Source organism: Streptomyces sp. NPDC059994 (genome assembly GCF_042737755.1).
GTDB lineage: Bacteria > Actinomycetota > Actinomycetes > Streptomycetales > Streptomycetaceae > Streptomyces.
Genome location: NZ_JBHWUR010000065.1, coordinates 1 through 43,110, shown reverse-complemented (window position 1 = coordinate 43,110; position 43,110 = coordinate 1). Strand labels below are relative to the sequence as shown.

37 protein-coding genes and 1 tRNA gene are annotated in these 43,110 nt (G+C 72.1%); 16 read left to right on the top strand and 22 right to left on the bottom strand.

The window, feature by feature from the left end; all coding sequences use genetic code 11:
• Positions 1 to 135: 135 nt before the first annotated feature.
• From asnB to ACFWA7_RS26890, 10 genes are all read right to left on the bottom strand, one after another.
• Positions 136 to 1,995 carry an asparagine synthase (glutamine-hydrolyzing) gene (gene asnB / locus ACFWA7_RS26935; protein ID WP_385540172.1) on the bottom strand — a complete coding sequence of 620 codons (1,860 nt, stop codon included), beginning with the start codon at positions 1,993 to 1,995 and terminating at the stop codon, positions 136 to 138.
• A gap of 19 nt (positions 1,996 to 2,014) precedes the next feature.
• Positions 2,015 to 2,932 carry a tyrosinase family protein gene (locus ACFWA7_RS26930; RefSeq protein ID WP_385540174.1) on the bottom strand — a complete coding sequence of 306 codons (918 nt, stop codon included), beginning with the start codon at positions 2,930 to 2,932 and terminating at the stop codon, positions 2,015 to 2,017.
• 25 nt (positions 2,933 to 2,957) lie between these two features.
• The gene (locus tag ACFWA7_RS26925) at positions 2,958 to 3,338 is read right to left on the bottom strand and encodes a tyrosinase family oxidase copper chaperone (RefSeq protein WP_385540176.1); all 381 of its coding nucleotides are present in this window, start codon (positions 3,336 to 3,338) and stop codon (positions 2,958 to 2,960) included.
• 165 nt (positions 3,339 to 3,503) lie between these two features.
• Entirely contained in the window at positions 3,504 to 4,610 is a 1,107-nt protein-coding gene (gene griH / locus ACFWA7_RS26920; protein WP_385540178.1) for a 3-amino-4-hydroxybenzoic acid synthase, read from the bottom strand.
• A 14-nt stretch (positions 4,611 to 4,624) separates the two neighbouring features.
• Positions 4,625 to 5,464 carry a 2-amino-3,7-dideoxy-D-threo-hept-6-ulosonate synthase gene (locus ACFWA7_RS26915; protein ID WP_385540179.1) on the bottom strand — a complete coding sequence of 280 codons (840 nt, stop codon included), beginning with the start codon at positions 5,462 to 5,464 and terminating at the stop codon, positions 4,625 to 4,627.
• A 19-nt stretch (positions 5,465 to 5,483) separates the two neighbouring features.
• Positions 5,484 to 6,800 carry an aspartate kinase gene (locus ACFWA7_RS26910; RefSeq protein ID WP_385825583.1) on the bottom strand — a complete coding sequence of 439 codons (1,317 nt, stop codon included), beginning with the start codon at positions 6,798 to 6,800 and terminating at the stop codon, positions 5,484 to 5,486.
• 221 nt (positions 6,801 to 7,021) lie between these two features.
• Complete coding sequence (locus tag ACFWA7_RS26905; protein WP_385825581.1) at positions 7,022 to 7,969, bottom strand: BTAD domain-containing putative transcriptional regulator; 948 nt, start codon at positions 7,967 to 7,969, stop codon at positions 7,022 to 7,024.
• 420 nt (positions 7,970 to 8,389) lie between these two features.
• Positions 8,390 to 9,577 (bottom strand): MFS transporter, encoded by a 1,188-nt coding sequence (locus ACFWA7_RS26900; RefSeq protein WP_385825579.1) that lies wholly within the window; start codon positions 9,575 to 9,577, stop codon positions 8,390 to 8,392.
• A gap of 55 nt (positions 9,578 to 9,632) precedes the next feature.
• Positions 9,633 to 10,274, bottom strand: coding sequence for an NADPH-dependent F420 reductase (locus ACFWA7_RS26895; RefSeq protein WP_385540186.1), 642 nt, complete (start codon positions 10,272 to 10,274; stop codon positions 9,633 to 9,635).
• A complete protein-coding gene (locus tag ACFWA7_RS26890; protein ID WP_385825577.1) occupies positions 10,271 to 11,686 on the bottom strand; it encodes an FAD-binding oxidoreductase in 1,416 nt (471 codons plus the stop codon). The genes ACFWA7_RS26895 and ACFWA7_RS26890 overlap by 4 nt, the downstream gene beginning before the upstream one ends.
• 428 nt (positions 11,687 to 12,114) lie before the next feature.
• Here ACFWA7_RS26890 and ACFWA7_RS26885 point away from each other — a divergent pair, with 428 nt between their 5' ends.
• The 3 genes from ACFWA7_RS26885 to ACFWA7_RS26875 all read left to right on the top strand — a co-directional run bounded on the left by ACFWA7_RS26885 (position 12,115) and on the right by ACFWA7_RS26875 (position 15,490).
• Entirely contained in the window at positions 12,115 to 13,242 is a 1,128-nt protein-coding gene (locus ACFWA7_RS26885) for a LuxR C-terminal-related transcriptional regulator (RefSeq protein WP_385825575.1), read from the top strand.
• Positions 13,243 to 13,614: 372 nt separating this feature from the next.
• Entirely contained in the window at positions 13,615 to 14,817 is a 1,203-nt protein-coding gene (locus ACFWA7_RS26880) for a GAF domain-containing protein (RefSeq protein WP_385540192.1), read from the top strand.
• Between the two features lie 31 nt (positions 14,818 to 14,848).
• A complete protein-coding gene (locus ACFWA7_RS26875) occupies positions 14,849 to 15,490 on the top strand; it encodes a DUF6415 family natural product biosynthesis protein (RefSeq protein ID WP_385540194.1) in 642 nt (213 codons plus the stop codon).
• A gap of 71 nt (positions 15,491 to 15,561) precedes the next feature.
• Here ACFWA7_RS26875 and ACFWA7_RS26870 read toward each other — a convergent pair whose 3' ends face one another.
• The gene (locus ACFWA7_RS26870) at positions 15,562 to 15,798 is read right to left on the bottom strand and encodes a hypothetical protein (protein WP_385825573.1); all 237 of its coding nucleotides are present in this window, start codon (positions 15,796 to 15,798) and stop codon (positions 15,562 to 15,564) included.
• A gap of 618 nt (positions 15,799 to 16,416) precedes the next feature.
• Between ACFWA7_RS26870 and ACFWA7_RS26865 the strand changes: the two genes are divergently transcribed.
• On the top strand, positions 16,417 to 16,740 hold the full coding sequence (locus tag ACFWA7_RS26865; protein ID WP_385540198.1) for a hypothetical protein: 324 nt from the start codon (positions 16,417 to 16,419) through the stop codon (positions 16,738 to 16,740).
• 27 nt (positions 16,741 to 16,767) lie between these two features.
• On the opposite strand, the gene ACFWA7_RS26860 is transcribed toward ACFWA7_RS26865, so the two are convergent.
• The 4 genes from ACFWA7_RS26860 to ACFWA7_RS26845 form a co-directional block, all read right to left on the bottom strand.
• Complete coding sequence (locus tag ACFWA7_RS26860) at positions 16,768 to 19,119, bottom strand: arylsulfatase (RefSeq protein WP_385540200.1); 2,352 nt, start codon at positions 19,117 to 19,119, stop codon at positions 16,768 to 16,770.
• A gap of 284 nt (positions 19,120 to 19,403) precedes the next feature.
• Positions 19,404 to 19,982: a hypothetical protein gene (locus tag ACFWA7_RS26855; RefSeq protein WP_385825571.1), complete on the bottom strand. Its 579-nt coding sequence runs from the start codon at positions 19,980 to 19,982 to the stop codon at positions 19,404 to 19,406.
• 35 nt (positions 19,983 to 20,017) lie between these two features.
• Entirely contained in the window at positions 20,018 to 20,437 is a 420-nt protein-coding gene (locus ACFWA7_RS26850) for an SHOCT domain-containing protein (protein ID WP_385540202.1), read from the bottom strand.
• Positions 20,438 to 20,549: 112 nt separating this feature from the next.
• A complete protein-coding gene (locus ACFWA7_RS26845; RefSeq protein WP_385540204.1) occupies positions 20,550 to 20,894 on the bottom strand; it encodes a carboxymuconolactone decarboxylase family protein in 345 nt (114 codons plus the stop codon).
• A gap of 957 nt (positions 20,895 to 21,851) precedes the next feature.
• On the opposite strand from ACFWA7_RS26845, the gene ACFWA7_RS26840 reads away from it, so the two are divergent.
• Positions 21,852 to 22,316, top strand: coding sequence for a DUF6325 family protein (locus ACFWA7_RS26840; protein ID WP_385540206.1), 465 nt, complete (start codon positions 21,852 to 21,854; stop codon positions 22,314 to 22,316).
• A gap of 28 nt (positions 22,317 to 22,344) precedes the next feature.
• The gene (locus tag ACFWA7_RS26835) at positions 22,345 to 22,608 is read left to right on the top strand and encodes an SHOCT domain-containing protein (RefSeq protein ID WP_385540208.1); all 264 of its coding nucleotides are present in this window, start codon (positions 22,345 to 22,347) and stop codon (positions 22,606 to 22,608) included.
• Here the strand turns inward: ACFWA7_RS26835 and ACFWA7_RS26830 are convergent.
• The 4 genes from ACFWA7_RS26830 to ACFWA7_RS26815 form a co-directional block, all read right to left on the bottom strand.
• Positions 22,590 to 22,778 (bottom strand): hypothetical protein, encoded by a 189-nt coding sequence (locus ACFWA7_RS26830; RefSeq protein ID WP_385540209.1) that lies wholly within the window; start codon positions 22,776 to 22,778, stop codon positions 22,590 to 22,592. The genes ACFWA7_RS26835 and ACFWA7_RS26830 overlap by 19 nt on opposite strands.
• Positions 22,779 to 22,904: 126 nt before the next feature.
• Positions 22,905 to 22,977 (bottom strand) — tRNA-Arg (locus tag ACFWA7_RS26825).
• A gap of 213 nt (positions 22,978 to 23,190) precedes the next feature.
• On the bottom strand, positions 23,191 to 24,789 hold the full coding sequence (locus ACFWA7_RS26820; protein WP_385540211.1) for a DHA2 family efflux MFS transporter permease subunit: 1,599 nt from the start codon (positions 24,787 to 24,789) through the stop codon (positions 23,191 to 23,193).
• A gap of 173 nt (positions 24,790 to 24,962) precedes the next feature.
• Positions 24,963 to 25,346, bottom strand: a complete 384-nt coding sequence (locus ACFWA7_RS26815) for a nuclear transport factor 2 family protein (protein WP_371653242.1) — start codon at positions 25,344 to 25,346, stop codon at positions 24,963 to 24,965.
• A gap of 138 nt (positions 25,347 to 25,484) precedes the next feature.
• On the opposite strand from ACFWA7_RS26815, the gene ACFWA7_RS26810 reads away from it, so the two are divergent.
• The 5 genes from ACFWA7_RS26810 to ACFWA7_RS26790 all read left to right on the top strand — a co-directional run bounded on the left by ACFWA7_RS26810 (position 25,485) and on the right by ACFWA7_RS26790 (position 30,816).
• Positions 25,485 to 26,378 carry a LysR family transcriptional regulator gene (locus ACFWA7_RS26810; RefSeq protein ID WP_385540214.1) on the top strand — a complete coding sequence of 298 codons (894 nt, stop codon included), beginning with the start codon at positions 25,485 to 25,487 and terminating at the stop codon, positions 26,376 to 26,378.
• A gap of 188 nt (positions 26,379 to 26,566) precedes the next feature.
• Positions 26,567 to 27,055 carry a PhzA/PhzB family protein gene (locus tag ACFWA7_RS26805; protein WP_385540216.1) on the top strand — a complete coding sequence of 163 codons (489 nt, stop codon included), beginning with the start codon at positions 26,567 to 26,569 and terminating at the stop codon, positions 27,053 to 27,055.
• On the top strand, positions 27,055 to 27,888 hold the full coding sequence (locus ACFWA7_RS26800; RefSeq protein WP_385540218.1) for a PhzF family phenazine biosynthesis protein: 834 nt from the start codon (positions 27,055 to 27,057) through the stop codon (positions 27,886 to 27,888). The genes ACFWA7_RS26805 and ACFWA7_RS26800 overlap by 1 nt, the downstream gene beginning before the upstream one ends.
• Positions 27,889 to 27,900: 12 nt before the next feature.
• Positions 27,901 to 29,280, top strand: a complete 1,380-nt coding sequence (locus ACFWA7_RS26795; RefSeq protein WP_385825569.1) for an FAD-binding oxidoreductase — start codon at positions 27,901 to 27,903, stop codon at positions 29,278 to 29,280.
• Positions 29,281 to 29,313: 33 nt separating this feature from the next.
• Positions 29,314 to 30,816, top strand: coding sequence for an FAD/NAD(P)-binding protein (locus ACFWA7_RS26790; RefSeq protein ID WP_385825567.1), 1,503 nt, complete (start codon positions 29,314 to 29,316; stop codon positions 30,814 to 30,816).
• Here the strand turns inward: ACFWA7_RS26790 and pabB are convergent.
• Both pabB and ACFWA7_RS26780 read right to left on the bottom strand, forming a co-directional pair.
• A complete protein-coding gene (gene pabB, locus ACFWA7_RS26785; RefSeq protein ID WP_385825565.1) occupies positions 30,813 to 32,903 on the bottom strand; it encodes an aminodeoxychorismate synthase component I in 2,091 nt (696 codons plus the stop codon). The two genes, ACFWA7_RS26790 and pabB, sit on opposite strands and share 4 nt — an antisense overlap.
• An 8-nt stretch (positions 32,904 to 32,911) precedes the next feature.
• Positions 32,912 to 33,619, bottom strand: coding sequence for a 50S ribosomal protein L11 methyltransferase (locus tag ACFWA7_RS26780; RefSeq protein ID WP_385540224.1), 708 nt, complete (start codon positions 33,617 to 33,619; stop codon positions 32,912 to 32,914).
• 137 nt (positions 33,620 to 33,756) lie between these two features.
• Between ACFWA7_RS26780 and ACFWA7_RS26775 the strand changes: the two genes are divergently transcribed.
• A complete protein-coding gene (locus tag ACFWA7_RS26775; protein ID WP_385825563.1) occupies positions 33,757 to 35,724 on the top strand; it encodes a helix-turn-helix domain-containing protein in 1,968 nt (655 codons plus the stop codon).
• Here ACFWA7_RS26775 and ACFWA7_RS26770 read toward each other — a convergent pair.
• A complete protein-coding gene (locus ACFWA7_RS26770; RefSeq protein ID WP_385540228.1) occupies positions 35,703 to 36,845 on the bottom strand; it encodes an IS701 family transposase in 1,143 nt (380 codons plus the stop codon). The two genes, ACFWA7_RS26775 and ACFWA7_RS26770, sit on opposite strands and share 22 nt — an antisense overlap.
• A gap of 551 nt (positions 36,846 to 37,396) precedes the next feature.
• On the opposite strand from ACFWA7_RS26770, the gene ACFWA7_RS26765 reads away from it, so the two are divergent.
• The 4 genes from ACFWA7_RS26765 to ACFWA7_RS26750 all read left to right on the top strand — a co-directional run bounded on the left by ACFWA7_RS26765 (position 37,397) and on the right by ACFWA7_RS26750 (position 43,026).
• Positions 37,397 to 38,569, top strand: coding sequence for a 3-deoxy-7-phosphoheptulonate synthase (locus ACFWA7_RS26765; protein WP_385540230.1), 1,173 nt, complete (start codon positions 37,397 to 37,399; stop codon positions 38,567 to 38,569).
• Between the two features lie 98 nt (positions 38,570 to 38,667).
• Complete coding sequence (locus ACFWA7_RS26760; protein ID WP_385540232.1) at positions 38,668 to 39,327, top strand: isochorismatase family protein; 660 nt, start codon at positions 38,668 to 38,670, stop codon at positions 39,325 to 39,327.
• Positions 39,324 to 41,276: an anthranilate synthase family protein gene (locus ACFWA7_RS26755; RefSeq protein ID WP_385540234.1), complete on the top strand. Its 1,953-nt coding sequence runs from the start codon at positions 39,324 to 39,326 to the stop codon at positions 41,274 to 41,276. The genes ACFWA7_RS26760 and ACFWA7_RS26755 overlap by 4 nt, the downstream gene beginning before the upstream one ends.
• Positions 41,277 to 41,340: 64 nt before the next feature.
• Positions 41,341 to 43,026 carry a class I adenylate-forming enzyme family protein gene (locus ACFWA7_RS26750; protein WP_385825561.1) on the top strand — a complete coding sequence of 562 codons (1,686 nt, stop codon included), beginning with the start codon at positions 41,341 to 41,343 and terminating at the stop codon, positions 43,024 to 43,026.
• Positions 43,027 to 43,110 lie beyond the last annotated feature (84 nt).

The following is a 43,110-nucleotide window of genomic DNA, read 5'->3' as shown; positions in this document are numbered from 1 at the left end:
GTGCGGGCCACCGCCGGGCCGGAGGGCCTGTCGCCGGGCGCCGGGCGGGCGGCGGCGGCCGGAGCCGTGTACGCCACGGCGGCGGCCGCCAAGGCCGCGAGCACCGCCCGGCGCCCCATCGCGGGTCCGGGCATCTCAGCCCGCCTCGGGCACGAAGCGGATGCCGTAGCCGCGGATCCAGGCGTCCAGGTCGATCAGCCGCTCCATGACCGCGCGCCCGCTGTAGGGCCCGCCGATCGAGTACGAGCCCACGGGGCGCTCAAGCAGGCGTCGCAGGCCCTTCGGGTCGACGAGGTCCAGTACGGGGGAGTCGCCCGAGGCCAGGGCCGTGATCCGGTCGCGCAGGGAGATCTCGTACTGGACGTCCTGGGTGGACGGGTACGGGCTCTTCTTGCGCTCCACGATCGAGCGCGGCAGCACGTCCTGGGTCGCGGCGCGCAGCAGGCTCTTCTCGCGGCCGTCGAACGTCTTCATCGCCCAAGGGGTGTTGAAGACGTACTCGACGAGGCGGTGGTCGCAGAACGGGACGCGGACCTCCAGGCCCACCGCCATGCTGATCCGGTCCTTGCGGTCGAGCAGGAAGTTGACGAAGCGCGTGAGGTGCAGATGGCTGATCTCGCGCATCCGCGCTTCCTGCGGGCTCTCGCCGGGCAGGGCGGGAACGTCGCCGATGGCTTCCTTGTAGCGCTGGTCGATGTAGGCGCCGAGGTCGAGCCGGTCCCACAGGCCCGTGGTGCGCAGCGCGTCCTGGCCGCCGGCCCGCCGGTAGGGCAGGTGCCAGGGGAAGGTGGCCGAGGAGACCGCCTCCGGGTCGTGGAAGTGGCTGTAGCCGCCGAAGAGCTCGTCGGCCGACTCGCCGGACAGGGCTACCGTGGAGCGGGCCCGTACCGCCTGGAAGAGCAGGTAGAGCGAGTACTCCATGTCACCGGTGACGGTGGGCAGGTCGAGCGCGCGCAGCACCGCGCCGCGCACCTCGGGCGTGAGCAGCTGAGCGTTGTCGAGGACGATGTCCTCGTGGTCCGTGCCGATGTGGGCGACCGCCTCCTTCACGAACGGCGCGTCCGGCGCCTCCCACACCGCGTTGGCCTCGAACCGCTCGGCGTGGCCGGTGAAGTCGACGGAGAAGGTGCGGATGCGGCCGCTGCCCTCCTCGGCGAGCGCCCGGGCGGCGAGCGCGGTGACCGCGCTGGAGTCGAGGCCGCCGGAGAGCAGCGAGCACAGCGGCACGTCGGAGACGAGCTGGCGGCGCACGGTGTCGTCGAGGATCTCGCGGACCGTGCCGACGGTGGTGTCCAGGTCGTCGGTGTGCGGGTGCGACTCCAGCTGCCAGTACCGCGTCTTGCGCAGACCGCGCCGCGAGAGACGGACCATGCTGCCGGGCCGCACCTCGTACATCCCGCGGAACACGGCGTGTTCGGGTGTCATCGTCAGGCCGAACACCTCGCGCAGGCCCTCGGCGTCGACGACCGGCTCGGCCAGCGGATGGGCGAGGATCGCCTTGGGCTCGGAGCCGAAGAGCACTCCGTCGTCGGTGGGGTAGTACAGGAGCGGCTTGACGCCCATCCGGTCGCGCACCAGGAGCAGTTCCTCGCTGCGGGTGTCCCACAGGGCGAACGCGAACATGCCGTTGAGCCGCTCGACGAAGGAGTCTCCCCACTCCAGATACGCCTGGAGCACCACCTCGGTGTCGCTGGAGGTGCGGAACCGGTGGCCCCGGGCGCTCAACTCGGCCCGCAGCTCCCGGTAGTTGTACACCTCGCCGCTGTAGGTGACGACCGCCTCGGGGGCGGCGCCGAACCCGGCGCTCATCGGCTGCTTGCCGCCCTCGATGTCGATGACCGCGAGGCGCCGGTGGCCGAGCGCGACGTGCCGGCCGGTCCACACCCCGCCCGCGTCGGGTCCGCGGCAGACCATGGTGGCGGTCATGGCCCGGGCGCTCTCCTCGTGCCGCGTGACGTCGTGGCCGTAACCGACCCAGCCCGCTATACCGCACATGTCTCAGACCCCCCTCTCGTCAGGCGTAGGTGTAGTACCGGCGGTGGTCGACGACCTCGGCGACGGTCCTGGTGTGCCACGGGAACAGCGGGGTGCTCGGATCGGCGACCTCGGGGGTCGGCTCCTGCGGCAGGTAGTGCGGCACGTCCGGGTGGAGCGTCTGCCAGTCGGCCCAGATCTTGTCGATGAAGCAGTGGTGCAGGAAGAAGACCGGGTCGTTGGGGGAGGAGATGTACATCATGTGGCCGCCCACCCACTGGTGCCCGGCGCCGTGCAGCTTCCCCGCCGGGGGCTCCCAGGCGAAGTTGGTGTAGCCCTCCAGGTGGTTGCGGAAGCTGTTGTACGGCGGCTGGCTGCCGGAGGTGTAGTTCCACGGCGGGCAGTCGTAGACCGGCAGGTCCATGGTCTGCTGGAGTTGCTCGGGCGAGGGCAGCGAGGGCATCTTCTGGGCGATGCGGCGGATCAGGAACTTGCGGTCGTCCACGGTGTAGTGGCCGTTGAGCGCGGGGTTCTCGTCGCCCTCGGGCTGCACGTTGACCTTGAGCTGCCAGCCGTTGGGGTAGGCGAACGGGCCCGTCATCACCATGCCGTCGGATGCCCGCCCGTCGCCGCCCATGAAGTCGTCGGCCCACAGGGGCGACTGGGGCGACTGGTCCTTGGTCCAGTCCCAGTACGGCAGGGTCACCGTCGGGTCGACCCGGCGCAGCTCCTTCTCGAACTCCATCAGGTACTGCCGGTGCCAGGGGAAGAACCCCGGGTTGATGTGGCCGACCCGCTTGCCGGTGTCCTTGTCGAGGTAGTCCTGGGAGTTGACGTCGACGTGGAGCTTGACGAACCGGTCGTAGATCCCGCGCCGCTTGATCTCCACGACGGCCTTGATGAACCGCCGCCGCTCGCTGCGCGACATGTCCAGGTGGTTCCTGCGGACGTGCGTCATGGTCCTGTTCCTCAATCTCGCGGGATCACATGGAGTGGTGGGAGGCGTCACCGAGCGGTACGAGGTTGGCGCCGTGCAGCTCGTCGACGGCGGCGCGGGCGGCGTGCAGCGGCGTCTTGGCGACCTCGTAGTGGCACAGGGCGCTCAGATAGGCGCCCTCACCGAGCTTCATCAGGTGCAGCGGCTTGCCGTCTATGGAGACGGCGTGGTCCGCGCCGGTCCGGGTGACCTGGATGGTGCGGCCCTTGTAGGTCTCGGTGTGGTCGTCGCTGTGGGCGGCGGCGACGGGGGCGTGGCCGGAGCCGTTGCGGGTGCCGTAGACGGCGACCCCGGCGGCTCCGGAGAGCCCGGTGGCGACGGTGGCGGCGACCGCGCCCCGCTTGATCACATCGCGGCGGTTGAGCATGGGGGGACCTTTCTGTGGGTGGGGATGGGGCCGCGGCGGCGCCTTACGGCACCGCTGCGGCCGTGATACCTAAGGGGCGCGGGGCTGTGACATGTGCGGCTCCGCCGCGTGGGCGCGACCAGCCCAAGCGGACCCGCAGCCGACCAACCGCGCCCCAGCGACCCGCTACTTCTCCAGGCAGAACTCATCGATCGGGTAGCCCACATGCCGGTCCTCGCTCGGCAGGAACCCGAGCACCTTGTCCCCCGGCTTGAGCTCGGTGCTGTTCAGCACCACACCGCCGGGTCCGAGGACCCGCACGTGCCAGTCGTCCTGGAGGATCAGGTTCACCTGCTGCCCGTTCGGCGCCACCGCGTCGATCGAGATCAGCGGCCGGGACTCGATCTTGACCCGCCCGACGGTGACGATCCGGGTCTGGCCCTTGATGTCGACCGCGAGGACCTTGCTGCCCGCCTTGAGCTCGCTGAGGTAGTTGGTCCGCTCGTCCTTGGAGAGGGTGTACGAGTGGATCGCGCCCGCGTTGACGCGGAACGGCCGGGTCGGCATGTAGGGCAGCGGGTGCGTCTCGCTGACGCACAGGATCATGCCCTTGGAGTGCGAGCCGACCAGGATGCCCTCGTCCTCGCGGAAGTAGGTGCAGGTGTCGACGCAGGCGCGCTCGCCCATGCCGATGTGCTCGGTCTGCCGTACCTCCAGCTCGACGAGGTTGAGGTTGGGCACGTCGGCGGTGGCGGCGGCCTTGAGGTGGGCCGCGTCGCCGACGGCCTTGGGCGCCATCATGACGCCGTCGGAGCCGTGCTCCAGGACGCCGAAGATGATCTCGGCCTCCTCCACGTCCTGGGCGACGGTGATCATGCTGCCGGTGGCCCGGGCGGCCGCCGCGATCACGATCTCCAGCGGGATCTTGGTGGGGTCGCGGAAGAGCAGCACGCTCCACTTCTCGGTGCGCGCGGACTCGCAGGCGTCCTCCAGGGTGGGCGCGTCGATGATCTCCACGAAGCGCCCGAACTCGATCTCCGGGTGCTTGACGGCCAGTTCGGCCGGGGTGATGCCGTGCGCCGCCGGGTCCACGATGACCACCGACGCGTCCCCGAACCCGTCCGGGAGCGGCTTGCCCTGCGGGAAGAGGACCTTGGTGATCGTCGGCGGCAGGTCGGCCAGGTCGGCGGGGTCGTCGGCGACGATGCCTTCGAGCCGGTAGTGCAGGGCCTCCTGGAGGATGGCCTCCTTGGCCTCGCCGAGCGAACGGGCGTCGAGCCAGCTGAGCTTCATGGGGAGAACTCCTCTTAAGAGACGGTGGTCAGCGGTACGGCGAGAGCCTCGGGGGCCGCGCTGTGCGCGGGCAGGTCGTGCGGTACGGGGTGGATCAGCCGGGCGACCTTGGCGGCCATGGCCCCGGGGTCCGGCGCGAGGAAGACGTTGCGGCCCATCGCCACGCCGCTGGCGCCGCCGCGCAGCGCCTCGTCGACGTAGGCGAGCACCCGGCTCTCGTCGGGCTCCCGGGGGCCGCCGACGACGATGAGGGGGACCGGGGACGCGGAGGTGATGTCGCGCATCTCGGCGATGGACTCGGCGCAGACGGTCTTGACGATGTCGGCGCCCAGATCGGCGGCGAGCGAGGCCGCGTGCGCGATCAGCGCCGGGTCGCGCGGGTTGGTGATCTTCGGGCCGCGCGGGTACATCATGGCGAGCAGCGGCACGTTCCACCGGTCGCAGGCGTCCGCCACGGCGGCCATGTCCGCGACCTGCTGGCGCTCCTGCGTGGAGCCGAGGTTGACGTGCACGCTGACCGCGTCCGCGCCGAGCCGCAGGCACTCCTCGACGCTGGCGACCAGGTACTTGTCGTTGGGGTCGGGGGCGTGCACGGTGCTGGCGCTCAGATGCACGATCAGCGAGGTGCGGGCGAACCGGGCGGAGTCGACGTACCGCAGGCTGCCCTTGTGCAGGACCACCGCGTCCACGCCGTTGTCCGCCAGCTGCCCGACCAGGTGGTCGAGACGGTTGCCGCCGGTCAGCGGGCCGTCGGTGACCGAATGGTCCAGCGGGACGACCAGCAGCCGGTCGCCGCCGTGGCGATGGATCCGCCGTAGCCGCAGCTGCCGTGCAAAGGAATGGTGCAACATCATCGGAACCTCCTCTGTCGGATCAGGCGGGCACGGGCGCGGTGAACCCCGTCCCGGCGTTGAGCGCGGCAAGACCGAACTCGTCGTGCAGGACCCGGGCGGCCCGGACCGCGTCGTCGTCCGGGACGGTCACCGAGATCCGCATCTGCGATGTGGAGACGGAACTGGGCGCGATCGCCTCGGACTTGAGGCAGCGCAGCAGCCGGGCGGTGCTGTCCGGGCGGCTGAGCAGTCCCGTACCGACGAGGGAGAGCTTGGTGATCCCCTCGTCGGACTCCATGCGCCGGCCCGGCGGCCCGGGGCGCCGGGCCAGGAAGTCCCGCAGCGGCTGTACGTCGTCGGTGTGCAGGGTGATGCCGATGTGCACGCCCGTGCTCCCGTCGGAGAGCGCCGCCATGTCGACGGAGAGGGACTCACGGGCGAGGAAGGCGAAGACGTCGGTCGCCGCGTCCGCGTCGCCCGCGCCGAAGCGCAGGGTCACCCGGGCAACGTCCGCGTCGAGGACCACTCCGGTGACGGTCGTCGGTGATTCGAGCATGTCGGCTTTCGTCTCCTCCCTGGCGGCGATCACGGTCCCGGGACCGGGCCGTGCGGAGTGCTTGACGTGGATGTCGACCTTCCGCAGCGCCGCCAGCTCCACGGCCCGGGCGTGCATGACCCTGGCGCCGGCGAACGACATCTCGGCCATCACGTCGACGTCGACGACCGGCAGGACCGAGGCGGCGGGCAGCACCCGGGGGTCGGCGGTGTACACGCCGTCGACGTCGGTGTAGATCTCGCAGTGCGCGGCGCCGAGTTCGGCGGCCACGGCCACCGCCGTGGTGTCCGACCCGCCGCGCCCCAGCGTGATCACGTCGCGCCGCGCGGTGAGCCCCTGGAACCCGGCGACCACCGCGACCGCGCCCTGGGCGAGCACCTCGCCGATGGCCTCGGTGTCCACGGCGACGATCACGCCCCGGCCGTGCGCGCCGGTCGCCAGGATGCCGGTCTGGGCGCCGACCAGGGACACCGCCCGCACCCCGGTGCGGTGCAGGGCCATGGCGAGCAGCGCGGCGGACGCGCTCTCGCCGGTCGCGAGCAGCTGGTCGGTCTCCCGGCCCGCCGGGGGCGCTCCGACGGACTCCGTCAGCCGGAGCAGCCGGTCGGTGGTGTTCCCCCGGGCCGAGACCACGACGACGACGTCGCGGCCGGTGCGGCGGGCGGCCGCGACCCGCTGCGCCACGGCACGGACCTGCTTGAGCGTGGTGAGCGAGCTCCCGCCGTACTTGTGCACCACGGGCCCGCGCCGGTCGGGGCGTTCGGCGTGCGAGGGGTCACCTCCGCCGTTCGAGAGAGCCATGAAGCAGTCCTTTCCTACGGCTTCGGCGAGGCCGTTTCCCGGATCCCCGTGCCTTTCCCGTCCGGCCCCACCGGCGGTGACGCTCCCCGAGGCGCGTATCGGCCAGGTTTCACGCGGATATCGCGGACCGGCGCGCGGCGATACCGGATGCGCGATGCCCCGTGCCGAGGGCACGGGGCATCGCGGAAATCGCTGGTGGGGACTGCGCCCACCGGATTTCGTCAGAGTTTCAACGTTGCCTGGAGGCGGAGATTCGCCTGCTGCAAACTCGTCAGCCGGGTGCGCATGGCCAGCGTGTGGTCGGTCCAGGACGTCTTCACGGCCCGGTGTGCGGGCTGGCGGATCAGCGAGGCGACCGGGGCCGCGCCCGGCTGCGCGGGGACCGGCCGGCTGGGCGTTTCCAGCGACGGGTCCTCGGCCAGGATGGCCTGCTCCAGGGTGCGCAGTGATTCACCGGGGTCGATGCCCAGTTCCGCCGAGAGGAGCGTCCGGGTCTCGCGGAACTGCCGCAGCGCGTCCGCCTGCCGCCCCGAGCGGTACAGGGCGAGCATCAGCTGGCCGCACATCTGCTCGCGGTACGGGTTCTCGGCGACCTGCCGGTACAGCTCCCCGACCACCTTGCGGTGCCGCCCCATCTGGAGCTCCAGGTCGACGCACTCCTCCAGGACGGAGAGCTGCTCCTCGCGCAGCATCGTGGCGGCCTGGCGCAGCACCCTGCTCTCCAGGCCCGCGGCCACCGGGCCCTTCCACTGCGCCAGGGCCGAGCGGAACAGGTCCACCGCCTGCTCGGGCTGCTTGTCGCGGGCCGCCCGGCGCCCGAGGGCGGCCAGGTGCTCGAAGCGGGCCAGGTCGAGCGCGGTGCTGGGCAGCCGGATGCGGTACCCGGCGGGGTGCGTCTCGATGAGGTCGCCCACGCCCGCCCCGACGAACTGGCGGCGGATCGCGGACACACAGATCCGCACCTGCCCCTTGGCGGAGGCGGGCGGGGTGTCCTCCCAGATGGCCTCCAGGAGCCGTTCGACCGGTACGACGTGTTCGGCTTCCAGTAAGAGCGTGGCGAGCAGTGCCTGCTGCCTAAATCCGCCCAGGCGGACCTTACGGCCCGCGCATTCCACTTCAAGTGGGCCGAGTATCCGGAAAGTGAATGCTTGGTTTCCCGCTGACTGCATTGGCTGAGCCCTCCCCAAGTCGGCGTTCTAGCAAGACTTTTCGGCCTCCGGCGGCCTTTTTCGGCCGCCGGACGCAATTCCGGCCCGGCCGATGCGGCGGCCGGGCGGAACGTCTTCGGCAAGGATTTCAGATGGCCCGTGGAGTACGCGTCGAGCAGCCCGTCTAGGGCCTGTCCGGTGGATCTGGTCGGCCTCGGCCCGGGGCGCCTGTTCGGTGCTGGTGAGCGGGGGTCTGGTGCTTCCCCAAGCTCTCAACTTCGTTCGAGCAGGGGAGACCCCAATGCTGCAAGGCGGAGGAGGGCGTCGACGCGGAGCGTCGGCAACCGACGACAACGCCGCTGGGGGTCCCCCCTGGCCCTCAAGGCCTTGGGGGAGGGCGTGCCAGACCCCCGCGTGCCGACCAGATCCACCGGACAGGCCCTAGCGTGCCGGGGCGGCGGTGGGCGCGGCCGTCGCGGGGGCGGCCGCCGGACGGTTGATCCGCAGGGAGAGCGCGAGGACGCCCAGCGCCACCACCCCCACGGTCAGCGCGGCGTAGCCGACGCCCGAGGCGCCGTCGGCGGAGTACCCGGCGGCCCCGGCCACGCCGCCGGTGCTGATGCCGATGTAGATCGTGCTCTGGTGCAGGCCGAGCAGGAGCGGCGCGGACTGCGGCGCCGTCGCCACAAGGCGCATCTGCTGCGGCACGTTGATCATCCAGTGGCACACGCCCCAGGCGGTCGCCATGGCGATGCCCGCGGCCAGCGACTTGGAGAGCAGCGGGGTGAGCGTGGCGGCGGTGACCAGGAGCGGGGCGGCGACCGTGATGGTCCGCACCGGCCCGATCCGGTCGGTGAGGCGCCCGGTGAGGAGGTTGCCCGACACCGCCCCGATGCCGAAGCAGAGCAGGATCAGCGAGGTGCGGCCCGCGTCGCCGCCGGTCGCCTTGTCCATCACCTCGTCGATGTAGTTGTAGACGGTCCAACTGGTGCTCAGGCAGAGCCAGGTGGCGATCAGCGTGACCAGTACGCGCGGCTGCCCCAGCGGTGCGAGCCGGGCCCGCAGGGTCGTCGCCGCCTGTCCCTTGAGCTGCGGGACGGTCGCCGCGATACCGGCGGTCGCCACCGCGGTCAGCCCCACCACCAGCCACAGGGCCGCGCGCCAGCCCGCCTGGTCGCCCAGCCAGGCGCCCAGCGGCAGGCCCAGCACGATGGCCGCGGTCAGCCCGCCCACCACCAGCGCCGCCGCCCGCCCGGCCCGCTCCGGCGGCACCATCGCCCGCGCCACGGCAAGGGAGTTGGCGGTGTACATGGAGGCACCGGCACCGGCCACGACCCGCCCGGCCATGGCCCAGGAGTAGTCCCCGGCCACGGCGGTGAGCGCGTTGCCGACCGCGAAGACGCCCAGGGCGCCGAGCAGCAGCTGGCGGGGCGGCCGGTGCCCGGTGGCCGCCGCGAGCAGCGGTCCGCCGATCGCGTACGCGAGCGCGAAGGCGGTGATCAGCCAGCCCGCGGTGGTGCGGGAGACGCCGAAGTCGTCGGCCATGGGGTCGAGGATGGGCGCGATGATGAACGTGTCGACGCCCATCGCGAAGTTGCCCAGGGCGAGGACGAGCAGCCGTAGACGCACGGTGACTCCTTGGAGATGTGCGGGGAAGGGGCGGGGACGGTCTGTCGGGGTGCGGTCACCCGTCGGGCAGGAGCTTGATCCCGGCGCCCAGGCCCAGGCCGAGCCGCTCGATGAGTTCCATGCACAGCAGCGCCATCTGCTCCAGGACGTGCGCGTTGCGCAGATCGCCCGCGTCGAGGCCGCGCAGCCCCGCCCGGTCGATGAGCTCGATGACCGGGATCTTGGCGCTGTAGTCGTCGCCCGCCACGAACACGTCGAGATGGGCGCCGTCGACCCGGCCGGCGAAGAGGGTGGCCGCGCAGGCGGTGTTGAACGCCTTGACGACGGAGGACTGCGGGGCGGCCCGGGCGATCAGCTCGGTCATGCTGGGGCCGGTCCGGCCGAGCGCCGCGTTGCCGGCCTCCTCCACCGGGTTGGTGGTGTCGATGAGGATCTTCCCGGCGAGCGCCGAGCGGTGGTGGACGACGAAGGCGAGGGTCTCCTCGGTGCCCATGGCGAGCGTGATGAGCTCGGCCTCCAGGACGCTGTCGACGTCGTGGGCCTCGACGCTGCCCCGGGTTCCCGCGCCCGCGGCGGCCGCCGCCCGTACCGCGCGCTCCGGGGAGCGGTCCGCGAGCCGTACGGTCTCGCCCGCGAGCGCGAACTGCCGTGCGGCGGCCCGGCCCATGGGCCCCGCGCCGATCACCCCGACACTCACGCCGACACCCCGCTCGGGAGTGCCGCGGGGGCGATGTTGTGGTTGACGCGGAACATGTTCCCGGGGTCGTACCGGGCCTTGAGCGCGGCGAGGCGTGCGTAGGAGCCCGGGGTGAAGGCGGCGCGTACGTGCTCCTCCCCGGCCGAGGAGTCCAGGAAGTTGAGGTACTTGCCGCCGGTCGCCCAGGGCGCCAGCCGGTCGAGCAGCAGGTCGTCCGCCGCCTGACCGGACGGGCGCGGCCCGGGGGCGACGGTGAGCAGGCAGTAGCGCGCGTCGCGGTTGCCCACCGCGTTCTCGTGCCGCACCGGCTGGCGCAGCGCCCCGCCGAGGTGGCGCAGCTCCACAAGCCCGAGCGGGCAGCCGGAGCCGGGCCCGGCCAGCGCGAGGAGCCGCCCGGCCGCCGCCCGGTCCAGCTCGCCGAGCATCATGGTGCGCTCGTGGTACGTGTACGGCTCGGTCGGATCGCCGTGGATCGAGGCGACCTCCGCGTACGGCATCTCCCGTACGGTGTCGAGCACTCGCTCCCCCAACTCCCGCAGCGGCATGACCAGTTGGGCGCCCTCTGTCGCGGCGCCGGTGAACGCGATCCGCACCTGGGTGACGAAGCGGCCGCGGATCTCGGCGGGCAGCGCCGGATCGTCGGGGAAGCGCACCAGGGCGAGCGAGGAGCTCATCTCCCGCGGCACCAGCGCCGTCCACTCCAGCCAGGCGCGCAGCACGGCCGGGGCCATCGCCCCGTCGAAGGTGAGCGCCCCGCCGTACACACGGCGCACCGGCATCAGGCCGATCTCCATCGAGGTGACGATCCCGAAGTTGCCCTTGCCGCCGCACAGCCCCCAGAACAGCTCCGGCTCGCGCTCCTCGTCGACCTGGCGCAGAGCGCCGTCGGCGGTCACCACGTCGAGGCCGCGGACGTGGTCGGCCGCGTACCCGAAGGTGCGGGCCAGCACCGCGAGACCGCCGCCGAGCGTGTACGAGACGGCGCCGACCAGCGGCGACGAGCCGTTGAGCGGGGCGAGGCCGTAGGCCGCGCCTTCGTGGACGACCTGCTCCCAGAGCACCCCGGCGGCCATGCGCGCGGTGGACCGGTCCGGCGCGATCCTCAGCCCGGTCATCCGGCGGGTGGAGACGAGCACCGCGCCGTCGGCGGCCCTGGCCGCGCCGTGGCCGGTCGCCTGGACCGCGACCGGCAGCCCGTGCCCGGCGGCGAACCGGACCGCCGCCGCCACGTCCGCCGCCCCGGTCGCGCCCACCACCAGTGCGGGGCGGTGTTCCAGAAGGGTGTTGAAGCCCGCGCCCTCCTCGGCGTAACCGTCCTGCCCGGGAAGGAGAACGGGCCCCCGCACGGCGGCGGCGAGCCCGGCGACCTGGTCGGCGTGGAAGTGCGGGGGGTGCTGGACGGCGGATCGCACGGTGGGTGCCTCCTCATTCGGCGCGGGGTGGGGGGCGGGGTCGGCGTGGCGTCAACCATCGTGGGTCGCGCGGCGCCCCGGGCGACATCCCGAGATCAAGGTGTTGGCACGGCGTGGACCCCCTCAACTGAGGGGGGTGTGCCGGGGCGTTGGGTGAGGGACGATGGCGGGGTGGAGGCACACCCGAAGACAGCCGCCGCCGCTTCCCCGCCGCGCACCGGGAGGCGGGGCGAGCCGAGCGGATTTGTGGAAGGCCGCTGCGGTACCGCGCCCCTTCAGGGGCGCGGGGCTGTGACACGTGCGGGCTCCGCCGCGATGGGGGTCCCCCCTGTTCGAGCGAAGCCGAGAACCTGGGGGAGTGCCCAGCCACAGACAGCCCGCAGCCGACGAACGCCATCCCCGGCGCAGCGCCAAGGAGTACCGGCCCCGTGACCGTCCCCAGGAACGCGAGCACCACCCACGCCATCGACACGCTCCTCGCCGCCATCGGCGCGGCCCCCGACGCCCTCGCCCTGTTCGCCACCGCCTCCGAGCAGCTGCGCCGCCTCATCGCGTACGACGCCTCGGTGTGGCGGGCCACCGACCCGGTGACGGGCATGATGACCTCGCCGATCCGGGTGGAGAACCTCACCGAGGAGGGCTGCTCGGTCTACTGGGAGTCCGAGCTGCTCTCGGAGAACATCAACCTGTTCCGCGATCTGGCCCGCGCCCCGCTGCCGGTGGCGGGGCTGCGCGAGGCCACCGGCGGGCTGCCCGGCCGCAGCGCGCTCTACCGCGACTTCCTGGCGCCGCGCGGCCTCGACGACGAACTGCGCGCCGTGCTGCGCGTGGGCGGCCACCCGTGGGGCCAGGTCAGCCTGTTCCGCGCGCAGGGGGCGCCGGCGTTCGGCGCGGACGACACCCTGGTGGTCAAGGAGCTGTCGGCGGCGATGGGCCGACGTCTGCGCTCGTTCACCGAGCCGTCCGCCGAGCCGACCCCGAGCCACGGCCCCGGCCCCGGTCTGCTGCTCTTCGACGCGTCGGGCCGTCTCCTTTCGGTCAACGACGAGGCCCGCGAACTCCTGGACGACATCGTCCCCGGCCCCGCGACGCCGACCCCGCTGGGAGTGTCCGTCCCGGCCTGGATGCACAGTACGGCGAGCAAGGCCCGTGCCATCGCGGCCGGTTGGGACAAGGGGGTCGCCCGGGTGCGGGTGCGCAGCAAGGGCGGCCGCTGGCTGGCCTGCCACGCCTCCTGCCTGCGCGGCGCGGACGGCGAGCTGGGCGCGTCGGCGGTGGTGATCGAGCGGGCGTCGATCTCGGAGGTCGCCCCGCTGATGGTGAAGGCGTACGAACTGACCGACCGCGAACTGGAGATAACGCAGCACATCGCCCGCGGTCTGGGCACGGCGGAGATGGCCGGGAAACTGTTCCTCTCACCGCACACCGTCCGGGACCATGTGAAGGCGATCTTCGAGAAGGTCCGGGTGTCCAGCCGCGGCGAACTGGTGGCCAAGCTGTTCACCGAGCACTACGCGCCGCTGGGGGAGGAGTCGGAGCAGCGGGTGTGGGGGTGAGGGGCGGAGGCCGTGGTCGCTCCCGCGCACGGGCCGGGCGACCGCGCCTTGCCGACTGACCGGGCACCGACTGGCCGGGCACCGACTGATCGGGCACCAACTGATCGGGCACCGACTGACCGGGGACCAACTGATCGGGCGGCCACCGACCGGGCGGCCACCGACCGGGGACCAACTGATCGGGCGGCCACCGATCGGGCGGCCACCGATCGGGCGGCCACCGACCGGGCGGCCACCGACCGGGCACCAAATGCCGGATCCCGCTGGATCTCCATGACTCCCCCCTTCCGCCTCCACACAATGCGCACATAGGTTGGGCGCGGAACGCTGATGCCGACGCGTCCGGGGGTCCGGGGCCGGGGGAGGCTTGTTGTGGCGAAGAGGACGACGGCTGCGGCGGCGCACTGGGGGCCGGGCGACGAGGGGGGCGACTCGGGCGCCCTGAAGATCCTCGAACTGCTGGCCGCGCAAGCCTCGTTGGACGACATCGACGAGGTGCTGGTGCGCGCGCACGACCGGGGCGCGACGGCGGACGAACTGGCGGTCATCCACCGGGCGGGCCGCCTGGGCCGTACGGTGCACGGGTTCCTGGACCGCCGCCGCAGACGCGAGGCGGACCTGGCGGCCCTCCTGGACACGGCCCGCGAACTGGCCTCGTCGTGCGACGTGGACGGCCTGGTGAAGACGGTGGCCCACCGTACGAGGGCGCTGCTCCAGGTGGACATGGCGTTCGTGGCGATACTGACGACGGGTACGGGCGACTCGGTGATACGAGCCTCGGCAGGAGCCACGACATCCCTGCACATAGGCCTGCAACTGCCCGGCGGGTACGGCGTGGGCGCGGTGGTGCGGGCGACGGGCGCCCCGTTCTGGACGTCGGACTACCAGTCCGAGACCCGTATGGACCACGATCCGGCCCTGGACGCGGCGATCGCCCGCGAGGGAATCCGCTCGGTACTGGCCCTGCCGCTGCACCACGCGAGCGGCACGGTCGGCGTGCTGTACGCGGCCCACCGCGACGTACGCCACTTCGAGCCCGACGAGGCCGCGCTCCTCGGCTCCCTGGCGGACCTGGCGGCGGCCGCGATCGACAAGGCGCAGTGGCTGGAGCTCTACAACGCCGAGGTGGCCAAGCTGGAGGAGCACAGCGCGCTGGCGATGGAGACGATCGAGACGGAGCGCTGGCTGGAGGCGGTACGCGACCACATCATCGGCTTCGCCCTCTCCGGCCAGGGCGTGGCGGGCCTGGCGGCGGAGGTGGGCGTACTCCTGGACGCGGAGATCCTGATCCGCGACCACCGAGGCCGGGCCCTGGCGGGCCGCGAGGACACCTGGCCCCCACTCCCCCCACCGTCCCCGTCCCCCCGCACCCCCATGCTCCTGGACGCCGGCACCTGGCAAGCGGCGATCTGGGCCGGCACGACCTGGCTGGGCCACATCCTGGCCCGCCCCCGCACCACCCTCACCCCCGAGGGCGAACGGATGCTGGCCTATGCGGGGCAGGCGGTGGCGCTGGCTGTGGGAGTGGGGAGGGGGGCGGCGGGGGTCGGGGGCTTCGACAGCCACTGCGCGTGAGGCCGGGCCGGGGGCCGGGAGGGGGGAGCTGGTGCGCGCCCGGCTCGGGGAGATGATCGTCGGCGCGGTGATCCACGACGCGTACGAGCCGGGCCGCTGGTACTACGCGTTGGTGGCGCCCGGCGCGTGCGGCCAGCAGACCGCACCCGACGCGTGCCGCCTGGACGAAGGGACCTGGCTCGGCATCCCGGCCCTGCACCGCACGGCACGCCCCGGCGCCTACTGGATCCGCCCACCCCGGCACCGCGAGGTCTTCTGCTCCGAGGACGGCATCACCGAGACGATCCGCCGCGGCCGTGCGGGAATCGCGCAGCCACGCGCCCTCCCCGAGCTCGACAGCATCGGGCAGGCCTGCCGCGCGCTCTTCGACGACAACACGCACGAGCCCGGCGCGCAGGACGCCGACGACTCGGCCACACGGGCCCGGGACTTCCTGACGGCACTCCTGCCCGTGGCACAGGAGGCGGTCGCCCAACTCGCCCTCGACCACGGCACGCAGGCCCGGTTCGCACGCGGCATCACCGAGGCGTACGGGCAACTGGAGGCCGACAGCTCGTCCCTCGACCTCGCACGGCGGTACGCCCACGCACGGCGGCTGGCCCGCTGCTGCCTCGACCAGGTGCGGCTGCTGCGCGAGCTGGATGCGCCGGCCGGTGAACTTCAGTCCCGCTGAGATCGCTGTCCGCGCTGGGGCTCCCGCGCGGCCCGTGGGCCACCGGCGAAGGTGGCTCCGCGAAAGGGCGATCAGCGCTTCGGCGGCTTGACCCATCCCCTCTTGACCAGCTGGTCGCAGTGCCACTTGCCGTACGCCCGGCTCTCGCCGTGCTGAGCCGTGGCCTTGATGCAGTCCGCGTAGGGGAACGGAGGCCCCTGAACAGGGGAGGCGGGGGCGGCCTGGGCGGTCGCCGCCGCCACACCGAGCCCCCCGGCAGCCACAGCCACAGCCACAGCCAGGGCAAGGGCCATGCTCATGCGACGCACAAAGTTCTCCTCTTCTCGCGCCGAAGCGGAGTGCTCCGGAGATCCACGCCGTCTTGCCACAGCTCGACCGCCGAACAAGATCAGCCCTTACTCAACGAGGGAGGCCGTCAGCAGGAAACCGCCCATCCGCTGCGATTCTCCGGCCGTGGCGGTGGCCGAACCGGCTTCGTGAGCGGGCTGTGCATGACGACGGCGTTACCGCGTCACCGCCACGCCTGCAACAAACAGCGCGCCCGCCCCACTGGGGCGAACGCGCTGGTCAGACACTGTGCCCCCGGCGGATTCGAACCTGCGGCACCGGCTTCAGGGGGTTTCCTTGGGCGGGCCTGTGACCTGCGGAAACCCCGGCCTCGGGATGTCTGGCCTGGGAGAACACCCCTCCACCGTTCGCGCATTCACGGGGTTTCCCGGCCTCACGCGTGCTGAACCCATGCCGCCGGCTCGAAGTGGACGCCCCTGACGGCGACCTCCTCGCCATCGACGAGGAGCACGCCGTTCTCCTTGTTTGTCGTACTATGCGACGTGCCGCACCCATGTGTTCCGGGCTGACCTGCCATGCGGCATATCGGTCAGTCGTGGCTGCTGTCGGTGAGGATCTGTGGTGGAAGGCGCCCTCGGATGATGAGACTCGTTGCCCAGGACGACAAGCGGGTCGTTGCCGTGACCGAGGCGCTCGCCCCGTATGCGTGGCGGACGCTCACGCCCGAGGCCGTCTGCCGCCGCGCGCTGGCCGCCGTCGACCCGCACCGGATCGGTGGGGCAGACCGGGTCGCCCGCCAGGACGAGCGGATCGCGGTGCTGAGCGACTTCCTGGCCGGCTGCCCGTGGCGGTCCCTGACCGCGGCCGGACTGAGCCGGCGGCTGGTGTCCGTACTGGACGCCTGGCGGCAGGAGAGCCGGTGGCTGGAGATCCAGTTGCACTGGCCCCGGGACGGCGTCTGACGGGCTTCGGACCGCGGGCCTGCGCTTTTATTGGCGGGCCATGTGCATCCGGATCTCGCTCTCGGGGTCGGTGATCAACTCGCCCGACAGGTCGACGGTCACCGTGTACAGGGTGCCGTCGAACCGGAAGGGCGGCCTGTAGTCGGCCGTGACGGCTGAGCCCGGGTTGGCGCCGCAGGTCATGCCGCCGGGGTTGAACATGAGCGGAGTGGTGACCGGGATCTGGGTCTCGCCGACCAGGCGGCGGTCGATGTAGAGCTGGGCGCGGCCCGGCATGCCCTTGCCGTGGGCGATGTCCGGCTCCCCGGTGGGTTCGAATTCGAAGCGCAGCTCGTGGCGGCCTTCGGGCACGTCCTCGGTCGAGGAGACGCTGTACAGGGCGCGCCGGAGGTAGTTGTGGGCGTAGTGCAGCCTGCGGCCCTTCATGTAGAAGGTCCAGCCCCCGACGTTGGTGCCCTGGCAGAGGAGCACGCCTTCGGCGCCGTCGGCGGGGATCTCGACGTCGGCGGTGACGCTGAACGGGCGGTTGAGTACCCGGGGCACGACCGCCGCGGGCAGGGTCTGCGTGCCGGGCCGGAAGAGGTAGCCGGTCCGCGGCGCGGAGATCTGCGGCCGCTCCACCAGGCTCCGCTGCACGCCGCTGCTGTCGACGGGCAGGACGTTGTACTTCCCGGCCTGCACGTACCACATCGAGATCATCTCGATGAGCTTGCCGCGGTTGTCGGCCGCGCGGTCCTGGGTCTCGGCGAAGTCCTCGGCGACGTGGTAGAGCTCCCAGTGGTGGGCGTCCAGCTCTCCCAGTTCCTGTGCCGTGATGGGGGTTCCGAAGGGCCTGCCCGCCTCGGCGAACGAAGGACCCGGCCAGGGACACACCGCACGCCAGCCGTCGTGGTCGATGGCGCGGTGACCGAGCATCTCGAAGTACTGCGTGCGGTGCGCTGTCGGCGCGGTCGCGTCGTCGAAGGTGTGGGCGAAGCTGACGCCGTGGAGGGGCGACTGGGGCACGCCCTTGAGGGTGGCCGGGGGCTCGATGCCGAGTACGTCGAGCACGGTGGGCACCATGTCGATGATGTGGGCGTACTGGCCGCGTATCTCGCCACGGGCCTTGATGCCCCGGGGCCAGTGGACGACGAACGGGTCGCTGGCGCCGCCACGGTATGTTTCGCGCTTCCACCGTCTGAAGGGGGTGTTGCCGGCCCAGGTCCAGCCCCACGGGTAGTGGTTGAACGTGTTCGGTCCGCCGAGCTCGTCGATCGACCTGAGGCTTTCCTCGATCGGCTCGGAAGCGTTGTTGAAGAACTGTCCCTCGTTCGTGGTCCCGGTGACGCCGCCCTCGGCGCTGGCCCCGTTGTCGGAGACGAGCATGACGAGGGTGTTGTCGAATTCGCCGGTGTCCTTCAGGAACTGCAGGAGCCGCCCGATGTGGTGGTCGGTGTGGCTGAGGAACCCGGCGTACACCTCCATCATCCGCGTGGCGAGGCGTCGGGAGTCGGGGGACAGGGAGTCCCACTCCGGGACGTCGGGGTCGTGGCGGGACAGCCGCGCGTCCGCGGGTACGACCCCTAGCTGCCTCTGGCGGTCGAAGGTGGCCTCGCGGTAGGCGTCCCAGCCCTCGTCGAACTTCCCCCGGTAGCGGTCCGCCCACTCCTTGGGCACGTGGTGCGGCGCGTGCGTGGCTCCGGTGCAGAAGTTCAGGAAGAACGGCTTGTCCGGGGCGACCTGTTTGGCGTCGGCGATGAAGGAGATGGCCTTGTCCACCAGATCCGGGGTGAGGTGGTAGCCCTCCTCCGGTGTGGCGGGCGGTTCCACCTGGTGGTTGTCGTAGACCAGGTCCGGGTACCACTGGCTGGTGTCGCCGCCGAGGAAGCCGTAGAACCGGTCGAAGCCCCGGCCGAGCGGCCAGCGGTTGTAGGGACCGGCGGCGGACTCGTCCTCCGAGGGCATCAGGTGCCACTTTCCGATCATGTAGGTGTTGTAGCCCTGCTCCACCAGCATCTCGGAGATGAAGCCGTTCTCGAAGGGGATCCGGCCGTGGTATCCCGGATAGCCCGTGGCGAATTCGGTGACACACGCCATCGCGTTGGAGTGGTGGTTCCGCCCGGTGATGATGCACGAACGCGACGGCGAGCACAGCGCCGTCGTATGCATGTTGTTGTACAGCAGTCCGTTCGCGGCGAGCCCGTCCATGTGGGGGGTTTCGATCGGGCTGCCGTAACAGCCGAGTTGCCCGAATCCGGTGTCGTCGAGCGCGATGAACAGGACGTTCGGCGTGCCCGGGACAGCCCGCATCGGCTGTGGCCAAGCGGGCGTCGATTCCTCTGCCGTGCGGCCGATCACTCCGGGAAACGCGGCCCCCTGCTTGTACTCGTTCGTCGCCATGTGCCTGACCACCTCCGACCGTGCCAGTCGTACGAAGCCGACGCCTGGAACGTCGTACGACGCCGACGACTGGAACGCTGTGTCGCTGCCTGCGGAGAGAAATGTCCGATGCGCCGCCGGGTCTCTGGTGCGGCCGGTCGTCGCAAGGAGCCGGTGCATCCGACGGTCACGGGTCGTAGGGGAATACGGCGGTGCAGACCGAGCGGAGGCCGAGCGGCTGGCCGAGGCAGGTAGTGCCGGGTCTGCCCGTGCGAGTGGTGTCAGAGGCCGCTCCGCTTCCCATGCTAGCCAGTGAGCAGCGCGCGGGCCATTTGGCGGTATTTACGTCGCAGTTGCCGGCCTTCTGGAAGACCTCGTCCATGTGGCGCAGGCTCACCGTCACCGATCCGCCGCGCAGCCGGCAAGGCCGAAGGTTTATGCCCCACCAACCGCGCTCCGCGGACCTTGGCCTCCTCGGACGCGTCCCCTGTCCGGCGCCGAACTTGTGTGCCTGCCCACGTCGGCGCCCATGAATCCTCCGTTGCCCGCCGTTGCCCTACCGTGCCGTGGACGAGTGCCCGGCATCTCCGTCCTCGGGTACGCCACCCGATGCAGGCGACCGTGGGCAGTGCCATGCGGCTTCCGGCCAGGGCGAGCGCGACGGGCAGCATCCGGATCACCGTGAGGCTCAGTACGGCATAGGTGATGAACCACCAGTCGAGGTCTTCCGGCGTCGGCCCGAGCAGGACGGCGCCGAAGACCAGGAAGCTCAAGGATGCGAGAAGTCCGGCGAGATGCTCAGCGAGGTCGGTGGTGCCGTCGGTGGCCGACGCGTCCGCCGGTGCGCTGCGCCGCGGGGAGACGCCGAAGGCGAAGCCGGCCACCCAGGCTGGTCCGATGGGCTGCTCTCAGCCCCCGATCAGGTATGGAGGACCTTCTCCTTGGCCTGGCGGAACTCCTCTTCGGAGATGTCGCCGCGCGCCCGGATCTCCGAGAGCTTGGCGAGCTGGTCCACCTCGCTGGCCGGTCCGGTTGCGCCGACGGTCTCGCGGATGTAGCGCTCCGTCTCCTCCAACTTGGCCCGGGCGTGCTCCTGTTCACGCCTGCCCATGTCCTTGCCGCGGGCGACGACGTAGACGAAGACGCCGAGGAACGGGAGGACGATCGTGAAGACCAGCCATGCCGTCTTGGTCCATCCGCTCATGGTGTCGTCGCGGAAGATGTCGACGACGACGCGGAACAGAAGGAAGATCCACATGACCCACAGGAAGATCCACATGACCGTCCAGAAGGCCCCGAGGACCGGGTAGTCGTAGGCCAGGTTCACACTGCTGTCCATTGCTTCTCCTGGGTGGTGTCATCCGTGCCGAGGTCGCGGTGCGTGTGGGAGGAAGGGCCCCAGGGCCGTTACCGGGCCCGGCCGGGGCTCGCCGCCCCGGCCGTGCCGGTCGTCACTCCTCCTCTTCGGGGAGTTCCAGCCCGAAGGCCTCGCCGATGGCGCGGGCGGCGGACACGACACGCGCGCTGCCCACCACGGGGGCTATGGCCACGAGCGTTCCCTGGATCTTCTCCAGCGGCACGCCGGCTTCCGCGGCGGTGCCGACGTTGAGCAGGTACGAGGGAGCCGAGGCGTCCATGGCGACCAGAGCCGCGATGCGTGCCAGCAGATACGTCTCCTGATCCAGCCCGGACCGCTCGAAGGTGTCGAGCGTCATCTGGACGAGCGTCTCGAACACAGGCGCGTTCGCCTCGGCGAGGGCGGCGACGCCGCCCGCTCCTGTCGGTTGTTCAGCCATCTCAGGCTCCTTTCCTGGTTCTGGCGGTTGGGGTGACGTGCGTCTTCAGGAGAGCCCCGACGCGTACCGACCCGCATCACCCGGGGCGAATGACACCGGAGCCGGCCCGGCCGGCTCCGGCTGGGGGCGTGTCACTTGTCGAGGTGTCGACGTGAGTTCGCGGCATGCTCACAGCCGGTCGGCTGTCCGGGCGTCACTCGGAGGCAGCACACGGTGGGGAAGTCGCGGTCTTCGTCGGGCGTTTCACCGAACTGGCGGAGCGCTTGGCCGTGACGCCTGAGGACATGCTGGTGTCTGACAACCAAGACCGGCGATACCGGATATTCGAGGATGTACTGCGCGGTCAGTACGCCAACGCCCGGCAGGTAGGGCGTTGTTGGGGCGGGGGCGGTCTCAACACGCCTTCGTCGGCCGCCTTCGCGTCCGTGAGCAGGGCTCCACCCTGCGCTGGTCGGGGGCTCCCGCGGTGACGGTTGACGCGGTCCATGGTTGCCACCCGCTCCATCACCGACCCTGAGCCGGTCAGAGACGCGTTTTTGCGCTATCTCCTCCTGCCACCATAACCAGGGCGTGAGGACGGCGCATTGCCAAGTGGTGGGTCGTCCTGTCCGCCGCCCGCCCCGCATCCCGGGGAAGGGGAAGCAGGGCGGTGGACTTCGAGCCGGACCCCGTGCCCCGTGGCCGCCGCGAGCAGTTCTCCGAGCGGCAGCTCCAGCCCGCTTTCCGGAGACGCGTTCGAGCTGCGCCCAGCCCGCCCACGCCACGCAGCCTGCGGTACCCCTGGCCGGTGGCGCCCCTCGGGTACGGGGGAACTGCCGCCCTGACCGACATGCGCATCCCCCGGTCGGGTGGTGGACTGGATGAGGGGGTGGTCCTCACCTCTCCGTCCTCGCGGCCACGGCATCGGAGCGCCCGGCGAGGCCGGGTGCCGAGTTCTCCGCATCAGGAGGAAATGCCTTGAGAAGCGAAAGCGACGAATTCGACGACGTGGGCCCCATCGACTACCTGGTGGTCGAGTACCCGGGCAAGAGCCCCACCGGCGAGGCCCTTCCGTACCTCGTCGACCTGGTCGACCGGGGCCTGATCCGGATCCTCGACCTCGTATTCCTCCGCAAGGACGCCGACGGCTCCGTCACGGCGATCGACATGGCGGATCTCACCCGGGACGGAAGCACGAACCTCGCCGTATTCGACGGAGCCACTTCCGGACTGCTCGGTCAGGACGACATCGAAGAGGCAGGTGAGGCGATCGACCCCGGGAGTACGGCCGCCATCGCGATGTACGAGAACCGCTGGGCCGCACCATTCGCCCGAGCCCTGAGGCGTAGCGGCGCCCGACTGGTGGCCGCCGGAAGGATCCCCGTACAGGACGTCATCGCCGCACTCGACTCGGCGGAAGCCGCGGCCGGCACTCGGCCGTGAACAGTACGAAGATCACAGGAGGTGCGACATGCCCGGTCTCCTTCGCGGCGTCGCCCGCACCGCTGTCGTAGCCGGTACGGCGACGGCCGTGTCCAACCGCGTGTCCCGGAGGCAGGCGGGCCGGTGGGCTCAGCAGGACGTAGAGCAGACCGCGCCCGCGCAGCCGCCGTCCGCATCAGGATCGACAGAAGACAAGATCGCCATGCTCAAGGAGCTGGGCGAACTGAAAGCACAGGGCGTGCTGACGGAATCGGAGTTCGAGGACCAGAAGCGTCAGATCCTCAGCGGGTGACCACCAGCCGCTGCACGCCGGACCTTCTTGAGCTCGCCCGTCTCCGCAAGAACGTCGCTACCCGGGATCAACTGCCCGTAGTAGTCCTGGTACTCGGGGCCGTGTGCGGCCCGCGTCATCGACTCAAGCCGGTCGATCACCTTCTCGTACCCGGCGCCGGCCAAGCTCATCCTTGACGGGCATCCTGCACGGCTCCCCGCCATCCGCGAGCACGGCATGGGTGCCATAGGTGTGCCGCAAGCGCAGAGGCCCTCCCGTCCGACGGACGGAAGGGCCTCTGACCTGGTGTTTCTCTGTGCCCCCGGCAGGATTCGAACCTGCGACACCCGCTTTAGGAGAGCGGTGCTCTATCCCCTGAGCTACGGAGGCGTGTCCGGGATGCCCGCGTGGTGGGCAGCCCAGGACAGGGTAGCGGATGGCGCTGGGACGGCGGGGGCGGGCGGGCCGGTGCGGGGGTGGACCGGTCCGCCCGCCGTCTGTGGGGCGGGGTGCGGGCGCCTCCCGGGAAGGAGGCCGGGAGCGCGCCGCCCCGCCGGAGGGCCCTGGGCCGTGGGGTCGGGCCCCTTCGATACGTCGGCCGCGTCAGCGGTTCAGCGCCGGCTCCTCCCGGAGAGGCTGCGGCGTCGCCGCCGGCGCCGGAGCCGACGGGCGCGGGCGGCGCAGCAGGACCGCGCTGACCACCGCCGCCAGCAGCATCACCGCCGCCGAGATGGTCAGGCACAGGTGGATCCCGTCGAGGAACGCCTGGCTGAACGCGTGCAGCATCCGGGGCGTGTCCGCGCCGAGGTCGATCGCGTGGACCGCGCCGAAGCCCCCGCTGTCGACCGCGCCGGTCACCCGGTGCCGCGCGTCCGCGCTGAGACCGGCGTCCGACAGGTGGCCCGGCAGGGCGTCGCCCACCTTGGTGGTGAGCAGCGCGCTCATCAGGGCCGGGCCCAGCGCCGCCCCGACCTGGCGGAACGCGTTGCTGCCCGCCGCCGCCATGCCCGCGAGCTGCTGCGGTACGGAGTTGATCGCCGTCGCCGTCATCGGGGCGAAGACCGCGCCGAAGCCGATGCCGAGGATGGTCAGGCGCCAGGCCAGGGCCGTGAACGACGTGTCCGCGTCCATCGACGTCAGGGAGAGCAGAGAACCCGTCGCCAGCAGCAGGCCCGTCGTTATCAGGATCCGCGCCGACACCCGGTGCATGATCTGGCCGAAGATCGGTCCCGCCACCATCGCGGGGACCGTGAACATCAGCATCCGGTAGCCCGCGTCCAGCGTGCCCAGCTGCTGCACCTGCCCCAGGTACAGGCTGAGGACGAAGATGAAGCCGATCAGGCCGAGGAAGCTGATCATCGCGACCAGGGCCGTGGCGCTGAACGCGGGGGAGCGGAACAGCTTCAGGTCCAGCATGGGGCTGTCGCTGCGCAGCTCGGTGATGACGAAAGCCACCAGTGACGCAGCCGACAACGCCAGCGCCACCAGTACGCGGGTCTCGGTGAACGAGCCTCCGCCGCCCTCGATCACCGCGTACACCAGCGCCGTGATCGCGACCGCAGCCGTGATCTGGCCCGGCCAGTCGAGCCTGCGGGCCCCGGCGGCGCGCGAGTCCGCCACGTACCGGGCGGCCGCCGCCATGGTCAGCAGCGACGCCGGGATGGGGGCCAGGAAGATCCAGCGCCAGGCGGCGTTCTCCAGGATCAGGCCGGAGATCATCGGGCCGACGGCCAGCGCGCCCATCAGGGACGCGGTCCACAGGCTGACGTACTTGGAGCGCTCGCGCGGATCCGGCACCGCGTGGCTGATCAGTCCGAGGGTGGCGGGCAGCAGGGCGGCGGCCCCGATCCCCGCGAACGCCTGCCCGGTCCACAGGACTTCGACGCTGTCGAGGCCGTCGGCGCTCAGGGCTATCGCCGCGCCTGTCGCACAGAAGGCGAGCCCGGCCTGGAAGACCTTGCGGCGGCCGTGTACGTCACCGACGACTCCGGCGGTGAGGATCAGCGCCGCCATCGGCAGCACGAAGGCATCCGTGACCCAGGACAGGTCGGCGGTCGAGGCGCCGAGGCTGCGCTGGATCGTCGGCAGGCTCACCGAGACCGTGGTGACCGGCAGGTAGGCGACGAACACACCCACGCAGGCCATGGCGATGGTGGCGGCGCGGCTGTCGCGACCGCCCCTCGCCGTGGTCGTGGCATTCACTGAGTACTCCTTTACGTCCCCGGGGAGCCGTCCTCGTCGGGGCGGTGGGGGAGGGAAAACTGACGGCCGGTCAGGGGAGGGGGTGTGCGGCGGCTCCGTGTCGGGCAGAGCCATGAGCCCGGAGTCACAGCCCAATGCCACAGACCAGAGCTCCCAGATCAGAGCTCAGAACCTCAGAGCCTCGTGCTGACCTCTGTCAGGTGGCAGCGGCCGATCTTCGCCCCCACCACCGTGAAGTGCATCGCGATCGGGTTCAGGCTCGTGTCGCAGCGGGCGAAGCCGGTGACGACCGCGTCCTGGCCCAGAACCAGGAAGTCCCGGTCGGGCACGAGGACCTTGCCCAGCGTCGAGAAGAAGAGGGAGATGTCCGAACGGGTGGAGCCGGGGCCGAGCGCGCCGGCGTTCGCGGCACCGGGGGCGAAGAAGTCGACCCGGTCCGCGAAGAGGTCGAGCAGGCCCGTGTGGTCCCCGGCGCGCTGCCGGGCGAAGAACGCCTCGACCACCGCCCGTGTGGTCGGAGACGTGAACGCGCGCGGCTGGGTGGGGTGTTGGGCCATCGGACGGTCCTCTCGACACGTAGCCGCTCGGTCGGCGTTCCGGCTCTGGTGGTTCCCTTTTTCGGGTGAGTCCACTCTGCGCCCGTCCGTATGTAGAAGTCCAACATCTACATTTTCTGCGAACTATAATCAGCGGTTATGGAGCTGCGTCAGCTGGAGTATTTCGTCACCGTCGCCGAGCTGGCGAGCTTCACCAAGGCGGCCGACGCCCTGCACGTCGCCCAGCCGGGAGTCAGCGCACAAGTGCGCAAACTGGAGCGGGAGCTGGGCCACGACGTGCTCGACCGCTCCAGCCGTACGGTCAGGCTCACCCCGGTCGGAACCTCCGTCCTGCCGCACGCGCGGGCCGCGCTCGCCGCGGTCGCCGCCGTCCGTCAGACGGTCGACGAACTCAGCGGTCTGGTACGGGGCCGGGTCACCATCGGCACCGTCATCTCCATGGGCAAGACCATCGATCTGCCGGGGCTCCTCGCCTCCTTCCACGAGGCGCACTCGGGGGTGGAGATCGGGCTGACCGAGGACAGCTCCGAGCACCTCGTGGAGGCCCTGCACGCGGGCCGCATCGATCTCGCGGTGATCGGCCGCACCGGCACCCGCCCGCCCGGCATCACGCTCTACGACATCGTCAACGAGCCGCTGGTCGCCGCCGTCGGCCACCAGGACCCGCTGGCCGGCCGGGGGCGCGTCGGCCTCGCTGAGCTCGCCGACCGCGCCCTGATCTGCCTCACCCAGGGGACGGGGCTGCGCAGTGTCGTGGAGGCGGCGTGCGCGGGGGCGGGGTTCCGGCCGCACATCGCCTTCGAGGCCGCCGACCCGCACGTACTGGCCCAACTCGCCGGGCGGGGCCTCGGCGTGGCCCTCATCCCGGCGTCGCTGGCCCGCGCCAACGAGGCGGAGGTCGACCTCGTCGAGATCGACCGGCCCAGCATCCACGGCAGCCTCGCCCTCGCCTGGCGCACCGGCGGCCCGACCAGCCCCGCCGGGGCCGCGCTCATCGCCCACGCCCGCGCCCGGCTGCCCCGGGCGCGTTGAGACCGGAGCAGCGCCGGGCGGGGACGCCCAAGCCGGACTCCGTCAGGTCCGCGTGCTCTCTCGCCGGTACTTGCCAAAGTCCCCGGTACTCGGTTGCCAGTGCGCCGGGCCCCGGAACAGGGTCGCAGCAGGACAGGACCCCGGGCCACCGGCACGTACACGCAGACGCAGCACTTGGAGGACGAGCGATGTCGGAGACCACCCAGCCGCAGGCGTTCCAGGACGACGCGGAGCTCCGCAGGAACAACCGCGCCATCGTCGAGCAGTACATGAACTGCCGCGGTGAGGACCGGCTGAAGCGCCATCTGCTGTTCACCGAGGACGGCGTCGGCGGCCTGTGGACCACCGACACCGGCGAGCCCATCGCCATCCGCGGCCGCGACACCCTCGGCGAGCACGCGGTGTGGTCGCTGAAGTGCTTCCCGGACTGGGTGTGGACCAATGTCGAGATCTTCGAGACGCAGGACCCGAACCGGTTCTGGGTGGAGTGCGACGGCGAAGGAAAGATCCTTTTCCCGGGTTACCCCGAGGGGTACTACCGCAACCACTTCCTCCATTCCTTCGAGTTCGAGAACGGAAAGATCAAGCTGGAGCGGGAGTTCATGAACCCGAACCAGCAGCTGCGCGCGCTGGGAATCCCGGTTCCGTCGGTGAAGCGCGAAGGAATCCCCACCTGATGCACGAGTACACGGTGGTGGACGCCTTCTCGCGTACCCCGCTCGAAGGCAATCCGGTGGCCGTGTTCTTCGACGCCGGGGACCTTCCGGCCGAGGCGATGCAGCGGATCGCCAAGGAGATGAACCTCTCCGAGTGCACCTTCGTGCTCCCGGCCGAGCAGGGCGGCGACGCACGCATCCGGATCTTCACGCCGGTCAACGAGCTGCCGTTCGCCGGGCATCCGATCCTGGGCACGGCGGTCGCCATCGGGCGCCCGCGCAAGGCGGAGCGGCTGCTGCTTGAGACCGCCATGGGCGCCATCCCCTTCGAGCTGGTCCACGACGACGACGCCACCTCCGTACGGATGCTCCAGCCCACCCCCGTCTGGGAGCCGTACGAGCACGCGGAGGAACTGCTGGCGGCGCTCGGCCTGGAGGCGTCGGTCACGCCCGTCGAGGCCTATCGGAACGGGCCCCGGCACGTACTCGTCGGCCTGGAGAGCGTCGAGGCGCTCTCCGCCCTGACCCCGGACCACAACGCGCTGCGCGCCTTCCCCGACATGTCGGCCTACTGCTTCGCGGGCTCCGGCACGCACTGGCGGTCCCGGATGTTCTCCCCGGCGTACGGCGTCGTCGAGGACGCGGCGACCGGCTCCGCGGCCGGGCCGATGGCGATCCACCTGGCGCGCCACGGCCTCGCCGCCTACGGCCAGGACCTGGAGATCCTCCAGGGCGTCGAGATGGGCCGGCCGTCCCCCATGTACGCGAACGCCGAGGGTGAGGGCGACCGGGTCGGCGCGGTGCACGTCGGCGGTCACGGTGCGGTCCTCGCCCGCGGCACGATCTATGTGTAGAGAGGCTGTCCAGTGAGCGTGCCCGCGGACATCGCGAGCGAAGGGCCGGTCCTCGGCCGGGAGTCGGCGGGTTACCACGACGAAGTCGCCGCCTATCAGCTCGGGTTCGGCCAGCGGCCGGACGTCGTGGTCGGCGCGACGGGGCCGGACGACGTCCGCGCCGCCGTCCGGCTGGCCGCCGGGCGCGGCCTGCCCCTCGCGGTGCAGTCCACCGGCCACGGTCTGCCCGGCGACCGCACCGGCGGCGTCCTGGTGACCACCGCACGGATGCGCGGCGTCCAGGTCGACCCGGACAGCCGCATCGCCCGGATCCAGGCGGGGACCCCCTGGGGCGACGTGATCCGGGAGGCGGCGCCGCACGGGCTCGCGCCGCTGTCCGGCAGCACGCTCGGCGTCGGCGCGGTCGGCTACACGGTCGAGGGCGGCATCGGCCTGCTGGCCCGCACCCACGGCTTCGCCGCCGACCGGATCACCGCGGCCGAGATCGTCACCGCCGACGGCGAGCTGCGGCACGTCACCCCGGGAAGCGACCCGGACCTGTTCTGGGCGCTGCGCGGGGCCGGCGGCAACTTCGGCGTCGTCACCTCGCTGGACCTGGAGCTGGTCCGCCAGCCCCGGATCTACGGCGGCGGACTGTACTTCGCCGAGCGGTACGTGCCCGACGCCCTGCGCACCTGGCTGGAGTGGACGCGGGGCCAGGGCGAGGAGATGACCTCCTCGATCGGTCTGGTGCCCTTCCCGGACAAGCCGGCGGTGCCCGTGCCCGTACGAGGCCGGTACACCGCGCACATCCGGATCGCCCACACCGGCAGCGCGTCCGACGGCGCGGCGGCGGTCGCCCCGCTGCGCTCCATCGGCCCGTGCGTGCTCGACACGCTCACGGAGATGCCGTACACCGACTCGGACTCCATCTACCGCGACCCGCCGACCCCTATGGCGTACTACGGCACCAACGTCCTGCTGGACAGCCTCGACGTGGCGACGGCCGGGCGGATCCTGGAGCTGACCGGGCCGGGCTCCGGCATGAACTGCGTCGTCCAGATCAACCACATGGGCGGCGCCCTCGCCCGCCGCCCCGCCGTGCCCTCGTCGGTCGGCCATCGCGACGCCCGCCTCATGGTGCGGGTACTGAGCCGTATCGCCCCCGGGGCGGGGGACGCCGCGGCCGCCGCCGAGCGGGCCGGACACGAGCGGGTCTACGCCCTCCTCGGCGACCGGGTCCTCGGTGTCGCGCCGAACTTCCTGCTCGGCGGCCCCGTCACGGCCGGGCAGCTGAGGGCCTGCTACGACGAGGCGGACTACGAGCGGCTGACCGCGCTGAAGGCCGTGTACGACCCCGGGAACGTGTTCCGCGGCTACCACAACATCCCCCCGGCTCCGGCCGCCCGCTGAACCCGTGACCCCGCTTCAGGAAAGGAGCACCACATGCCCAGCATCGGCGTGATCGGATGCGGAACCGTGGGGGCGACGCTGGTGGCCGCGCTCGCCGCCCGGGCCGAGCAGTTCACCGGGCCGCGCGAGCTGGTCCTCGTCGACCGGCCCGAGGGCCGCTGGCGCGGCCGCGCCTACCAGCGCGACACCGAGGCGGTCCTCGCCAACGGGCCGATGATCGGCATGTCCCTGTACCTCGACGACCCCGAGCACGGCGTGCGATGGGCCGAGGCCAGGGGCCTGGCCGTGCACCCGGACGAGCGCGGTGTGCACCGCTTCCTGTCCCGGCCGGTCTACGGGGACTACCTGGAGGACGGGGTCGAGGAGGCCCTGGAGAGGCTGCGCGCGGCCGGGTGGAGCGTGCGCTCGGTCGAGGAGACGGCCACCGGAGTCGAGCGGGACGGGGACGGCGTCGTCATCCGTCACGCGAGCGGAAGCGTGCGGGTGGACCACGCGGTGCTGTGCGTCGGCGGCCGCGCCGACGACGACGCGTACGGCCTTCGCGGCACCCCCGGCTACATTGACGACCCGTACCCCCTGCGGGACGCGCTGGCCGGGGTCCCGCAGGACGCCGAGATCGCGGTCATCGGCTCCGGCATGATCGCCACCGATGTGCTGATGGCCCTGCGCGCCTTCGGCCACCGGGGGCGCGTCACCCTGGCCTCCCGGTCCGGACTGCTGCCGTCGGTGCGCCGCAGGGCCGCGCCCGTACGGCCGGCCGTGCTGACCGCCGAGCGGCTCGCGGCGCTGCCCAGGCCGCTGCGGCTCGCGGACATCGCGGCGCTCGCGCGGGAGGAAGTCGAGGCGGCGGGCGGCGACTTCGCGGCGATCACCGCCGACCTCATGGACCCGGCCCCCGCCGAGGAGCGGCTGCGCCGCCAGCTCGACGACGCCCTCTCGGCCGACATCGGCACCCAGCTGCTCCAGCGCGCGGTCATCGACATCGGCCAGGACCTGTGGCTGGCGCTGCACGAGAGCGACAAGGAGCAGGTGCTGAGCGCCCTGCACTCCCGGCTGTGGAGCTTCGCCTCGCCCATCCCGCGGTCCACCGCGGTCAAGCTGGTCGAGCTGTGCGACGAGAAGCGGCTGCGGGTGCGCGCCGGGGTCGCCTCGGTCGAGCGGGACGGCGACGGCTTCGTCGTGCGGTACGAGGAGGGCGAGGCTGACCGCGCCGATCTGGTGGTCAACGCGGTCACCTCGGTCTACCGGCCCGAACCACCGTCGGCGGGCGGGCTCCTGGGGCTCGCCCGCACCTCCGGTGTCCTCGCCGACCACCCGCACGGCGGCATCCGGGTCGACGAGGCGACCGGCAGGGCCCTCGGCCCGTCCGGAGAGGCCGACGAGCACCTCTTCGTCCTCGGTGAACTGACGCGCGGCGCCTACTACTTCGTCAGCGCCGTCGCCGCCTTCACCCGGCGCGCCGACGAGATCGCGGCGAGCCTCGCCGCGCTCCCCGCACCCGCCACCGCGGAGGCAGCCGTGCCCGCCACCCGCTAGGGCCGCCGGCCCGGGAAAGCCGCGCCGGTCAGCGCGAGCAGCGGGGCCGACTTGACCGCCGTCTCCTCGAACTCGGCCTCCGCGTCGGACAGCGCGACGATCGCCCCGCCGACCCCGTAGCGGACCCGGCCCGGGGTGATCACCGCGGTACGGATCGCCACGCTCAGATCGGCGGCGCCGGAGAGCGAGAAGTAGCCGATGGCCCCGGAGTAGACGCCCCGGGGCCCCGCCTCCAGACCGTCGATCAGGCGCATGGTCCGGATCTTGGGGGCGCCGGTCATCGAGCCCGCCGGGAACGCGGCGCGCACGCAGTCCACCGCGCTGCGGTCCGGGCGCAGCCGGGCCCGTACCGTGCTCACCAGCTGGTGGACGGTGGCGTACGTCTCGACGTCGAAGAGGCGCGGCACCTCGACCGAACCGATCTCGGCGTTGCGGCCGAGGTCGTTGCGGACCAGGTCCACGATCATCAGGTTCTCCGCCCGGTCCTTCTCGTCCGCGCGCAGCTGCGCCACGATCGCCGCGTCCTGCCCCGGCGTCGCCCCGCGCGGCCGGGTGCCCTTGATGGGCTTGGAGGTCGCCGTGCCGTCCGCGTCCACCCGCAGGAAACGCTCGGGCGAGGTGCTGAGCACAGCGAGCCGCCCGAACCGCAGCAGCGCGCCGTACGGGGCCGGGCTGACGCGGCGCAGCAGCCGGTACGCCTCCCACGGGTCGCCGTCGAACGCGGCCTCCGCCTGGTTCGTCAGACAGACCTCGTAGGTCTCGCCCGCCGCGATCTCCTCCTGGCAGGCGTCGATGAGGCGCAGATACGCGTCCCGGTCGTGCCGGAGCCGGATGGTGGAGCGCGCGGCCGGGGCGGCCGGTTCGGCCAGTTCCTCGCCCGCCACCGACTCCAGCGCCTGCGCCGTGGCGCGCAGCCAGGCGTGGGCCGCGTCCTCGTCCCCGTCCTCGGTGAGCGCGAGGAGGTGGGTGAGGCCGGTGAGGTGGTCGAGGACCACCGCGCGGTCGGCGAAGACCAGGGCGGCGTCGGGGTCCTCGGAGCGGTGGACGGCCTCGCCGCCGCACTGCGCCTTCAGCTCGTAGCCGAGATAGCCGACCCAGCCCAGGGCGAAGTCGAAGGGCACGTCGGGGAGTTCGGCGTGGATGCCCCTCAGGTCCTGATCCAGCCAGTCCAGGAAGTCGGCGGTCACGGTCCGCCGTCCCGCCGCGCACTCCATCGTGACGGTGCCGCCGTGCGCGTCGGCGCGGGCCACCCGGGCGAGCGGGCCCGCCGCGTCACCCAGGACGGAGAAGCGGCCCGCGTCGGCGTCGGGCCGACTGCTGTCCAGCCAGAAGGCGTTGGCGCTGCGGCCGAACACCCGGTGGAACGCGGCCTCGTCGCTCCAGCGGGTGCGCAGCCGCTCTTCCAGGACACGCAGTTTGCGCGGCGCGGCCTCGTCCGGCTCCGCCGCACTCGTGGCTTCCGCGGTACGCGGCAGGGCGCCGCGGGCCGCTGCCGTGCCCCGCACGCGGTGCCACTCCCTCGTCAGCTCGGTGAAATTCGCCAGGAGTTCATCGCCGTACTCGGTCAGGACCGACTCCGGGTGGAACTGGAGCCCCCACAGCGGCCGGTGCCGGTGGCGGTGGCCCATCAGGACGCCGTCCGCCGTCCAGGCCACCGCCTCCATCGCGTCCGGAAGGCCGGTCACGGCCAGCGAGTGGTAGCGCACCGCGTCGAAGGGCGAGGGGACCCCCCTGAACAGGTCCTCTCCCGTGTGCAGTACGGGAGAGGTGCGGCCGTGGCGCGGCTCGGGGGCACGGCCTACCGTGGCGCCGTGCAGCAGCGCCGTTCCCTGGTGGCCGAGGCAGATCCCGAGAAGCGGAATCTCCGTGCGTTCGACGATGTCCCGGCAAATGCCGAAGTCGGCCGCGCGGCCGGGGTGTCCGGGCCCCGGGGAAAGCACCACATTGTCGAATTCCGAGAGCCGCGCCGAATCCCACGCCGGATCGTCATTGCGGATTACCACCGGTTCCGCGCCGCCCGCCCGGGCGAGCGAGTGGTAAAGATTGAAGGTGAAGGAGTCGTAGTTGTCGATTAGCAGGGTGCGCACAACTCGCTTCATGGCGCTGTTATTTCGTAGAGAATGTGCTCGACCGTCTCCTCGCCCTCGCCGATGCCGCGGCTGCCCAGCACATGGAGAGCGCGGCCGCACTCCTCCGCGATCTCGTGCAGTGCGTCGATGTCCCCGCGGTCGCTGAAGTGGAGCAGCACCCTTCCTCCGTCGGCCGCGAAGGCCGGGGCTCCGGCGAGATAGCGACGGTGGGCACGGTAGCCCGGGTCCACATAGGCCTGTTCGTGGACCGTCTCGTGGCGGTACGTGGGCGGGGCGAGCACGAAGTTGGAGTGCCAGTAGACGGTGTCGTAGCGCTCCTCGGCCCCGAGCGCGTCGAACAGGTCGCTGTGCACGGCGGTCAGCCGGTCCGCGACACCGTGCCGGTGCGCGTTCATCTCCGTGTTGCGCACGGCCTGTTCGTTGATGTCCAGGGCCGTCACCCGGCCGGCGCCCGCCAGCGCGGCGCAGACGGCGATCACCCCGGTCCCGCTGCCCACCTCCAGTAGGGAGCCGTGCCAGGGCGCCCGCTCCGGGCCGGTGAGCCCGAGCAGCTCCATGGCCGCCCCGGTCGACGCGGAGAACGGCGGCGCGAACACACCGTCCAGCAGATCCCACTCGCGTCCGGCCAGTGCGAAGGTGCGCGGCCGGTCCTCGCGCAGCAGCGCCGCACGGCTTCGCTCCAGCGATCGCAGATAGTTCTTGATTTCGGTCATCCCGCCCCCAATTCATGCCGCATCGGGCTCCGCTCGGGGCGGTGCCGTCCGCTGGTCAGCAACTTGACCCACCCTACGGAGGAACGTAAGTTCGATGAGGGCTTGCGCCCTGTTTCGAGCCTATGGGGGGCGGCGGCATGGTGGATGACAAGGCATTAGCGGATGCCCCGGCGCTGGCCGTTCTGGAACTGCTCGCACTGGATTCACCCCCCGGGCACTTTCAGGAGTTGCTCGACCGCGCCCGCCGCGAAAACCTGCCCCGGCTGCCGCTGGAGGAACTCGAAAGAGCGACCCGTCTCGCCCTGAAAATCCAGGCCTCCAGTCATCAGCGCCGGCAGCGCGAGTCGGTGATGGCCGACTTGGTCAACACGGTCCACGACATGACGATCCCCTATGACCCCGACACCCTGCTCAAGGTCATCACGAGCCGCGCTCGAAGACTGCTCGGGTTCGACATGGCCTACATCAGCCTGCGCAGACCCGGCGGCGGCTCGTACGTACACAGTTCGGACGGCGACACCACCTCGCTCAACGTGGGGCTCGTGGTCGAGGAGAGCCGGGGCCTGGGCGAGATGGCGCAGGAGTCGGGCGCGCCCTACTGGACCGCGGACTACCTCAACGACGACCGCATCCCGCACGGCGAACAGCTCGACGCGGTCGTACGGGCCGAGGGGCTGCACGCCATCATGGTGGTGCCGATCCGCCAGAGCGGCGTGCCCATAGGGGCGTTGTACGGGGCGGACCGGGTCGTGCGGCACTTCACGCCCGACGAGATCAGCTTTATGCGGTACCTGGCGGACTTCGCCGCGGTCGCCCTGGAGAAGGCCCGCCTCCTGGACCGCTCCCGGAAGGAGATCGCCGAGCTGGAGGCGGCGGGCGTCCGCGCGCAGGCCACCATCGCGCGGACCCGGCAGCTGTCCGGGGCGCTGGCCGCGCTGGTCGGCCTGGTGCTGGGCGGCGGCGATCTGCACGAGCTCGCGAAGGCCGCCGCCGGGGCCCTGGACGCCGGGCTCGTGGTGAGCGACGGCTGCGGGCGCACCCTCGCCTGCGCCGGGGAGCCTCCGGGGCTCGACGAGGCGCGGACGCGCGAGGCCGCCCTGGAGGCGCACGCGGCGGGTGGCCCGGTGGAGCTCGCGGAGAACGTCTGGGTGGCCCCCGTCGGCGCGGGCGAGGAGCGCGGCCTGGTGCTGCTGCGGGCCGGCCGGCCGCTCACCGGGGACGAGCGGGACTTCCTCGGCTCGGTGGGTCGGACGGCGGCGCTGCTGCTCGTGATGCGGCGCAGCACGGCCGTGGCCGAGGGGCCGCTGCGCGACGAGTTCTTCGACGGGCTGCTGACCGCCGTGGCCCAGTCGCCCGGCCAACTCGCCCGCCAGGCCCACCAGCTGGGCATCGACTCGGACGCGCCGCACGTCGTGGTGGTGGCCCGGCCGGAGGGCGGGGAGCACGGCAAGGCGGTGGTGTGGTCCTCGTCGTACGCGTACCGCAGTTCCGGTCTGATGAAGGTGCACGAGGGCGACATCGTGCTGCTGCTGCCCGGCACCGACGCCTCGGCCGTCGCCCGTGCGGTGTCCGCCGAGCTGTCGCCGCTGCTCGCCGAGCCCGTCACGGTGGCCTCGGCGGGCCCCGCCGCCTCGCTCGCCTCGGTGGCCCAGGTGTACCAGGAGGCGCTGCGCTGCTTCGACGCGGTGATCGCGCTCGACGGCGCGGGGAGCGCCGCGTCCATCGACGACCTGGGCTTCCTCGGGCTGCTGCTCTCCGACGACCACGACGTGGACGGGTTCGTCGCCTCGGTCGTCGGGCCGGTGCTCGACCACGACACCGAGCGCATGACGCACCTGGTGGCGACGATGGAGGCGTACTTCGCCGCGGGCAGCAGCCCGACCCGCGCGGCGGGCGGTCTGCACGTCCACCCCAACACGGTGACCCGCCGCCTGGAGCGCATCACCGAGCTGCTCGGCCCCGGCTGGCAGCAGCCCGAGCGCGCGACCGAAGCCCAGCTGGCGCTACGGCTGCTGCGCGCCCGGGACGTCCTGCGCCGCCGGCGTGAGGCGGTCCTCGGCCGGCGGGAGGCCGTTGCCGGCCCTCAGGACACCTTGGGGAAGTAGCCCTCGGCCCGCCTGCGGCTCGCGGTCAGGACCTCCAGGGCGTGGGCCGCCGAGGCCAGCGTCATATGGCAGTGCCAGCCGCGCAGGGACCGCCCCTCGAAGTCCCGCAGCCCCGACCGGTCCCCGTGGTCCGCGAGGTCCCGGCCGACCCGGTCGGCCAGCCGGGTCAGGCTCAGCAGCGTGGACGTGGGCACACCGGCCATGTTGGTGAGCCACAGCTGGGTGGGCGCCCGGTGCTGGTCCTCCCACTCCCCGACCAGCGCGAGCCCGCCCTCGCGGGCGTCCCGGAACACGGGCGTCCCGCCCGGCAGCCCCACCCGTACCTTGACCGCCGGAGCGTGCCGTACGCCCGAGGGCGCGCCCGGGTCGAACCTGCCGACCCGCTGGCGGCGCCCCTTCACCGAGTCGAGGATCCGCTGCACCGGCAGCGGGCCCGTACCGAACCGGGCCAGGGCGGGTTCCTCCACGCTGAACAGGGCGCCCGCCCCGACGCGCGCCAGCACCGGCACCCCGGCCGCGCCGAACCGCCGCACCAGCGCCCCGGGGTCGCGCACCGGCAGATCGAGCACCACGGGGAGCAGCGGGGCGCCGTGCAGGCCCGCGAACTCCAGCGCCGCGGTGGTGGCGCACTCCTCGGGCGTCTCAACGGTGTGGCGGGAGGACCTTCCGCCGGACGCGCCGGCGCCCGTACCCTCCTCGTCGCCCGCCGCTCCGGGCAGGACGAGCCGCCAGTTCACCGGCGCCCCCGCCTCCTCCGACGCGCACCACACACCGAAGGCCTGCTGGCCGTGGAACATCTGGTTGCGGTAGGGGTCGAAACTGCGGCCCACACCCACGGAGTGGCTGCCGGACTTGGGGATCGACATCTGCCGCACCACCCAGGCCTGCGGCGAGATCACCTGGCCGAGCCAGCAGGCCAGCGCCTCGCGCACCGGCTGCCACTCCCAGGTGGAGTTGCAGACGAAGTGGTGCAGGGTCTGCTCCAGGGTGGGATCCCCCAGACAGGCCGCCACGTTCCTGATGGACCGGCGCCCCTTCGCCGTGAGCAGCCCGCGCAGATACTGCTCGCCCTTGTGCCGCTGGTCCCGCCTCGGTAAGGACGCGAACAGCACATTGCTCATGTCCCTCAGCATGAACTCGCGCTCGTGCATGACCGCTGGTGAAGTCCGCTGCGCCGGCACGGCGCGACGATTCCAGACAGACCTCATACTCCCGGTGGGAACGCTCACCGAAACCCCCTCCAGCTTTGTTTGGGCGGCTGGTCGAAGCCACCGTTCCGAGAATGGCCGGGACTCGACGTAACGTGCGAGGTGCAGGGGGCACCCCATCGCGCCGCCGCGTGGGTGGCTCGTCACTGCGGCCCTGCCCGCGGGCCCGTTCCCGGCGGGCCGCCACGCGGTACGGTGCGCCCCGATGGTGACTGCGCCACCGCGGGCCCGGCGCGCGGGGCCGCGCGGTGCGCGCGCAAGTCGCCGCGGCCCGCCCGGCCGGATCCGGTCGGCGGCCCGGGAGGGGACACTCCGTCAAGTCGGGCCGAGAATCCGCCCGCATTTCCGGGAGTCGAGGAAACCCGCTTCGGTTTTCCTCCCGCCGTCGGCGAGGCTCGGCGTCCGGCCGCTTGCTGATCCGCCCTTCGGGTGAGCGGTGCCACGCCACCCCTGGGAGGTATCAGGTGCACAGCGTCCACACGTTCCTCCGCTCGTTGCCCGCAGTGCAGCAACCGGACTGGGAAGGCCACGCGGAACTCGTACGGGTGAGGCAGGAGCTCGCCGCGCTGCCACCGCTCGTCGAGGCGGACGACATCGACCAGTTCCGTGCGCGGCTGGCCGAGGTCGCGGCCGGGCGGGTCCAGATCGTCCAGTCCGGCGACTGCGCCGAGGACTGGGCGGAGAACAGCCACGGCGACGTGGCCCGCAAGGTGGGGCTGCTCGATGTGCTGGCCGGGGTCATGCGGATGACCTCGCACAAGCCCGTACTGCGGGTCGGACGCCTGGCGGGCCAGTACGGCAAGCCCCGCTCCCGGCCCACCGAGACGGTCGCCGGGGTCGAACTCCCCGTCTACCGGGGCCACATGGTCAACGCCCCCGAGCCGGACCCCGAGTTACGCAGGCCCGACCCCACCCGCATGCTGACCGGCTACCGGTCGGCGCGCGGCATCCTGGAGCTGCTCGGCTGGAGCGGCCCGGCGCGCGGGGCACGGCACGAGGCGCCGGTGTGGACCAGCCACGAGGCGCTGCTGCTCGACTACGAGCTGCCGATGGTGCGCACCCAGGACGACGGCCGTCTGCTGCTCACCTCCACCCACTGGCCGTGGATCGGCGAGCGCACCCGGCAGGTGGACGGCGCCCATGTGGCGCTGCTCGCGGCCGTGGCCAACCCGGTGGCCTGCAAGGTGGGCCCGGCAATGACCTCGGCGGACCTGCTGGCGCTGTGCGAGAAGCTCGACCCCGAGCGGGTGCCCGGACGCCTCACGCTGATCGCCCGGATGGGCGCGGACACCGTGGGGGAGCGGCTGCCGGCGCTGGTGGCGGCGGTGCGCGCGGCGGGCCACCCGGTGATCTGGCTGACGGACCCGATGCACGGCAACACCGTCAACGGCCCCGATGGACTCAAGACGCGGCTGGTCAAGACCGTCGTACGGGAGGTCGTGGAGTTCCACCGCGCGGTCACCGCGGCGGGCGGCACCGCCGGCGGCATCCATCTGGAGACCACCCCGGACGACGTCACCGAGTGCGTCACCGACCACGACCGGCTGCACGAGGTCGGCGACAAGTACACGAGCTTCTGCGACCCGCGCCTCAACCCGCGCCAGGCGGTCTCGGTGGCCTCGGCCTGGCTGGGCTGATTCAGGGGCCCGGGGAACGGCGCGACCAGCCACAGACAACCCGCAGCCAACGAACTCCATTTCCATGCGGAGCGCTTCGCACAGCGAAAGGACCACCCATGGCGGGCCTGCCCTCCATCGATCCGTATCCGATGCCCTCCGAGGGCGACCTTCCCGCGAACACCGCGACCTGGACGGTCGACCCCGCCCGGGCGGTGCTGCTCGTCCACGACATGCAGCGCTACTTCCTGCGGCCCTTCCCCGCGGACCAGTCGCCCGGCGGCACCCTGGTGCGCAACGCCGTGCTGCTGCGCGAGAGCTGCGCCGCGGCCGGGATCCCGGTGGCCTACACCGCGCAGCCCGGCGGGATGAGCGAGCAGGAGCGCGGGCTGCTGAAGGACTTCTGGGGTCCGGGAATGCGGGTCTCCCCGGAGGACCGCCAGGTGGTCGAGGAGCTCGAACCGGGCGCGGACGACTGGGTGTTCACCAAGTGGCGCTACAGCGCGTTCTTCAAGTCGGACCTGCTGGAGCGGATGCGCGCGGCCGGCCGCGACCAGCTGATCATCTGCGGGGTGTACGCGCATGTGGGCGTGCTGATGTCGGCCGTGGAGGCGTTCACCAACGACATCCAGCCCTTCCTGGTCGCCGACGCGGTCGCGGACTTCTCCGAGCAGTACCACCGCCTCGCCCTGAACTACGCGGCCGAGCGCTGCGCCGTGGTCACCACCGCCAAGTCGGTCCTCGCCGAGCTGGCCCCCGCGGACGGGGCGGGCCGATGACCGCCGCACTCCCCTTTGACCGGGACCTCCTGGGCCGGGTGCTCGCCCAGGGCCCCGCCGCGTACGCCCTGCTGCACCGGCCCGAGACGTTGGGCCGCGACGTCCTCGAAGTGCTGCTCGGCGAGGTGTCCGCCGTCGACGCGCTGGCCCGGATACCGCTGCCCGACGCGCCGCCCGGCCCCGGCGCCCGCCATGAGGTGCTGGCGGTCGTCCCGTACCGGCAGATCTCCGAGCGCGGCTTCACCAGCACCGACGACGGCGAGCCGCTGCTCGTCATGTCCGTGGCCGAGCAGGGCGAACTGCCGCTCACCGAGGCGCTGCGCCGGCTGCCCGACGAGCCGGTCACCCTCACCGACGGCCGCTTCGACGTGGACGACGACAGCTACGCGGCGATCGTGCGCGATGTCATCGAGCGCGAGATCGGCAACGGCGAGGGCGCCAACTTCGTCATCAAGCGCGCGTTCGTCGCGGACATCACGCCCTACACGCCGCACAGCGCCCTGTCGTTCTTCCGGCGCCTGGTCGAGCGGGAGTCCGGCGCGTACTGGACGTTCCTGGTGCACACCGGCGGGCGCACCTTCGTCGGCGCCAGCCCCGAGCGCCATGTGAGCCTGCACGGCGGCACCGCCGTCATGAACCCCATCAGCGGCACCTACCGCTACCCGGCGGCGGGCCCCGACCTGCCCGGCGTGATGGCCTTCCTGGCCGACCGCAAGGAGGCCGACGAGCTCTACATGGTCGTCGACGAAGAGCTCAAGATGATGGCGCGGATCTGCGAGGGCGGCGGCCGGGTCGTCGGCCCGTACCTCAAGGAGATGGGCCGCCTCGCGCACACCGAGTACTTCATCGAGGGCCGCACCGGCCACGATGTGCGCGACATCCTGCGCGAGACGATGTTCGCCCCCACGGTGACGGGCAGCCCGCTGGAGAGCGCCTGCAAGGTGATCACCCGGTACGAGCCGGAGGGGCGCGGCTACTACAGCGGCGTCATGGCCCTCATCGGCCGGGACGAGCACGGCGGCCGCACCATGGACACCGCCATCCTCATCCGCACCACCGACATCAGCGACGAGGGGCGGCTCAGCATCGGTGTCGGCGCGACCCTGGTGCGCCACTCCGACCCGGTGAGCGAGGTCGCCGAGACCCGGGCGAAGGCCGCCGGGCTCCTCGCCGCCCTCGACGCGGGCGCCACCGGCGCGCCCGGTGCGGGCGCCGTCGAGCGGTTCGCCGGGCACACCCGGGTGCGCGAGGCGCTGGAGCGGCGCAACGACCGCATCGCCCGCTTCTGGCTGCGCGACCCCAAAGAGCGGGCCGCCCCCGTCGAGGAGCTCGCCGGGCGCAGGGTGCTGATCGTGGACGCGGAGGACACCTTCACCTCGATGATCGGCCATGAACTGGCCGCCCTGGGCCTTGAGGTGACGGTCCGTCGCTTCGACGAGCCGTACGCGACCGAGGACCACGACCTGGTCGTCATGGGCCCCGGCCCGGGCGACCCCCGGGAGACCGGCCACCCCAAGATCGCGCATCTGCGGGGCGCGGTGACCCGGCTCCTGGACGAGCGGCGCCCGTTCGTGGCCGTCTGCCTCAGCCACCAGGTCCTGTCGACCCTGCTCGGCCTGGGCCTGGCCCGCCGCGACACCCCCAACCAGGGCGTCCAGAAGGAGATCGACCTGTTCGGCGCGTACGAGCGGGTGGGCTTCTACAACACGTTCGCCGCCCGCAGCGCCGACGACAAGCTCACCCACCCCGACCACGGCGTCATCGAGATCAGCCGCGACCCGGACACGGGCGAGGTGCACGCGCTGCGCGGCCAGGGCTTCGCCTCGATGCAGTTCCACGCCGAGTCGGTGCTCACCGAGGACGGGGTGAAGATCCTCGCCGAGGCACTGACCGGAGTGGTCCGCTCCGCCGGGGGACCGCTCGCGGGGAAGGCGCGTCGAGCAGGCTGAGAGGGACGGCGTCTATGTTGTGGGGAGCCCCGCGCCCCGCACCCGCCGCCAAGGAGGGCACCCCGTGCCGTACACCCCCGCCGCCGCAGAAGCGCTCCTCACCGCACCCGGGGCGCCCTTCGCCGTCGAGCGGGGCCCGGACGGGGTGCCCGTCTACGCCGGGGGCCCGCGGACCCTGCGCGAGTTCGTGGAGGTCACCTGGGCGTACGGCGACCGCCCCTTCCTGGTGGCGGAGAGCGGCACCCACACCTACGCGGAGTTCTTCGCGGCCGCCTCCGCGCTGGCCCGGCGGCTGGTCGAGGCGTACGGGCTGCGGCCCGGCGACCGCGCGGTGGTGGCCATGCGCAACCTCCCCGAGTGGCACATCGCGTTCTGGGCCACGCAGCTGGCCGGGCTGGTGGCGGTGCCGCTGAACGCCTGGTGGACCGAGGCCGAGCTCACCTACGCGCTCGACGACTGCGCGCCCGGCGTGCTGCTCGTGGACGGGGAGCGGCTGGCGAGGGTCGAGGGCTGGGCGCGCGAGGCGCGGGTGCGGGGCGTGGTCTTCGAGGGCGCGGGCCCGCTGCCGGAGGGATTCGAGGCGTACGAGGACCTGGGCGAGGCCGACCCCGCCGCAGGGCCGCCGGACGTAACCGTCTCACCGGACGACGACGCCACGATCATCTACACCTCCGGCACCACCGGCCGCCCCAAGGGCGCCGTCGCCACGCACCTCGCGCAGGCCGGGGCCGCGATGAACCCGCGCTTCCACGCGGCCGCGTCGGCGCTCGGCCGGGGCCTGGTGCCCGGGCAGGGCCCCGCGCCGGTGTCCCTGGTGACCTACCCCTTCTTCCACGTCGCCGGGTTCAGCGGCTTCTACGCGGTGATGGGGTCGGGCGGCACCCTGGTCATGATGCGCAAATGGGACGCCCGGCGGGCGCTCGCCCTGATCCGCGAGCACGGCGTCACCCACTACGCGGGCGTCCCCACCACCGCCCTGCAACTCCTCGACGAGGCCGAGCGGGCGGGCGACCCGATGGAGTCGCTGCGGATGTTCAACACCGGCGGGTCCACGGCGCCGCCGACCCTGGTGGGGCGGCTCACCGCGCGGTACGGGGAGCGGATGGAGCCGCGCAACGGGTACGGGTTGACCGAGACCAGCGGGGGAGTGCTGGCCAGCTTCGGAGCCGAGTACCGGGACCGGCCGGAGAGCGTGGGCCGCCCGACGCCCACCACCGAGGTGCGGGTCGTCGGGGAGGACGGCGCCGATGTGCCGGACGGCGAGGTGGGCGAGCTCTGGCTGCGCGGCCAGTCGAACGTGCGGGGTTACTGGAACGACCCCGCCGCCACCGAACAGGCCTTCGTGGACGGCTGGTTCAGGACCGGCGACCTGGCGGTGGCCCGGGACGGCCGGGTCGCGGTCGTCGACCGGATCAAGGACGTGGTGATCCGGGGCGGCGAGAACGTCTACTGCGTGGAGGTCGAGTCGGTCCTGCACGGGCACCCGGCGGTGCTGGACGCGGCGGTGGTGGGGGTGCCGCATGCGGAGCTGGGGGAGGAGGTGGCGGCGGTGGTGCGGGTGGCTTCGCCTGTGACCCCGGAGGAGCTTCGGGCGTATGCGGGGCGCGTCCTGGCCGCGTTCAAGGTGCCCGCGCATGTGCTGCTGCGGACGGTTCCGCTGCCGCGCAATGCGACGGGGAAGGTGCTGAAGCGGGAGCTGCGGGGCGAGGTGGCTGCGGCTTTGGGAGCCCCCGCCCCACCCCTTCCCTGAAGCCCTGGCCGGGCGGCTGGGGACTCGCCCGCGGACCGTGCGTGGCTGCTCGCGCAGTTCCCCGCGCCCCCAACCCCCTGGGGG

What these genes read in the sequence shown, in the direction of transcription:
- asnB (WP_385540172.1), bottom strand. Translation starts at nt 1,995, where the DNA reads ATGTGCGGTATAGCGGGCTGGGTCGGTTACGGCCACGACGTCACGCGG.
- ACFWA7_RS26930 (WP_385540174.1), bottom strand. Translation starts at nt 2,932, where the DNA reads ATGACGCACGTCCGCAGGAACCACCTGGACATGTCGCGCAGCGAGCGG.
- ACFWA7_RS26925 (WP_385540176.1), bottom strand. Translation starts at nt 3,338, where the DNA reads ATGCTCAACCGCCGCGATGTGATCAAGCGGGGCGCGGTCGCCGCCACC.
- griH (WP_385540178.1), bottom strand. Translation starts at nt 4,610, where the DNA reads ATGAAGCTCAGCTGGCTCGACGCCCGTTCGCTCGGCGAGGCCAAGGAG.
- ACFWA7_RS26915 (WP_385540179.1), bottom strand. Translation starts at nt 5,464, where the DNA reads ATGATGTTGCACCATTCCTTTGCACGGCAGCTGCGGCTACGGCGGATC.
- ACFWA7_RS26910 (WP_385825583.1), bottom strand. Translation starts at nt 6,800, where the DNA reads ATGGCTCTCTCGAACGGCGGAGGTGACCCCTCGCACGCCGAACGCCCC.
- ACFWA7_RS26905 (WP_385825581.1), bottom strand. Translation starts at nt 7,969, where the DNA reads ATGCAGTCAGCGGGAAACCAAGCATTCACTTTCCGGATACTCGGCCCA.
- ACFWA7_RS26865 (WP_385540198.1), top strand. Translation starts at nt 16,417, where the DNA reads ATGATGAGACTCGTTGCCCAGGACGACAAGCGGGTCGTTGCCGTGACC.
- ACFWA7_RS26860 (WP_385540200.1), bottom strand. Translation starts at nt 19,119, where the DNA reads ATGGCGACGAACGAGTACAAGCAGGGGGCCGCGTTTCCCGGAGTGATC.
- ACFWA7_RS26850 (WP_385540202.1), bottom strand. Translation starts at nt 20,437, where the DNA reads ATGGACAGCAGTGTGAACCTGGCCTACGACTACCCGGTCCTCGGGGCC.
- ACFWA7_RS26845 (WP_385540204.1), bottom strand. Translation starts at nt 20,894, where the DNA reads ATGGCTGAACAACCGACAGGAGCGGGCGGCGTCGCCGCCCTCGCCGAG.
- ACFWA7_RS26835 (WP_385540208.1), top strand. Translation starts at nt 22,345, where the DNA reads ATGCCCGGTCTCCTTCGCGGCGTCGCCCGCACCGCTGTCGTAGCCGGT.
- ACFWA7_RS26830 (WP_385540209.1), bottom strand. Translation starts at nt 22,778, where the DNA reads ATGAGCTTGGCCGGCGCCGGGTACGAGAAGGTGATCGACCGGCTTGAG.
- ACFWA7_RS26815 (WP_371653242.1), bottom strand. Translation starts at nt 25,346, where the DNA reads ATGGCCCAACACCCCACCCAGCCGCGCGCGTTCACGTCTCCGACCACA.
- ACFWA7_RS26810 (WP_385540214.1), top strand. Translation starts at nt 25,485, where the DNA reads ATGGAGCTGCGTCAGCTGGAGTATTTCGTCACCGTCGCCGAGCTGGCG.
- ACFWA7_RS26805 (WP_385540216.1), top strand. Translation starts at nt 26,567, where the DNA reads ATGTCGGAGACCACCCAGCCGCAGGCGTTCCAGGACGACGCGGAGCTC.
- ACFWA7_RS26800 (WP_385540218.1), top strand. Translation starts at nt 27,055, where the DNA reads ATGCACGAGTACACGGTGGTGGACGCCTTCTCGCGTACCCCGCTCGAA.
- ACFWA7_RS26790 (WP_385825567.1), top strand. Translation starts at nt 29,314, where the DNA reads ATGCCCAGCATCGGCGTGATCGGATGCGGAACCGTGGGGGCGACGCTG.
- ACFWA7_RS26780 (WP_385540224.1), bottom strand. Translation starts at nt 33,619, where the DNA reads ATGACCGAAATCAAGAACTATCTGCGATCGCTGGAGCGAAGCCGTGCG.
- ACFWA7_RS26775 (WP_385825563.1), top strand. Translation starts at nt 33,757, where the DNA reads ATGGTGGATGACAAGGCATTAGCGGATGCCCCGGCGCTGGCCGTTCTG.
- ACFWA7_RS26770 (WP_385540228.1), bottom strand. Translation starts at nt 36,845, where the DNA reads ATGAGCAATGTGCTGTTCGCGTCCTTACCGAGGCGGGACCAGCGGCAC.
- ACFWA7_RS26760 (WP_385540232.1), top strand. Translation starts at nt 38,668, where the DNA reads ATGGCGGGCCTGCCCTCCATCGATCCGTATCCGATGCCCTCCGAGGGC.
- ACFWA7_RS26755 (WP_385540234.1), top strand. Translation starts at nt 39,324, where the DNA reads ATGACCGCCGCACTCCCCTTTGACCGGGACCTCCTGGGCCGGGTGCTC.